Source organism: Brachybacterium sp. (assembly GCF_036379615.1).
Taxonomy (GTDB): Bacteria; Actinomycetota; Actinomycetes; order Actinomycetales; family Dermabacteraceae; genus Brachybacterium.
The window spans coordinates 1-57,671 of record NZ_DASVGJ010000078.1; the positions used below are offsets into that span (position 1 = coordinate 1).

At 71.7% G+C, this 57,671-nt stretch carries 44 protein-coding genes (1 of these 44 running past the window's edge); 22 read left to right on the plus strand and 22 right to left on the minus strand.

The window, feature by feature from the left end:
- Nucleotides 1-108 precede the first annotated feature (108 nt).
- Nucleotides 109-894, minus strand: coding sequence for an alpha/beta hydrolase family protein (locus VF289_RS18675; RefSeq protein WP_330885858.1), 786 nt, complete (start codon nt 892-894; stop codon nt 109-111).
- A 98-nt stretch (nt 895-992) separates the two neighbouring features.
- Between VF289_RS18675 and VF289_RS18680 the strand changes: the two genes are divergently transcribed.
- From VF289_RS18680 to VF289_RS18700, 5 genes are all read left to right on the plus strand, one after another.
- Nucleotides 993-2,618 (plus strand): alpha-amylase family glycosyl hydrolase, encoded by a 1,626-nt coding sequence (locus tag VF289_RS18680; protein ID WP_330885860.1) that lies wholly within the window; start codon nt 993-995, stop codon nt 2,616-2,618.
- Nucleotides 2,619-2,755: 137 nt separating this feature from the next.
- A complete protein-coding gene (locus tag VF289_RS18685; RefSeq protein ID WP_330885862.1) occupies nt 2,756-3,109 on the plus strand; it encodes a hypothetical protein in 354 nt (117 codons plus the stop codon).
- Nucleotides 3,110-3,480: 371 nt separating this feature from the next.
- Nucleotides 3,481-5,307 carry an ABC transporter ATP-binding protein gene (locus tag VF289_RS18690; RefSeq protein WP_330885864.1) on the plus strand — a complete coding sequence of 609 codons (1,827 nt, stop codon included), beginning with the start codon at nt 3,481-3,483 and terminating at the stop codon, nt 5,305-5,307.
- Nucleotides 5,304-7,130, plus strand: coding sequence for an ABC transporter ATP-binding protein (locus tag VF289_RS18695; protein WP_330885866.1), 1,827 nt, complete (start codon nt 5,304-5,306; stop codon nt 7,128-7,130). Before VF289_RS18690 ends, VF289_RS18695 begins: the two co-directional genes overlap by 4 nt.
- Nucleotides 7,131-7,432: 302 nt before the next feature.
- Nucleotides 7,433-7,945: a lamin tail domain-containing protein gene (locus VF289_RS18700; protein WP_330885868.1), complete on the plus strand. Its 513-nt coding sequence runs from the start codon at nt 7,433-7,435 to the stop codon at nt 7,943-7,945.
- A gap of 142 nt (nt 7,946-8,087) precedes the next feature.
- On the opposite strand, the gene VF289_RS18705 is transcribed toward VF289_RS18700, so the two are convergent.
- Nucleotides 8,088-8,756, minus strand: a complete 669-nt coding sequence (locus VF289_RS18705) for a GNAT family N-acetyltransferase (RefSeq protein WP_330885870.1) — start codon at nt 8,754-8,756, stop codon at nt 8,088-8,090.
- Nucleotides 8,757-8,830: 74 nt separating this feature from the next.
- Here VF289_RS18705 and VF289_RS18710 point away from each other — a divergent pair, with 74 nt between their 5' ends.
- Nucleotides 8,831-9,460: a pyroglutamyl-peptidase I gene (locus VF289_RS18710; RefSeq protein WP_330885872.1), complete on the plus strand. Its 630-nt coding sequence runs from the start codon at nt 8,831-8,833 to the stop codon at nt 9,458-9,460.
- 799 nt (nt 9,461-10,259) lie between these two features.
- Here the strand turns inward: VF289_RS18710 and VF289_RS18715 are convergent.
- From VF289_RS18715 to VF289_RS18725, 3 genes are all read right to left on the minus strand, one after another.
- A complete protein-coding gene (locus VF289_RS18715) occupies nt 10,260-11,183 on the minus strand; it encodes a rhomboid family intramembrane serine protease (protein ID WP_330885874.1) in 924 nt (307 codons plus the stop codon).
- Between the two features lie 149 nt (nt 11,184-11,332).
- On the minus strand, nt 11,333-12,505 hold the full coding sequence (locus tag VF289_RS18720; RefSeq protein WP_330885876.1) for a winged helix DNA-binding domain-containing protein: 1,173 nt from the start codon (nt 12,503-12,505) through the stop codon (nt 11,333-11,335).
- A 256-nt stretch (nt 12,506-12,761) separates the two neighbouring features.
- Nucleotides 12,762-13,298 (minus strand): peptidylprolyl isomerase, encoded by a 537-nt coding sequence (locus VF289_RS18725; RefSeq protein WP_330885878.1) that lies wholly within the window; start codon nt 13,296-13,298, stop codon nt 12,762-12,764.
- 197 nt (nt 13,299-13,495) lie between these two features.
- Between VF289_RS18725 and VF289_RS18730 the strand changes: the two genes are divergently transcribed.
- The 4 genes from VF289_RS18730 to VF289_RS18745 all read left to right on the plus strand — a co-directional run bounded on the left by VF289_RS18730 (nt 13,496) and on the right by VF289_RS18745 (nt 19,374).
- The gene (locus VF289_RS18730) at nt 13,496-14,272 is read left to right on the plus strand and encodes a hypothetical protein (RefSeq protein WP_330885880.1); all 777 of its coding nucleotides are present in this window, start codon (nt 13,496-13,498) and stop codon (nt 14,270-14,272) included.
- Between the two features lie 31 nt (nt 14,273-14,303).
- The gene (locus tag VF289_RS18735) at nt 14,304-15,200 is read left to right on the plus strand and encodes a GNAT family N-acetyltransferase (RefSeq protein ID WP_330885882.1); all 897 of its coding nucleotides are present in this window, start codon (nt 14,304-14,306) and stop codon (nt 15,198-15,200) included.
- Nucleotides 15,201-15,210: 10 nt separating this feature from the next.
- Complete coding sequence (gluQRS, locus tag VF289_RS18740; protein ID WP_330885884.1) at nt 15,211-16,131, plus strand: tRNA glutamyl-Q(34) synthetase GluQRS; 921 nt, start codon at nt 15,211-15,213, stop codon at nt 16,129-16,131.
- Between the two features lie 90 nt (nt 16,132-16,221).
- Complete coding sequence (locus VF289_RS18745; RefSeq protein ID WP_330885979.1) at nt 16,222-19,374, plus strand: YhgE/Pip domain-containing protein; 3,153 nt, start codon at nt 16,222-16,224, stop codon at nt 19,372-19,374.
- Between the two features lie 91 nt (nt 19,375-19,465).
- Here VF289_RS18745 and VF289_RS18750 read toward each other — a convergent pair whose 3' ends face one another.
- The 6 genes from VF289_RS18750 to VF289_RS18775 all read right to left on the minus strand — a co-directional run bounded on the left by VF289_RS18750 (nt 19,466) and on the right by VF289_RS18775 (nt 31,262).
- On the minus strand, nt 19,466-22,162 hold the full coding sequence (locus tag VF289_RS18750; protein ID WP_330885886.1) for a phosphotransferase: 2,697 nt from the start codon (nt 22,160-22,162) through the stop codon (nt 19,466-19,468).
- Complete coding sequence (locus tag VF289_RS18755; RefSeq protein ID WP_330885888.1) at nt 22,159-24,279, minus strand: ABC transporter ATP-binding protein; 2,121 nt, start codon at nt 24,277-24,279, stop codon at nt 22,159-22,161. The genes VF289_RS18750 and VF289_RS18755 overlap by 4 nt, the downstream gene beginning before the upstream one ends.
- A complete protein-coding gene (locus VF289_RS18760; RefSeq protein WP_330885890.1) occupies nt 24,276-25,463 on the minus strand; it encodes a glycosyltransferase family 4 protein in 1,188 nt (395 codons plus the stop codon). The genes VF289_RS18755 and VF289_RS18760 overlap by 4 nt, the downstream gene beginning before the upstream one ends.
- Nucleotides 25,460-26,776 (minus strand): glycosyltransferase, encoded by a 1,317-nt coding sequence (locus VF289_RS18765; RefSeq protein ID WP_330885892.1) that lies wholly within the window; start codon nt 26,774-26,776, stop codon nt 25,460-25,462. The genes VF289_RS18760 and VF289_RS18765 overlap by 4 nt, the downstream gene beginning before the upstream one ends.
- Nucleotides 26,766-28,055, minus strand: coding sequence for a glycosyltransferase family protein (locus VF289_RS18770; RefSeq protein WP_330885894.1), 1,290 nt, complete (start codon nt 28,053-28,055; stop codon nt 26,766-26,768). Before VF289_RS18770 ends, VF289_RS18765 begins: the two co-directional genes overlap by 11 nt.
- A gap of 192 nt (nt 28,056-28,247) precedes the next feature.
- Nucleotides 28,248-31,262, minus strand: coding sequence for an ABC transporter transmembrane domain-containing protein (locus VF289_RS18775; RefSeq protein WP_330885896.1), 3,015 nt, complete (start codon nt 31,260-31,262; stop codon nt 28,248-28,250).
- A gap of 338 nt (nt 31,263-31,600) precedes the next feature.
- Between VF289_RS18775 and VF289_RS18780 the strand changes: the two genes are divergently transcribed.
- The gene (locus tag VF289_RS18780) at nt 31,601-32,308 is read left to right on the plus strand and encodes a DsbA family oxidoreductase (RefSeq protein WP_330885899.1); all 708 of its coding nucleotides are present in this window, start codon (nt 31,601-31,603) and stop codon (nt 32,306-32,308) included.
- Nucleotides 32,305-32,514 (plus strand): hypothetical protein, encoded by a 210-nt coding sequence (locus VF289_RS18785; RefSeq protein WP_330885901.1) that lies wholly within the window; start codon nt 32,305-32,307, stop codon nt 32,512-32,514. Before VF289_RS18780 ends, VF289_RS18785 begins: the two co-directional genes overlap by 4 nt.
- Nucleotides 32,515-32,662: 148 nt before the next feature.
- On the opposite strand, the gene VF289_RS18790 is transcribed toward VF289_RS18785, so the two are convergent.
- The 8 genes from VF289_RS18790 to VF289_RS18825 form a co-directional block, all read right to left on the minus strand.
- Nucleotides 32,663-33,613 (minus strand): VOC family protein, encoded by a 951-nt coding sequence (locus tag VF289_RS18790; RefSeq protein ID WP_330885903.1) that lies wholly within the window; start codon nt 33,611-33,613, stop codon nt 32,663-32,665.
- 122 nt (nt 33,614-33,735) lie between these two features.
- Nucleotides 33,736-34,977 (minus strand): M20 family metallopeptidase, encoded by a 1,242-nt coding sequence (locus tag VF289_RS18795; RefSeq protein WP_330885904.1) that lies wholly within the window; start codon nt 34,975-34,977, stop codon nt 33,736-33,738.
- Nucleotides 34,978-35,045: 68 nt separating this feature from the next.
- A complete protein-coding gene (locus tag VF289_RS18800; protein ID WP_330885906.1) occupies nt 35,046-35,735 on the minus strand; it encodes an NUDIX hydrolase in 690 nt (229 codons plus the stop codon).
- A gap of 114 nt (nt 35,736-35,849) precedes the next feature.
- Nucleotides 35,850-36,842, minus strand: coding sequence for a class II fructose-bisphosphatase (glpX, locus tag VF289_RS18805; protein ID WP_330885908.1), 993 nt, complete (start codon nt 36,840-36,842; stop codon nt 35,850-35,852).
- Between the two features lie 222 nt (nt 36,843-37,064).
- On the minus strand, nt 37,065-38,342 hold the full coding sequence (locus VF289_RS18810) for an MFS transporter (protein ID WP_330885910.1): 1,278 nt from the start codon (nt 38,340-38,342) through the stop codon (nt 37,065-37,067).
- Nucleotides 38,343-38,530: 188 nt separating this feature from the next.
- On the minus strand, nt 38,531-38,890 hold the full coding sequence (locus tag VF289_RS18815) for a hypothetical protein (protein ID WP_330885913.1): 360 nt from the start codon (nt 38,888-38,890) through the stop codon (nt 38,531-38,533).
- A gap of 212 nt (nt 38,891-39,102) precedes the next feature.
- Nucleotides 39,103-39,231 carry a putative transporter small subunit gene (locus VF289_RS18820; protein WP_330885915.1) on the minus strand — a complete coding sequence of 43 codons (129 nt, stop codon included), beginning with the start codon at nt 39,229-39,231 and terminating at the stop codon, nt 39,103-39,105.
- An 88-nt stretch (nt 39,232-39,319) separates the two neighbouring features.
- Entirely contained in the window at nt 39,320-41,038 is a 1,719-nt protein-coding gene (locus VF289_RS18825) for a sodium:solute symporter family protein (protein ID WP_330885917.1), read from the minus strand.
- Between the two features lie 517 nt (nt 41,039-41,555).
- Between VF289_RS18825 and VF289_RS18830 the strand changes: the two genes are divergently transcribed.
- The 9 genes from VF289_RS18830 to VF289_RS18870 all read left to right on the plus strand — a co-directional run bounded on the left by VF289_RS18830 (nt 41,556) and on the right by VF289_RS18870 (nt 50,728).
- Nucleotides 41,556-42,578: a Gfo/Idh/MocA family oxidoreductase gene (locus VF289_RS18830; RefSeq protein ID WP_330885918.1), complete on the plus strand. Its 1,023-nt coding sequence runs from the start codon at nt 41,556-41,558 to the stop codon at nt 42,576-42,578.
- Nucleotides 42,579-42,843: 265 nt separating this feature from the next.
- Complete coding sequence (ngcE, locus tag VF289_RS18835) at nt 42,844-44,274, plus strand: N-acetylglucosamine/diacetylchitobiose ABC transporter substrate-binding protein (protein WP_330885921.1); 1,431 nt, start codon at nt 42,844-42,846, stop codon at nt 44,272-44,274.
- The gene (locus tag VF289_RS18840) at nt 44,274-45,194 is read left to right on the plus strand and encodes a sugar ABC transporter permease (RefSeq protein WP_330885923.1); all 921 of its coding nucleotides are present in this window, start codon (nt 44,274-44,276) and stop codon (nt 45,192-45,194) included. Before ngcE ends, VF289_RS18840 begins: the two co-directional genes overlap by 1 nt.
- A complete protein-coding gene (locus VF289_RS18845; RefSeq protein WP_330885924.1) occupies nt 45,194-46,171 on the plus strand; it encodes a carbohydrate ABC transporter permease in 978 nt (325 codons plus the stop codon). Before VF289_RS18840 ends, VF289_RS18845 begins: the two co-directional genes overlap by 1 nt.
- A gap of 139 nt (nt 46,172-46,310) precedes the next feature.
- Complete coding sequence (locus tag VF289_RS18850; RefSeq protein ID WP_330885926.1) at nt 46,311-47,207, plus strand: MurR/RpiR family transcriptional regulator; 897 nt, start codon at nt 46,311-46,313, stop codon at nt 47,205-47,207.
- 67 nt (nt 47,208-47,274) lie between these two features.
- Nucleotides 47,275-48,135 carry an endonuclease/exonuclease/phosphatase family protein gene (locus VF289_RS18855; protein WP_330885928.1) on the plus strand — a complete coding sequence of 287 codons (861 nt, stop codon included), beginning with the start codon at nt 47,275-47,277 and terminating at the stop codon, nt 48,133-48,135.
- A gap of 66 nt (nt 48,136-48,201) precedes the next feature.
- The gene (locus VF289_RS18860) at nt 48,202-49,134 is read left to right on the plus strand and encodes a hypothetical protein (RefSeq protein WP_330885930.1); all 933 of its coding nucleotides are present in this window, start codon (nt 48,202-48,204) and stop codon (nt 49,132-49,134) included.
- Nucleotides 49,131-49,451 (plus strand): hypothetical protein, encoded by a 321-nt coding sequence (locus tag VF289_RS18865; RefSeq protein ID WP_330885931.1) that lies wholly within the window; start codon nt 49,131-49,133, stop codon nt 49,449-49,451. Before VF289_RS18860 ends, VF289_RS18865 begins: the two co-directional genes overlap by 4 nt.
- Nucleotides 49,452-49,726: 275 nt before the next feature.
- Nucleotides 49,727-50,728: a LacI family DNA-binding transcriptional regulator gene (locus tag VF289_RS18870; protein WP_330885933.1), complete on the plus strand. Its 1,002-nt coding sequence runs from the start codon at nt 49,727-49,729 to the stop codon at nt 50,726-50,728.
- 49 nt (nt 50,729-50,777) lie between these two features.
- Here the strand turns inward: VF289_RS18870 and VF289_RS18875 are convergent, their stop codons facing one another.
- Genes VF289_RS18875 through VF289_RS18885 form a run of 3 tightly spaced genes read right to left on the minus strand, consistent with a single transcriptional unit; the run spans nt 50,778 to nt 54,535 of the window.
- Entirely contained in the window at nt 50,778-51,731 is a 954-nt protein-coding gene (locus VF289_RS18875; RefSeq protein ID WP_330885935.1) for a carbohydrate ABC transporter permease, read from the minus strand.
- The gene (locus VF289_RS18880) at nt 51,728-52,771 is read right to left on the minus strand and encodes an ABC transporter permease subunit (protein ID WP_330885937.1); all 1,044 of its coding nucleotides are present in this window, start codon (nt 52,769-52,771) and stop codon (nt 51,728-51,730) included. Before VF289_RS18880 ends, VF289_RS18875 begins: the two co-directional genes overlap by 4 nt.
- A 60-nt stretch (nt 52,772-52,831) precedes the next feature.
- Nucleotides 52,832-54,535, minus strand: coding sequence for an extracellular solute-binding protein (locus VF289_RS18885; protein WP_330885939.1), 1,704 nt, complete (start codon nt 54,533-54,535; stop codon nt 52,832-52,834).
- A gap of 467 nt (nt 54,536-55,002) precedes the next feature.
- On the opposite strand from VF289_RS18885, the gene VF289_RS18890 reads away from it, so the two are divergent.
- Nucleotides 55,003-57,671, plus strand: the 5' portion of a protein-coding gene (locus tag VF289_RS18890; protein ID WP_330885941.1) for a glycoside hydrolase family 3 C-terminal domain-containing protein. The gene runs 334 nt beyond the window's last position; the window shows 2,669 of its 3,003 coding nt (coding positions 1-2,669); its start codon is at nt 55,003-55,005; its stop codon lies off the right edge, out of view.

A 57,671-nucleotide genomic window follows, 5' to 3' on the forward strand; every position in this document is an offset into this window, starting at 1 on the left:
TAGGTGTACTGAACGGCGAAGAGGGCCATGCTCGCTCCTGAGGAGGGTCGGCGGGACTGACCGCCCCATCCTTCCGCATCCGGGTCCTCGCGCGCGGACCCGTCCGGATCAGCGCTCCCGGACCGGCAGCCAGTCCAGGACATCCTGGATGCTCTGGTCCCAGAAGTCCCAGGTGTGCGCCCCCGGGCGGAGGCGCGCCTGCACCTCGACCCCGCGCTCGTCGGCGGCGGCGAGGAAGGTGCGGTGGTGCGCGAGCAGCTCGTCCTCTGTCCCGCAGTCGACGAACAGGGCGGGCAGGGCGGCGGGATCGGCCGCGCCGACCAGGCCCACGAGGTCATCCGCGGTGCCGGCGACGTCCCGACCCGCCCACACCCGCTCGCCGAGGGTGCCGGTCCAGCCGAGGTCCAGGGTCCGGGCGTCGAGCACCCCGGAGAGGCTCGCCGCGGCCGCGAAGCGGTCCGGATGGTTCAGCGCCAGCTTGAACGCCCCGAACCCTCCCATCGACAGGCCCGCCACGAAGGTGTCCTCCCGGGCGGTGGAGACGCGGAAGGTGCTCGCGATCAGCTGCGGCAGCTCCTCGGCGATGAAGGTCCAGTACTTCTCCCCCACGACTTCGTCGGCGTAGAACGAGCGGCGCACCTCGGGCATCACCACCGCGATGCCCTTCTCGGTGGCGTAGCGCTCGATGGAGGTGCGGCGCTCCCAGATGGTGCAGTCGTCGCTCAGCCCGTGCAGCAGGTAGAGCACCGGCACGCCGCGCTCGTCCTCGGCGACGGAGGCGGCACCGTCGGCCCCCTCCATCCCGATACCCGCAGCGGCCTGCGGCATCAGCACCACCATCGAGGTGCCCATCCCGAGGGACTCGGCGAAGAAGTCGGTGCGCATGCGGATCATCGGTGATCGCTCCTGGGGGATGAGGCGGACTGGCCGTCAGAACGGTTCGGTGGCCCCATTGAACACTGCCTCCGTGTCCCCGCGCCTACGATGGCGCCATGACTACCGTGCCTGCACCGTTCTGGATCCGCGATGCGATCTGCTGGCAGGTCTACCCGCTGGGCTTCTGCGGAGCGCCCCGCCATCGCGAGGACCTCGGCGGCGAGGGATACGGCGGGGCCGACGGGGAGAATGTCGTGCACCGCCTGCGCCGCCTGCACGGCTGGCTCGATCACCTGGTGGGGCTCGGCGCGAACGTGCTGCTGCTGAACCCGGTCTTCGACTCCGTCTCCCACGGCTACGACACCCTCGAGCACCGTCGGCTGGATCCGCGCCTGGGCGACGAGGCCGACATCGATGCGCTGATCGCCGCCTGCCACGAGCGGGGGATCCGCGTGGTGCTCGACGGCGTCTTCAACCACGTCTCGGACCGCCATCCCGTGGCGCGGCGGGCCATCGCGGCCGGGCCCGGCACCGAGGACGGTGCCCGGATCCGCTGGTCCGGCACCAGCCCCTACGGCTTCGAGGGCAACGCGGACCTCATCGAGATCGATCTGGCCGATGCGATCATCCAGGACCGCGTCGTGGAGATCATGGACCGCTGGCTCGCGCGCGGGATCGACGGCTGGCGGCTGGACGCGATGTACGCCGCCGGGCCCGAGTCCTGGGCGCCGATCCTCGAGCGGGTGCGGGCCGCACATCCCGAGGCGTGGATCCTCGGCGAGGTCATCCACGGCGACTACCCGGCCTTCGCCGCCGCGTCCACCGCGGATTCGATCACCCAGTACGAGCTGTGGAAGGCGATCTGGTCCGGCCTCCGCGACGGCAACCTCTTCGAGCTCGCCCACGCCCTGGGCCGCCACCAGGAGTTCCTGGACGCCGAGGGCGGGGCGCACCCGCAGACCTTCGTGGGCAACCACGACACCACCCGCATCGCCTCCCAGCTCGCGGACGGCCGCGACCTCTCCGCCGCGTTCGCCCTGCTCGCCCTGCTGCCCGGGATCCCGACGGTCTACGCCGGGGACGAGTTCGGCGCGACCGGGATCAAGGAGGAGCGCGCCGGCGGGGACGACGCGATCCGCCCCTGGTTCCCCGGCGGCCCGGACGAGGTGGTCGCCACGGCCTCCTCGCCCGACGGCGCCGCAGGCTCCGAGCACGGCGCCGCGGGCCCCGGCGAGCGCAGCGCCGCAGGCCCCGAGCACGGTGCCTCAGGCCCCGGCGAGCGCAGCGCCGCGGGCGGCCCCCACCACCTCACGCTGCTGAAGCCGGAGGCCGCGGAGCGGATCCTCGAGGTGCATCGCCGCCTGTTCTCGCTGCGCCGACGGGAACCGTGGCTCACGACCGCCTCGGTGCACGTGGACGAGGAGACGCTCGAGAACACCTGGGCGCAGATCGTGCTGGCGCCGGGCACGGGAGTCGGTGCGGCTGGCGGGGGCGGCGGTGCTGTCGGGGGCGGCGCCAGCGAAGGCGCGGGCGCGGGCGCGGGCGCCGAGGGTGCTGGCGCGGGCGATGGGCTCGGCGACAGCGCCCCCGCCCCGCTCACTCTGGTGCTGAACCTCGGCGACGAGCCCCGTCCGGCCCCGGGCGAGGTGCTCGAGGTGGTCAGCGGCGCGGACATGCTCGACGGCGTCGGCCCCGCCGCCCCGGGCGAGGTGCCCGCCCACGGCATCGCGGTGGTGCGCTGAGCGCCCGCCCGGCACCAGATCGACCTCGACCGTTGCACAGTGAGCGCTCTGAGCGCTGAGAACGCCGACTGTGCAATGGTCGACGGACTTCCCGGAGGGCGCCACGCCCTCCCAGCGCAGCGTCGTAGGCTCGAGGCATGAGCACTGCGATCAAGCCCGCCACGTCCGTGAACACCGCCCCCGTCGTCGCCCTCGGGCTGGTCGGCGGCTGGCTGACCGCCCGCGAGACGGGCATCCGACCCCTCGGTGGCGTGGTGCTCGCAGCCGCCGGGCTGTACGCGGGACGCACCTGGCTGGCACGCCGCGGCCCGGCCACCACCGCCGTGCTCGGCGCGACCTACGTGGTCGGTTTCGGCCTGTCCCATCCGCTGGCGAAGAAGATCGGCGCGTGGCCGGCGGTCCTCACGGTGACCGCAGCGGCCGCCGGCGCCGCCGCCGTGCTCTCCGACGCCGCCTACGGTGAGTGGATCCCCGCCGACGACCGCGCCTGATCCTGCCTGACGCCCGTCGCCGCGGATCCGACGCTCCGCGAGGACTGGCCCCGGGCTCCGCAGGCGCCGACCCCATGTCAGGTGCCGCTCTGACCACGCCAGAACGGCACCTGGCATGGGGCCGAACCGTGAAGCGACCCGGCCACACGTGCCGCACGGCTGCCCGCGTCGCCCCTGAGGAGCCCCGCGAGCCCCAGCGAACCCCCGATGGCCCCCTCCCAGAGAACAGAACGCACCGCGCCCCGGAATGCGCTTGATCCCTTCTGACCGGGAGGCGTAATCCCCTACCGGTCGATGAAATAGTTGACTAGGCTAAGCCTTCGTCCCCGACCGTCGGGGGCTCCCGCATCCCCCTGAGGTTCTCTCTTCCCATGCTCGGCACCATGCGCCGCCTCTGGACCACCGTTCGCCCCATTCGATTCCGCCTCTACCTCGGCCTGCTCAGCGCGATGACGGCCTCGATCGTCGCCCTGATGATCCCGCAGGTCCTCGAGTTCATCGTCAACCGCCTCGAAACCGACGCCACCGCCGCCACGATCTGGACCGGCGGCGCGATCGTGCTTGCGCTCGGCATCGTCGAGGCCTCCCTGATCTGGCTGCGGCGCACCTTCGCCGTCGCGCCCTCGACCACGGTCGAGAAGCAGATCCGCGTCGGCTTCTACGCGAAGGTCCAGCACCTGCCGGTCACCTTCCACGACGGCTGGGGCTCCGGCCAGCTGCTCTCGCGCATGATGAGCGACATCAACCAGATCCGTCGCTGGATCGCCTTCGGCATGATCATGGCGGTGACCAACGTGGTCACCATCTCCGTGGGCATGGCCCTGCTGATCCGCTCCTCCGCGATCCTGGCGCTGATCTTCTTCCTCGCCGCGGTGCCGGTGACGATCATCGCCTATCGCTTCAACCGCAGCTTCTCCGTGCTCTCCCGCCTCTCGCAGGATCAGAACGGCGACCTGGCCACCACGATCGAGCAGTCGGTGCAGGGCATCCGTGTGCTGAAGGCCTTCGGTCGCGGTCCGACGGCCCTCGAAGGCTTCACCGAGCAGGCCGAGGAGCTGCGCCGTACCGAGGTGCGCAAGGCCACCGCGATCGCCCGCTTCGACATGTTCATGTTCATGCTGCCCGAGCTCGCGCTCGGCATCGCCCTGCTGGTGGGTCTGCACCTGACCGCCTCGGGAGACATCTCCACCGGCCAGCTGGCCTCCTACTTCGCGACCGCCACCCTGGTGGTGGGACCGGTGAGGATGCTGGGGATGCTGCTGGGCCAGGCCGTGAACGCGACCACCGCCCTGGACCGTCACTACGAGGTGATGGACTCCGAGAACACCATCACCTCGCCCGAGCCCTCGGCGCACATCGACGCGTCGGCCGCGACCGGTGCGGTGCGGCTGCACGATGTGCACTTCCGCTACGAGGACGCCCCGGACCATGTGCCCGACGTGCTCGACGGCGCGAGCCTCGAGGTCCTCCCCGGCGAGACCATGGCGCTGGTGGGCGTGACCGGCAGCGGCAAGTCGACGCTGCTGCAGCTGGTGCCGAGGCTGTACGACGTCACCTCCGGTGCGATCACCATCGACGGGGTCGACATCCGCGACATGGATCTCACCGATCTGCGCACCCTCACCGCGGTGGCCTTCGAGGACGCGACGCTGTTCTCCGACTCGGTGCGGGACAACGTGCTGCTGGGCGCCGACAGTTCCCTCAGCGAGGAGCAGGCCGAGGATCTGCTGCAGCTGGCGCTGCGCACCGCCGACGCCTCCTTCGCGCTCGAGCTGCCGGAGGGGGTGGACACCCGCATCGGCGAGGAGGGCATGAGCCTCTCCGGCGGGCAGCGTCAGCGCCTGGCCCTGGCCCGATCCATCGCGGCGAAGCCCGCGGTGCTGCTGCTCGACGATCCGCTCTCGGCCCTGGACACCCGGACCGAGGAGATCGTCACCGTACGGCTGCGTGAGGTGCTGCGCGGCACCACCACCCTGATCGTCGCCCACCGCACCTCGACCGTCGCCCTGGCGGACAGGGTCGCGCTGCTGGACCACGGGCGAGTGGTCGAGGTGGGCACCCACAGCGAGCTGATGGCGAGCTCGGCCCGCTATCGGTGGGTGATCGCGAACCAGGAGGAGGAGCGACGCCGAGACCAGGACATCGAGACCCTCACCGGTGAGCTCGAGCTCCGTGCGATCCAGGAGGAGGGCCGATGAGCACCGCTCCCGCCACGAACCAGCAGCCGGATCAGAACGATCCGGAGCACCAGACCTACACCGCCGCCGAGAACAAGGCCTCACGCCAGCGCTCCTTCGCCCTGCTCGGGGAGCTGATCTCCCCGGTCAAGGGCCAGTTCGTGCTGATGGCGATCATGGTCGTCATCGCGCAGCTCGCCGTGGTGGCGGGCCCGGCGATCATCGCCTGGGGCATCGACCACGGCCTGCCCTCCCTGATGGACGGCGATCCGGTCCCCGCCTACCAGGCGGCGGGCCTCGCCGTCGGCGCCGCGATCATCGGCGGTGTGCTGACCTTCGGGTACGTGCGCCAGTCCGTCGTCGTGGGCCAGCGGATGCTGCTCCAGCTGCGCAGGAAGGTCTTCCGCTTCACCCAGAAGCAGGATCTCGAGTTCCACGAGTCCTACACCTCGGGCCGGATCGTCTCCCGCCAGACCTCCGACATGGAGGCGCTGCGCGAGCTGCTGGACTCCGGTGTGAACGTCATGGTGGGCGCCTCCCTGTCGATGGTGTTCACGATCGTGCTGATCGTGACCATGGATCCGGTGACCGGCGTGGTGATGCTGCTGATGCTGATCCCGTGCCTGGCCCTGACGGTGTGGTTCCAGAAGCGCTCCCGGGTGGAGTACCGCGCGATCCGCACCCATTCGGCGCGGCTGATCGTCCACTTCGTCGAGGCGATGGCCGGGATCCGCGCGGTGAAGGCCTTCCGCAAGGAGGAGCGCAACCAGGCGGAGTTCGACACTCTCGCTCAGGACTACCGCGATGCGTCGATGCGCTCGATCAACGTGTTCGGCATCTACCAGCCGGCGCTGCGCGTGCTGGCCAACATCACGATCGCCGCTGTGCTCGTGGTGGGCGGGTTCCGGGTGCTGAGCGGTGACCTGCAGGTGGGCGTGCTGGTGGCCCTGGTGCTGTACTCGCGCCGGTTCTTCCAGCCGGTGGACGAGATCGCGAACTTCTACAACGCCTTCCAGTCCGCTGTGGCGGCGCTCGAGAAGATCGCGAACCTGCTCGCGGTGCAGCCGCACGTGCAGGAGTCGCCGTCCCCGACGGCGCTGCCCACCTCCTCCGGGCAGGTCGACTTCGAGGACGTCTCCTTCCGCTACAGCGCCGACGGACCGACCGTCCTGCAGCCGATGGATCTGCACATCCCTGCCGGGCAGACGGTCGCCCTGGTGGGCCAGACCGGCGCCGGGAAGTCCACGGTCGCGAAGCTCATCGCCCGCTTCTACGACGCGACCGAGGGCAGGGTGACGCTGGACGGCGTGGATCTGCGGGACATCTCGATGGAGGATCTGACGCGCAACATCGTCATGGTCACCCAGGAGGCGTACCTGTTCTCCGGCACCGTCGCGGACAACATCGCCCTCGGCAAGCCCGGGGCGAGCCGCGAGGAGATCGAAGCGGCGGCCCGCGCGATCGGGGCCGACGAGTTCATCGAGAAGCTCCCCTACGGCTACGACACCGACGTGAACAAGCGCGGAGGCCGCGTCAGCGCCGGGCAGCGGCAGCTGATCTCCTTCGCACGTGCCTTCCTCGCCGACCCCCGGGTGCTGATCCTCGATGAGGCCACCAGCTCGCTGGACATCCCCTCCGAGCGGATGGTGCAGGAGGGGCTGACGAAGCTGCTCGGCCAGCGCACCTCGCTGATCATCGCCCACCGTCTGACCACGGTGATGATCGCGGACAGGGTGCTGGTCGTGCACGGCGGCGAGGTCGTCGAGGACGGCTCCCCCACCGAGCTCGTCTCCCAGGGCGGACGCTTCGCCGCGCTGTACCAGGCGTGGCAGGACTCGATGTGAGGTGAGGCAGGGCCGAGGCGGTGCACGGCAGCGCCCCGGCCCTGCGGCACCGGCGGCACGGCACTGCCCGACCCGGCCCGGCCCGGCGCAGCACGGCGCAGCACGGCCTGCCGCAGAAAACCCTCGCGACCAGGGGCGCAGGAGTGTGGCGCACACCTCTGCGCAACTGTTCAGAAAGTGTGGCGAGCCGGCGCGGATGAGGCTATATTTCGGATCATCCACATCGGTCTCGATCTTGAGGATGCACCGGAGCCGTCTCCCGGCGAAGCACCCGCGGATCGCCCTCGCCCCCAGGGGTCTCCATGCATCTCTCCCTCACTCCGCGCGCCCGATTCCTGGTCGCGCTGCTCGCCGCGCTGCTGGTCGCCACGACCCTCGTCGCCGCTCCCCCTGCGGCGGAGGCAGCGGTGAAGAAGCCGCTGGACATCGTGAAGATCCACTACGACCCCAAGGGCAAGGACCACTCGAAGAACTCCGGCTACACCAAGGAGTACATCCAGGTGAAGAACACGGGGAAGAAGACGCTGACCCTCACGGGATACGTGCTGCGGGACAACGGCCCCCAGAAGTTCTCCTTCCCCAAGGGCACCAAGCTCAAGCCCGGCAAGACCCTCACCATCCGCTCGGGCAAGGGGAAGAACACCTCGACCACCCTCTACTGGAACAAGTCCAGCTACATCTGGAACAACACCGGTGACACGGCCCGCCTGTACGCCACGAAGGGCACGCTGCTCGAATCGTGCAAGTACAAGGGCGGCACGAAGAAGGCGACGAAGTCGACGGTGCGCACCACCGCCACGACGGCCTACTGCTGACCCCTTCCCGGGCGGTGAGCACCGGCCTCTGATCCCCGCAGGGGTCAGAGGCCGGCTGCATGCCGGGCCCGCACGCGGTGGGTCTCGTGCAGCGTGCGGTCACCAGGTCTTTCGGGTCGTTCGGGTCGGCGCGACGCTGCGGCTACGGCGCCCCCAGCATGGCCCGCAGCTCGGCGGTGACGCCCTCGATCCGCAAAGGCACCTCGGGCCGACGGAAGCTCTCGGGCGTGACCAGGAACCTCTGCTCCTCGTGGACAGGGCCGGGCAGCGTGGACACCTTGGTGCCGTTGTCCACGTACCCGCAGCCCCGGGAGACGGCGACGGAGCGCCCGTTCCCGACAGCGGCCAGGGACTCCGCCCGCAGGGCCCCGAGGTGGTCGAAGGCGAGCACGAGCATCGCCTGGCGCATGAGCTTCCCGTAGCCCTTCCCGTGGGCGTCCAGGGTGAGCCAGGACCCGGAGCTGACCACGCGTCGCTCGCCGAAGCGCGACGCGGACATGTCCTGGCAGCCGATGAGTCGGCCGTGCGCGCTCACACCGAACGGGAGCGTCCAGCCGTCCGGCTCGATCTCGCTGCGCAGCCGCCACTGGAACGCCAGCGCGTTGCGCACCCGCGTCTCGGGGTCGGCCCGATACCAGGGGAAGACCGCCGGGGAGTCCGGGTCCTCGAAGATCGGCCGACGGATCAGGGCGGCGTACTCGGCCAGATCCGCGTCGGCGAGCGGGCGCAGGGTGAGGTCGCCGACGCGCAGCACGAGGCCGAACGGCGGGTGCAGGATCGTGAGGTCATGGTCGTCGAGGTGCTCTGCCATCGGCCCAGCGTAGAGAGTCGGGCCGGGGCCCGCCTCTGCTTTTCTCCCGGGTCGGCTCTCCGTAGGCTGTGCCCATGACCACCGACGTGCTGCTCACCGGATTCGCGCCCTTCGCCGGTGCGAGCGTCAACGAGTCGTGGGAGGCGGTGCGCCTGGCTGCTCCGCTGCTGCGCTCCGGCGGTCTCACGGTGGAGACCCTCGAGCTCCCGGTGGAGTTCGACCGGGGCGGGGATCTGCTCGTGGAGGCGGTGCGACATCACCGCGCGCGGCTGGTGATCGCGGTGGGGCTCGCATCGGGCCGAGAGCGCATCACACCGGAGCGGGTGGCGGTCAACGTGCGCGATGCGCGGATCCCGGACAACGCGGGCGCGAGCCCGGTGGACGAGCCGGTCGTGGCTGATGGGCCGGTGGGCTACTTCAGCACCCTGCCGATCAAGGCGATGGTCTCCGCGCTCGCGGCCGACGGGATCCCTGGCGCCGTCTCGCAGACCGCCGGCACCTACGTGTGCAATGACGTCTTCTACACCCTCCAGCACCTGCTGGCGACCGACGCCTCCCTCGAGAAGATCCGCGGCGGCTTCGTCCACGTCCCCTCGGCGGATGTCGTCGACTCCCCCACCACAGCGCGGGCGCTCGTACGGATGGTCGAGGTGGCGCTGCGCCGCGAGGCCGACGTCCCGCTGCCGGGCGGCGCCGAGCACTGAGCCCCACGGGCCTCCGTCTCTGCTGGCGGGCCTGCCGCCGAGCCTGCTGGCGGGCCTGACGTCAAGAGGCGCTGTCGGATCGGGACAGCCCGCCTCGTCACGATGTGCACAACCGGTGCATCACGGGATCCAGTCGCCAGGAAACGGCTCTCCTCCAGTCCGTCCGCGGAGTTGTCCACAGAGTTTTCCACAGGCGTGGACGAATGACAGACATGTAGTTCCGCAGGTACGACGGAGAACCCGGGCGTGTCGCAGAGTGCGCCAGGAGCGTGAGATGCTCCGCCGCGCGAGGCTCGGACGATCCACCACCGGCCACAGAGCGACTTACATCACTGCAGGTCAGCGACGCACCGCCGCGGAGAGGTCATGACTGTCCCGCAGAGCTGCGGAGGCGTTCCCGCAGGCGGGACGGGCGTGTCACCCACGGTGAGCATGCGCACGTCGGCCGACCACGCTGCGCTCGGTCCCCACCGTCCGTCCACAGCGCGTCCCCGGTTTTCCACAGCTAGAGCCTGTCATCCCCACACTCTTCCAGAGTTATCCCCAACTCCGTCCACAACTGGGGAAAACCACATGCGTGTAGTTCGCGGATCCCGGGGGAAGCCCTCGCGCATCCGTGTTAATGGGGAACGCTCGAGGGGCATTGGGGGGAAATTCGAGGGACGTTGGGGTGAGGGAAGCAGACGGGTACGGGTCGGGGCGGCCTCTGCGCCGCCCCGACCCGTACCCGTGATGCAGACCCGCTCCCTGTGGTGCAGACCCGTTCCTGTGCTGCCGGCGCCCGCTGACGGGCGCTGGGTCACTGCCCCAGCACCAGCATCGTCTTGACCACGATCAGTACCACGCACAGCACCACTGCGGCCACGACCACGGCCGAGTGCACGATCGCGGAGCGCTGCGCCAGCGCCCGGCGGTCCACGCCCGGAGCGGCCTTGGGGCGCAGGGCGAACATCCCCGCGGTCACCGCCGCGCCGAGCACGAGACCGCCCAGATGCCCCTGCCAGGAGATCTGGGGGAAGAGGAAGGAGATCACGAGGTTCGCCACGATCAGCAGCGCGATCTGCGCCGTCTGCCCACCGAGACGTCGATTGACGACGAACATCGCCGCGAACAGGCCGAACACGCCACCGCTGGCGCCGAGCGTCCCGGTGAACCAGGAATCGCTCAGCGGGCTGGCGAGCAGATAGATGGCGGTGTGGCCGCCGAGCACCGAGACCAGGAAGATCGCGGCATAGCGGACGCGGCCGACGGTCTGCTCGAGAGCCGGCCCCAGCATCCACAGGAAGTACATGTTCAGCCCCAGGTGCACGATGCCGCCGTGCAGGAAGCCGGCGGTGAAGAACGTCCACGGCATGAACACGGCGCGGAAGGGGGCGAAGATCCCCAGCTGCTCCACGATCTGCGGTGCGATCATCTGCCCGAGGTAGGCGAGCACGCACAGGCCGATCAGCGTGTACGTGACGTACGGCGTGCGCGAGCCGACCGCGGCGCCCATCGCCGTGCGGGGCCGGGCGGAGGCCTGCTGTCGGGAGAGCTCGCGCTCGCAGTCCACGCAGAGCACTCCCACGGCCGTGGGGCGCTGGCAGTCCGGGCAGGCCGGGCGGTCGCAGCGCTTGCAGCGCACGTAGCTCACCCGGTCGGGGTGTCGCGGGCACACCGGCGGGGACTGCGGGTCCGGGTCCGGGTTCTCCTCGGCGCTGTAGCCGTAGCTGGGTCGTTCCATGGAGGTCATTCCACCACGGCCGCCTGGGCCGCTCCCGGGCGGCGGCCGTCCGGTCTCGGGCTGCGGCCATCCGGTGACGGGCGCTGCACCCATCCGGTGACGGTGTTCGGGAGAGCAGCCCTCGGGCGGCGCCTCCCAGCCGGTTCTCCTCAGGCGACGGTGTACGGGAAGGTGGTGAACAGCTTCTCGAAGCGTCGACGCTGAGTCTCGCTGATCGGGCGCTGCTCGGCCAGGACCAGTGTCCGCTTCCCGGCGGCTCCCTTGCGAGTCCAGACCCCTACTACCTCGCCGCGGCGCAGCGCCGCCCGCTTGAACACACCGTTGTTCCCGGGCACCAGCGCGTGGTGGCGGTCCTGGTCCATGAGGTAGAGCCGGTCGCGATACCCGAGCACCAGCTCGTCGAATCCGGGCAGCAGCAGCTCGCGCATCGTCTCCTTCTCGAGCGCGGCGTACTCCTGGACCAGGCCCGGCCGCCACCACAACCGCCCCCCGCTCCCTCCGCGCGCCGCGGCCTCGGTGGTGTGCAGGCGCCCCTCCTTGTCCGCGAAGCCGCTCTCGAGCTGGTCCTCGATCCGGGGCAGGGCCTCCCGGAGCAGGCCCAGCGGAAGCTTGGACCACCAGGCCAGGTCCCGCTCCCCCGCCGGGCCGTGGCTGGTGAAATAGCGTCGGGCGAGCTCTGCCGCGGCAGCGACGCGGTCACCGCCGAACGCGCCGTCGAGGTCGGTGCCGGCCGGCAGCCAGTCCTTCGCGAGCACCACTGCCGTCTCGCCCTCGCGCGACGGACCGTAGGCGGCGATACCGAGCGAGATCAGCTCGACCAGCAGGTGGTAGCCGCGGCCCTGGTCGGTGCGGATCCCCGCGGCCTCCCACGCGGCCATCACCTCGGAGCGCAGCACCCCGCGGCCGGCCCCCGGCGCCGAGTGCTCCGCGGCGATCTCCTCGAGCACCTCCCGGGCCCGCTGCACGTGACGCTCCTCGATCCCCAGCTGTCCACGACGGGTCACCGCCGCACGCTGCGGCCCTGCCGCGCAGAGCTCGGTGATCCAGGCCAGGGAGTCGGCGGCGACCGCGAAGACGGTGCCGCGCATCGGATACCCGCGCACGATCTCCCCGCGGTCGAAGGCTGCGAGCACCGCGCCCGGGTCACCGCCGCTGCGCAGTGCGAGGGAGGCGATCACCCCGGGGAGGTCCTGCCCCTGGTGGGCACCGAAGGCGCGCGCCACCTCGGCGGGGTCCCCGAGGTGCGGCGGACCGGCGAGATGCGGCGGACCGGCGAGGCCCTGGGCGAGGATCCGGGCCCCCGCGAGGTGTCGCTGCGTCATGGGCCGAGGGTACTGGGGTGGCCACGGGCCTATGGCAACGCGAGGTGGCGATATAGCCAGCTCGCGTTGCTATAGGCCGTTCCAGGACACAGTCTCCACTGCCGCCCGCCACCGCCACCGCCACACCGCACAACCGCCCTGCCCCGCCCCGCCCCGCACAGCACAGCACAGCACAGCGGCCCGCTCCCGAAGATCCGGGAGCGGGCCGCTGCGTGCGTCGGGCCGGCCGCTCAGCGCGGCGACGGCCCGGGCGGGGTCACTTCTCGATGGTGACCGAGGTGATGACGACGTCCTCGAGGGGACGGTCGCGCATGTCGGTCTTGACGCCCTCGATCGCGTCGACGACCTTCTTGGACTCGTCGTCGGCGACCTGGCCGAAGACGGTGTGCTTGCCCTGCAGGTGCGGCGTGGGGCCGACGGTGATGAAGAACTGCGAGCCATTGGTGCCGGAGGGGCGACCGGTCAGCGCGTTGCGGCGCTGGCCGGCGTTGGCCATGGCGAGCACGTAGGGCTCGTTGAAGTTCTTCTCCGAGATCTCGTCGTCGAAGTTGTAGCCGGGGCCGCCGGTGCCGGTGCCCAGCGGGTCGCCGCCCTGGAGCATGAAGCCCGCGATGATGCGGTGGAAGATGACGCCGTCGTAGAACGGGCGCGAGACCTTCTCGCCGGTCTCGGGGTCGGAGAACTCCTTGGTGCCCTCGGCGAGGCCCACGAAGTTCTCGACGGTCTTGGGTGCGTGGTGCGGGAACAGCTCCAGGCGGATGTCCCCGTGGTTGGTGTGAAGAGTTGCGAACATGCGGTCATCCTTGCATATGAGGAGCCCTGACCGACTGGACGGGCTCCTGTGGGCCCTGGCTTCTTCACAACGGCTGTGAGCGTGCATACTCGCTCGCGTTAGAGTTGTGCCACACGGGTTCGCGACAGCCTCCGGCTGCCGAGGCCCAGGGACCATCGTCGGCCCGACCCGACGGATTCGACCGAAAGGGGAACCCCATGGCGCTGACCACCAAGCGGGAAGCCAAGAAGGCCAAGAAGCACGCCGCGAAGTCCGCCGATGCCGCAGGCGCGACCAGCCAGAACGCTCAGAAGGCCGTGGAGGAGCTGCAGAAGCTCGCCGCCCAGGTGGGCCCTGTGGTGTCCGAGGGTGCTCGCGAGGCCCGCACGCGCGCCACCGAGCTGTACGGCCAGTACGCCCCCGAGGCGGAGAAGCGCCTGCGCGAGCAGTCCGACAAGATCTCGGCGAACCTCGGCCCCCGCGCCGACAAGATCCGTCACGACGTGCAGGACGACTACCTCCCGCGCGCCCGCAAGACGGTGGAGACCTCCGGCACCGTGCTGAAGGCCGCCATCGACGCGGCGCGCACCGAGCTCGAGAAGGGCCAGGGCGACATCCGCTCCGCAGTCCTCGAGCCCACGCCGCAGCCGAAGAAGAAGGGTCGCGCCGGCAAGGTGCTGCTCGTGCTGGGCCTGGCCGCCGCCGGTGCCGCCGCGGGTTACATCGCCTGGCAGAAGTCCCGCCCGGTCGAGGATCCCTGGGCTCCGCCCGCGGACTTCGCCCGTGCGCACTACCCGGCCTCCGCCGGCGACGACTCCGACTCCTCGACCGTCTCGGACACGGTCGGCTCGGCCGACGCCGGTGACGTCGCCTCCGCCCTCAAGGGCGAGGACCGCACCTCCGACGTCGAGCCCAAGGAGGTCAAGGTCGACTCCGACCCGGACACCTCGGACACCGACGACGAGAAGCGCGGCAACCACCGCGGCGACGCCTGAGACCTCGGCCAAGCGCCTCACGGAGCAATCCGTGCACGACGGCGCGGTGATCCCGTCCCCGGATGATGATCGCCGCGCCGTCGGCATGTCCGGACAAGGCGGCGCGTCCGGGCAGGCAAGCGCGACGTCCGGGCAGGCACGCGCGACGTCCGGTGCGCTGGAGATCCTCACCGCCCGACTCCGGCTGCAGCCAGTCGCACAGGAGGATCTCGAGGAGCTCTATGCCCTGCACGCGGACCCCCGTGCCTTCGCCGAGGACCTCACCGCGCCGCTCACCGACCGCGCACAGATGCGCTGGGTGCTCCGCCGATGGCGCGAGAGCTGGGATCACCACGGGGTCGGCTACCTGACGGTGCGGGCGCGGGATGCCGCCGACGAGGAGGCGTCGTCCGGGGCCGCCAAGAGGGCGGCGCACAGGGCCGACGGAGGCACTGCGGGCGCGGTCGGCGACGGTGGCGACGCTGGGCTGCCGCCCGCTGTCGGTGATGCAGCAGCGGTCGGCACGCCGCCCGCTGTCGGCCCGCCCCTCCTGTGGCATGGGCTGCTGGGCGTCGTGGGCCTGTCCCCGCTCGAGCTCGAGGACGGCCCCGCGCTGAGCGCGTACTGGCGCCTCTCCCCCGACGCGACCGGCCACGGCATCGCCACGGAGGCGATGCGGGCCGTGCTCGCCTCCCCACAGCTCACCTCGCCCGCGATCACCACAGCGGAGCACTCCACCGCGGAGAACTCCACCGCGGGACTCTCCACTGCTGACCCTTCCACTGCGGGGCGGGGCGGCGACGGTGCCGAGATCGTCGCGGTGACCGCGGCGGGCAATCACCGCTCTCGCACCCTCGCCGCGCGGCTCGGCTTCACCCCCGCCCCACCGGAGCGGCCGGTGCCGGGAGGTCGCGAGGGCGATGTGCTGCTGATCCGCACCGGTTCCTAGACTGAGCGGCATGTCAGCCGCTCCGTCCACGCCCGGCGCCGGTCGCTACGCCCCCTCGCCCAGCGGGGACCTGCATCTGGGCAACCTGCGCACCGCGATCCTCGCCTGGGTGCTGGCCCGCCGCACCTCTCGCGCCTTCCACCTGCGGGTCGAGGATCTGGACCGGGTGCGCGAGGGCGCCGAGCAGCGCCAGCTCGATGACCTCGCGGCGCTGGGGCTGGACTGGGACGGCGAGGTGATGAGGCAGTCGGAGCGCGGCGCCGCGCACCAGGCGGCGATCGCCGAGCTCACCGCCCGCGGTCTGGTCTACGAGTGCTACTGCACCCGGCGCGAGATCCTCGAGGCGCCGAGCGCCCCGCATGCCCCGCCGGGTGCGTACCCGGGCACCTGCCGCGATCTCTCCGAGGCCGAGCGGGAGCGCGGCCGGGAGCGGATGCGCGAACTGCGGCGAGCTCCGGCAGTGCGCCTGCGCGCGGAGGTCAGCTCCTGGCGGGTCCAGGACCTGTGGGCCGGGGAGGTGACGGGGCCCGTCGATGACCTGGTGCTGCGCCGTGGTGACGGGGTGCTCGCCTACAACCTGGCCGTGGTGGTCGATGATGCCGCGGCGGGTGTGGACCAGGTGGTGCGGGCCGATGACCTGCTCAGCTCTGCCCCGCGTCAGGCGCATCTGGCCCAGCTGCTGGGCCTGCCCGCCCCCGAGTACGCGCACGTCCCCCTCGCCGTGAACCGCGAGGGCGCGCGCCTGGCCAAGCGCGACGGCGCAGTGACCCTGCGGAACCGGCTGGCGCGAGGGGAGAGCGCGGCGCAGGTGGTCGGCAGGATCGGAGAGTCCCTGGGGGTGGCCGGCTGTCGCACCGCCGCGGACATCCTCGAGCGCTGGGATCCCGCGACCCTGCCCTCGGATCCGTGGATCGTGGATCTGCCCGGCTGAGCCGCCGGACACCCCGCGCGCGTCTTCTGCGCCACACTTGTTACCAATCAGTAACTAAACTCGATACACAGATGTATCGTCGCCGCCGTGATGCGATACCTCCTTGCACTCCTGCGTGCCCTGATCTCCCTGCCCGGTGCCGTCGGGCGGGCGGTCGGCCATGCCCTGCGCGCCGCCGGGGAAGCCCTCGGAGCCGTCGGCCGCGTCCCCGCCGCCGTGGGTCGCGGGGCCGCCGCCGTCGGCCGGGCGACCTCCGCCACCGGGCGCGGGGCGCTCGCCCTGCTCCCCGGGGAGTGGAAGAAGCCGATCGCGGCGCTGTTCGTGGTCGGCCTGGCACTGGTGCCCGTCATCTACTCCGGCACCATGACCTGGTCATTCCGCGACCCGAGCCACAACCTCGACCAGATCACGGCCGCCGTGGTGGACGAGGACGACGGCGCGAGCACCACCACGGCGGACGGCGAGACGCAGCAGCTCGACGTCGGCGCGGAGTTCACCGACACCCTGCTGGAGAAGGACGAGGACACCGTCTTCCACTTCGTGAAGGCCTCCCCCGCCGAGGCGCAGCGCGGCCTGGAGGACGGCACCTACGGGGCGAGCATCCGGATCCCCTCCGACTTCTCCGCGTCCGTCGCCTCCCTCGGCGGCGACGCCGAGCAGGCCGCGCCCGCGCTGCTCACCGTGACCACGAACGACTCCGTGAACTACGTGGGCGGCAACTTCACCAAGTCGGTGGGCACCGCGCTGACCTCCGCCCTGCGCGAGAACGTGCTCGAGGAGTACCTGGACAACGTCTACGTCGGCTTCACCAGCATCCATGACGGGGTCGCGGAGGCGGCCGAGGGCGCGGGCGATCTCTCCGAGGGGTCCGACGACCTCCACGAGGGCACCGGCGATCTGCTCACCGGCTCCCGCACCCTGGCTGACGGCACCGGCCGTCTCGCCACCGGGGCCGGCGAGCTGAGCTCCGGCGCCACGACTCTGCACCAGGGCGAGCTCGACCTGGTGGTGGGCCTCGGCGAGCTGAGCACCGGGGCGGACGCCCTCGAGCAGGGCACCGGGGAGCTCGCAGACGGCGCCGGGCAACTCCACAGCGGACTGGTCACCCTCGACGAGAACGGGCAGCCGCTGCGCAGCGGGGCCCGGACCCTCGCCGACGGCACCACCCAGCTCGCCACCGGCGCCTCCGATCTCGCCGGCGGCGCGGGCCAGGTCGCCGACGGGACGCAGCAGCTCGACACCACCGTCGGCACCGCCCTGGAGCGGGCGGAGGGGCTGGGCATCGACGAGCAGAGCGTCCAGCGCACCAGCGAGGACCTGCTGACCGCCATCGATGCGCTCGAGGCGGCCGCCGGCGATCTGCCGGGACAGCTCGAGGGGCCGACGGGCGATGCCGGCACCCTCTCCGAATCGGCCACCACCATCGACGGCGCCGCGACGGGCCTGGACGAGGCGGTGCAGTCCCTCGCCACGGGCGCCGAGGACCGCACCACCGATGCCCGCACCCTGCAGGAGGGCGCCGCCACCATCGGCGAGGACGCCTCCGCCCTGGACACCGCGGTGCAGGACACCGAGCGCGCCACCGAGACCGCCGCCCAGAGCGCCACCAGCTCCGAGGAGAGCACCCGCGCGTACACCGAAGAAGTCGACGACCTCGCCGCCCGCTGCGCCGACTCCGGCGCCGACGCCGCCTTCTGCGAGGAGCTCTCCGGGGTCTCGGAGGGCTCGTCCGGGGTGCGGGAGGACGCCACCCGGGCGGCCGACGATGCCGGCGAGGCGGACCGGCTCGCCACCACCGCCGCCGGCACCTCGAGCACGGTCGCGGACACCGCGACGGGCATGACCGGCGCGGCGGACTCCCTGGTCCCCTACCTCGAGGACCTCACGACCACCACCTCGACGCTGGCAGAGGACTCCGCCGCGCTCGCCGAGGACACCGGCCCGCTCGCGGAGGACACCACCACCCTCCACGACGACCTGACGACGCTGCGCCAGGACGCGGTCACCGCTGCACCCTCCTCCGAGCCGGGGACGGACGCCTCGGACCTCGCCGGGGAGCTCGCCGAGCAGGCCCGCACCGCTGCCGCCGCCCTGCCCGAGGCGCACGCCGTTCTCGAGCAGGGCGCACGGGACGTGCACCGGCTGAACACCGGTGCGCAGGAGGTCTCCAACGGGGCGGAACGCCTCGCCACCGCCTCGGAGACCGCGAGCACCGGGGCCACCGACCTCGCCGGCGGCCTCACCCGCTACACCGACGGGGTGGGCACGGCCCGCTCGGGCGCCGAGCAGCTCGCGGCAGGCAGCGGGAAGGCCGCCGAGGGCGCCTCACAGCTGGCGACGGGGGCCTCCGACGCCCGGACCGGGGCGCAGCGCCTCGCGGACGGCTCCGGCGAGCTCGAGACCGGTGCGCAGGAGCTCGAGACCGGTGCGGGCCGTGCCGACCAGGGCGCCGAGGACCTCGCCGAGGGTGCGGTCTCGCTCGAGGACGGTGCCCGGCAGCTCTCCGAGGGCTCCACCGAGCTGCACGAGGGGCTGGCCGATGCGGAGCAGGACGTCCCCTCCTACACGGAGGCCGAGGGAGAGCAGCTCGCCGGGGTGGCGGCCGACCCGGTGCAGATGAGCTTCGAGCGCGAGCACGGGCTGGACCGCTTCGGCGAGGGCCTGACCCCGCTGTTCCTGGCGATCAGCCTGTGGGTGGGCGGCATGTCGATCTTCCTGATGATGCCGCCGTTCTCGCAGCGGGCCGCCGACCGCGGCGCGGGTCCGCTGGGGCTGCTGGCCGGAGGTCTGCTGCCCGCGCTGATGCTGGGCCTGGTGCAGACCGCGATCGCGGTGGGGACGCTGCACCTGGCGGTCGGGATCTCGATGGCGCACCTCCCGCAGCTGCTGGGGGTGGCGGCGCTGACCTCCGCCGTGTTCGTAGCGCTGAACCACGGCTTCGGCGCCCTGTTCGGCCCGGTGGGGAAGTTCGTGGCGCTGGTGCTGATCGCGCTGCAGATCTCCGGGGCGGGCGGCACCTACCCCACCCAGACCCTGCCGCAGTTCTTCCGGGTCATCCATCCGTACCTGCCGATGACCCATGCGGTCGATGCCTTCCGCGGGACGATCGGCGGCGGCTGGCGGGATCCTGCGGGTGACCTGCAGTGGCTGGTGGCCTGGATGATCCTCGGGGTCGCGCTGGGGCTGGCCGGGGCCGTGGCCGCCCATCGCCGGGCCGCGGGCTCGACGGACCTGCCCGGATGAGGTCCGTTCCGCCCCTGCCCGGGCCTGAGGCTCCGCGACGCGGCGGCGCGGACGGGCTCTGCGCCGCCGCGCGCAGCGCCGGTGCCCGTGCCTATGCCTGTGCCGGTGACCGGTCGAGGGTGGCCGCGAGGGCGCGCGCCGCACGCCTCCAGCGAGGTCGGAAGGCGTAGACGCAGGCGAGCCGGGCGATGGTGCCGGACTCGTAGGCGGCGAGCGCCTCCGGATCGATCCCGCTGCGCGCGGCGACCCGGTCGATCTCCTCACGCACCACATCGGCCTGCTCCTCGGACCACAGCCCCTGCAGCGCGCGCCAGGTGGCGTGAGCGCGCAGGTTGGCGGCATCCAGGGCAGGGTCCCCGAGCGCGGCGGTGTCGACGTCCAACAGCGCGGGCGGCTCGCCGGGCCGCCACAGGATCTGCTTGTCGTGCAGGTCGCGATGGAGCAGTGCAGGGCTCTCGAGCGGCCCGAGCCGGGCGAGCCCTCGCGTCGCCGCGACGACAGCCCGTCGGCGAGTGCGGGTCCCCTCGGGGTCGACGGCGTCGGCGCGCTCGGCCCAGGCGCTCAGCACCTCGGCCTCGGCAGCGGCGTCGTGGAGGGGCGACTCGGCGCCGTGGGCCGAAGGCTCCGGGCCGCCTGCATCGCCGGTGCTGGCCGCGCCGCCGGTATCACCTGCACCGGAACGCGCGCGAGAGCGGCTGACCGCGGCGGACCAGGCCTCCAGGGTCTCGCGCCAGGCGCGCCGCCAGGTGCCGTCCTCGACGGGCAGTCCGTCGTGCAGCAGGTGGCCGGCCATCTCCGTGAAGGTGACGGTGTCCTCGTCGGCGGCGACCACCTGGGCGGTGCGGAACGGGCCGGTGAACTCCGCGGCGCGGGCCGTGGCCTGGAGCAGGCGGTCGGTGCGGCCCGGGCGGACGATCTTCACGAAGCGGACCGTGCCGTCCTCCTCCCGGGTGCGGACCACGGCGCGCTTGCCGGGGCGGTGGGAGACGAGCGCGGCGTCCGGATGCGCGGCGAGCACGCGGGCGAGGCCCGGCAGGCGCGGGTCGGTGCCTGCCGGGTGCACGGTGACCTGCCCGCTGGCGGCGTCGAGCCGGGCCGCGCGCAGCCGTGCGGACCCGGGCCCCGCCGCGGGGTCCTCGAGCTCGAGGGGCAGGCCGCGGCCGTCGTCGGCCCAGGCGCGGCGCACCATCAGCCACCGCTGCTCATGCGCGACCTGCGCAGGGACGAGCGGTGCCTGCGAGCCCGCTGCACCCGCCTCGACGGCGGGCGTCGCGGCAGCGGGTGCTGCGGCGGTCGATGGTGCAGCAGCGGGTGGTGCGGCGCTGGGGGTCGCGGCGCTGGTCGCGGAGGTGGTGGTCGCTGCAGTGGGCATCGCGGCGGTCACGGCCGTGGAGGTCGCTGTCGCTGCGGTGGCGGCCGTCGCTGAGGTGGAGGACCCGGTGGCGGCGGTCGCGGCGGCGGGAGTCGCGGCGCTGAGGGTCACGGCACTGGGGGTCACGGCAGCGGGGGTCACCCCAGTGCGCATCGCCGCGGGCAGCGGCAGGCGCTCGGGGTGCTGCAGCACGGCGTCGGCGAGCGCGAGGCGCTGCTCGACGGCGGGGAGCCAGTCCCCGCCGTGGCGGCGCATCGGGTCCAGGGCCGCGGCGAGCAGTGCCCGCGCGGTCCATGCCGCGAGCTCCTGCACCGAGGGCAGCCGACGGCGAAGGGAGTATCCCTCGAGGAAGGCGGCGGCCTGCTCCTCGACGCCGCTGAGCAGGCAGGACGCCATCCAGGAGCCGAGGTCGGCCCCGGCCGGGCCGAGTCCGGAGCGGTCCAGGTCCACCACGCGCAGCGGGAGTCGACCCTCTCCGGGCAGTGCCGTCTCGTCCACGGAGACCAGCACCTGGTCGGGCGAGAGATCGCCGTGGATCAGCACGTGGGGGGCGCCTGCGGGCAGCGCGTCCCGCAGCCGGTCCGAGAGGCGGTCGACGGCATCTGCCCGGTGGGGCAGCAGATCGGCGATGGCCGCGGTGGCCGTGGGGACCAGGCCACCGACACGGGCCTCGGGCAGCTCCCGGCCCGTGAGATCCGCCGAGTGCAGGCGGGCCATGACCCCGCCCAGTCGGGTGGCCGCCGGCATCGACAGCGGGTGGGAGGCGAGCGCGGCGAGATCGCCCTGGCCCCATCGCTCGCCGACCAGCACGGCACGGCGATCGCGCCAGCGCCGCTGCTCGAGGGTGGGCAGGCCCAGCTCGCGCCAGTGGGTGGCGACCTGCAGCAGGCCGTCCAGCGGTCGCGCCGCCACGCGCAGCACGTCGCCGCTGTCGGGCAGGAGGAGCACGGCGTGGCGCTCGGGGTTGTAGCTCAGAACCCGCGGGGCGGCGCCGCGCTCACGGTGCTGGATCCGGTGGACCTCGCCTCCGAGCTGTGCGTCGCTGTCCAGTCCCCCGCTGAGGAGGAACGGGCCGGACGTCTCCGAGGCCGGGGTGTGCTCCTGGAGCGTGATCCCCCGACGGCCGGCGCGGCGCAGCAGGTTCTCGCGCTTGTCACGGGAGTCGACCAGCACCGCCCAGCCGATATCGCCCAGATCCGTGCCCATCGCACCGGGCCGCTCCACGGTGGCGCGGTACGACACCCGCACCGAGGCGCCGGGTTTGATCCGCACCCGGTCCAGGGTGACCTCTCGCCCCAGCAGGGTCGACAGCCGTGCGCTGTCCAGGAGCTCGGCGGCGCCGGGCAGCCGGGCATGGCGGCACAGCAGCTCGAGCGGGGTCTCGACGGGGCTCGCGGCGGGCATGGTCGTGGTCATCGCAGGGCCTCCTTGGCAGTCGGCGACGCGGGCGAGAGAGCGGAGTCGGGCGAGGACGGCGACGGGGACGTCGCCGCGGGTGCCGCCGCGGGCGCTGCCGCGGAGGTGATCGGCCCCTCCTCGTCGGCGCGGCGCTGTTCGACGATCCAGCGCGAGTAGTGCGAGTCGGGATCGGCGGCGAGCTCGGCCGGGGTGCCGTCCTCCAGGATCCGGCCGTCCTCGAGCCACAGCACCCGGTCCAGGCCCGCCACGGTGGTGGCGTCGTGGGTGATGGACACGGTGGTGCGGGAGCGTGCCAGCTCGCGCAGGGACTCATTGACCTGGGCCTTCGCGGCCGGATCGAGTCCGGTGGTGGCCTCGTCGAGCACCACCACGGGGGCACGGCGGATCATGGCCCGGGCGATCGCGATGCGCTGGCGCTGCCCGCCGGAGAGGGTGTCGCCGCGATTGCCGAGCACGGTGTCATAGCCCTCGGGCAGGCTCGAGATGAAATCGTGCGCACCGGCACGGCGCGCGGCCTCCTCGATCTCCGCGTCGGAGGCGTCCCGTCGGCCGAAGCGGATGTTCTCCCGCACCGACTCGGTGAACAGCACCGACTCCTGCGGCAGGATCGCGACGTGGCGGCGCAGTTCCGCGAGGCTCACCGAGCGGGTGTCGAAGCCGCCGATCCGGATCCGGCCCTGCTGCGGCTCGTTCAGGCGCAGCAGGTAGGAGACGAGCGTCGACTTCCCGCCGCCCGAGGGGCCGAGGATCCCGACGTGCTGACCGGCGGGGATGCGCAGGTGCAGGTCGTCGAAGAGGGGCCGGCCGTGACCGTCGGGCGAGGTGATGGCGGAGAACTCGACGGTGCCGCGCACGTGGCGCATCGGCACCGGGCGCGCGGGGTCGGCGATCTCGATCTCCTCGTCCAGCAGATCGGCGATGCGTTCTCCGGAGGCGGAGGCGCGGGCGATGCGGCCGGTGTACTTGGCCATGTCACGCAGCGGCTTCATCGCGATCTTCAGGTAGGTCAGGAAGAGCACCATGTCGCCGGGGCTCATCGCGCCGCGCAGCACCTGCAGGCTGCCCACCACCAGCACCGCGCCCTGGGCGATGCCCACCAGCACGTCGGTGGCGCGTTCGAGGCCGGCGGCCAGCTTCTTGGCCTTGACCCCGGCCTTCATGGCCTTCTCGTTGCCGCCCGCGAACTCGTGGGCGACGGTCTTCTCCAGGCCGTAGGACTGCACCACCCGGATCGCGCCGAGCGCCTCGGCGGCGGCGCCCACCAGCGACCCCTCGCCCTTCCGGGTGCTGCGGGAGGCGCGCACGATCTTCGGGGAGGAGCGGCGGGAGAGCAGGAGGTAGCCCAGGCCCGTGACGACCACGATGCCGGAGAGGAAGGGATCCAGGATCACCATCACCACCAGCAGCACGGCGAGGGTGATGACGTTGCCGACCAGCGGCAGACCGGCGGTGACGGCGACGTCCTGCAGCCTGCCCACGTCCCCCACCAGGCGCTGGGAGGTGTCGCCGATCGAGGCGCGGGAGTGGTAGCGCAGGGACAGCGCCTGGATGTGGTCGAAGACGCGGGTGCGCAGCTCGGTGGCGATGCGGGCACCGACCTTCGCGAAGGAGATGGTGGCCAGGTAGTTGGACCCGGCACGGCCGGCGATGATGATCGCGAGGCAGATCGCGGCGGCGATCACCGTCTGCTCGATGTTCAGTCCGAACGGCGAGGCGTCGGAGGGCAGGTTCGCGCCGAGCGCCGCGGTGACCGCGTCGACGGCGTACTTGAGCGGCCAGGGCTCCAGCACCCGGAAGGCGACGTCCAGCAGCAGTCCGACCATGCCCACAAGGCACAGCAGCAGGTGGCGCGGCAGGTGGGGGCGGATCACATGGAGCGTGCGGCGCAGGGCCGACGGGTCCAGGCGCTCCTTCTTCGGGACCGACGAGCTGCCCAGGAGTCGGCGCAGGCGGGAGGGGGTCTCGTCGCGCGCAGCGTCCCGGCCACGCGAGTCCGCGCCACGGGAGTCCGCATCGCGGGCGTCCGCATCGCGGGCGTCCGCGCCCTGGGTGTCCGCATCTCGGGCGTCTGCGCGGCGCGCGCGGCCGGTGCGGGAGGTGCCGACGGCCATCATGCGCTCACCCCGATCGGGGCACCGGCTTCCAGGCGGGCCAGCAGCGCACGACAGCGGATCCGCCAGTCGTGCTCGCGCACCGCTGCCGCACGGGCCGCTGCGGCGAGATGAGCACGGTGCGCGGGATCGGCGGCCAGCTCGTCGAGGGCGTCGGCGAGCTCGGCGACGTCCCCGGGCTCGACCAGCACACCCAGCTCCCCGCCCACGAGCAGGTCGGGCAGGGTGCCGATCGCCGACGCGATGGTGGGCAGGCCCGCGGCGAGGTACTCGTAGACCTTCAGCGGGGAGAAGTAGTGCTCCCCCGCCGGGTACGGGGCGACGGCGATGTCCAGGCCGTGCAGGAACGCGGGGACGTGCTCGGGCGCGACGGCGCCGCGGAAGCGGACCCGGTCGGCGATCCCGAGCTCGTCGGCGAGCCGCTCGAGCTCCTCCTGCTGGGGGCCGGTGCCGCAGATGTCCAGGCGCAGGCGCGGGCCTGTTCGGGCCAGCGCCCGCAGCAGCACATCGGTGCCGTGCCAGGGCTTGAGGGTGCCCACGAAGCCCACGGTCACCGGGGCATCCGGCGCGGCATCTGCTTCCGCCACCGTGACCGGTCGCGGGGCAGGAGTGATGCGGGTCGTGTTCACGCCGTTGGGGGTGACGACCACACGTGCGGGGTCGGCGCCCTCCTCGCGGGTCCACGCCGCGACGGTCTCGCTCACGCAGGAGACCAGGCTCGCACCGCGCAGCTGGGCTCGGGTGGTCGCCCAGGCGCCGGCCTCGTCGGCCAGGCTGCGGTGCTGCCGCTGCTCGGCGATCAGCGGCGCGTTGACCTCGAGGATCGAGGGAATCGCGCGGTCGCCGGGCGCTGCGGGCTCCGTGAGCCGGGCGGCGGTGTCGGAGAACAGGGAGTAGCGCTCGTAGACCAGGTCGAAGTCGCCCGCGGCGATCTCCTCCGCGATCGCGGCGGAGGCTGCGGCGACGGCCTGCTCACGCGCGGCGCCGCTGCCCTTGGGCAGGCGATGGCGGCGCACCTCGAGGTCGGCGAGGTCGGCGGGGACGTCATCGTTCACGCGGGTGCAGAAGACGGTCACGTGGTGGCCGTCGGCCCGCAGCGCGCGGATGACCTCCTGGACGTGGACGGAGGCACCCTTCGTGCCGAACACTCCGATGCCGGGGTCGAGCAGGGCATAGGCGATCCTCATGACAGCGTCCTTCCGGCAGGGGCGGTGGGCCGGAGCGTCTGCTCGCCCCGCTGCAGCGCGGAGAGCTCGATCGGCTCGGTGCGGATGGTGCGGTGCGCGGAGCGCTCGGCCAGGGCTCGCAGGCGGAGGGACTGGGAGCGGGAGTCGTACTCCGCGGTGACCAGCTCGCGGGCGGCGTCGGTCAGGGCCTGTCGGTCCGTGGCCGGGTCCAGAGCCTCTCGGACCGCGCCGACCAGCGCTGCGGTGTCACCGGTCGGGACCAGCCAGCCGGTGCGGCCGTCGAGGATCACCTCTCCGACAGCGGTGACGGAGGCGGCGACGCACGGGATCCCGGTGGCCATCGCCTCGAGCAGCACCGTGGGCAGACCGTCGGCGTTGCCGTCGGCCCCGATGACGAAGGGTGCCACGAAAAGATCAGCCTCCTCCAGCAGGTGGCGCACCTCCTCCTGGGTGCGCGGGCCCAGCAGGCGCACCTGCTGCTGGAGGCCGAGCTCGTCGATCCGGGCGGCCAGCTCCTCGCGCAGCGGTCCGTCGCCGACGATCTCGGCACGCACCTCTCGTCCCTCCTCGCGCAGGGCGTGGACCACATCGATCAGCTGGTCGAAGCCCTTCTTCTCCACCAGACGGCCCACACCGAGCAGCAGCGGGACCTCGGCGAGGTCCGTGCGCCCCCGGTAGGGGAAGCGCTCGAGCTCGAGGCCGTTGCGCACCAGCTCCAGTCGGTCGGTGTCCCGCGCTCCGAAGCGGGAGCGCAGGTGGCTGCGGTTGTACTCGCTGATGGTGACGGCATGGTCGGCGTCGCGCAGCTTGCGGGCGAGGTCCTCGTCCTCCACGTCGCGGTGGAAGATGTCCTTCGCATGGGCGGTGAAGGAGTAGGGCAGGTCGGTGAGCAGCGCCGCGAGGCGCGCGACCGTGGTCGCCATCGAGGCGAAATGGGCATGCAGATGGGTCACCCCGTGCTCCCGCGCGAGCATCGCGACGGTGAGCGCCTGCTCGGCGTCGTCCACACCGGCGCCCACCAGCTCGTGCAGCTGCGCGGACACGCTCCCGGCGAGCTCGGGGTCGGCCATCGCCGCACCCCAGCGCTCCCACAGCCGGCGCGGGCTCGAGGAGCGGCCCACCTGGATGACGGGAGCCTGCACGCGGGCGAGCTCGGGGTGGAATCGGGCGTCGATCGGCGGGCGCAGGGAGAAGATGACGATCTCCTCGCCGGCGGCCTCGCGGGCCAGGATCTCCGAGACGATGAACGTCTCCGAGAAGCGGGGATACATCTTCAGCACGTACGCGATGCGATGGGGACGGTCAGCCGACATGGCGGGACACCTCCGAGTGGGCGGGAACAGCTGTGGGGCCAGCAGTGTGAACAGCGGCAGGACCGGTCGTGCGGAGGGCAGCGGCGGCGGTGACGGCGGCTCCCGTGACGGCGGCGGGCAGCAGCTCGGCGGCGAGCCGCGGGACGAGGCCGAGACCGTCGAGGTCGAGGTGGCTGCGGTCGGTGCGACCGGTGACCGAGCGCGCCCACCAGGCGGAGAGCTCCTCGGCCCGGAGGAACTCGGGATCGCAGGTCTCCACCGCACCGACGGCCGCCAGGGCGTGGGCACGGCGCGGCTGCTCCTGGCGGCGGCGGGTGCGGGGGACGACCAGCGCTGGAGTATCCGTGGCCATCACCTCGGCCATCGTGTTGTACCCGCCCATGCACACCACCGCGGCGGCCTCGGCGATCAGCTCGGGGACGTCCGAGGCGCTGCGCACCACGGTGGTGGCATCGCTCGTCCGCGCGGCCACCTCGCGGATCTCGGCGATGTCCTCGGCGGGCATCTGCGGACCGGTGATCAGCAGGTGCCGGTGACCCTCGGGCAGCGAGGCGCTCGCGGCCAGGCGGGCCAGCTCGGCGCCGTCGGAACCGCCGCCGAGCACGGTGAGGACGTAGGGCGGCGGCGGCTTCGGGGACATGAGCTCGGGGTTCGACGGGCGCCCGGCGGGGCGTCCGTGGGAGAGGTAGCCGGTGAGGGTGGCGAGACGGGCGAGAGCGGGCGGCAGCTCCCCGGTCAGGCGCGGGTCGTAGACGTTGCGGTCGCCGTAGACCCACACCGCGTCGAGGTGGGAGGCGACGTGCTCGGCGCCGCCGAGGGCGTCCCATTCGGCAGCGGCCACCCGCGGGGTGTCCAGCACCTCGCGCAGCCCCAGCACGGTGGCGGTGCCGCGGGCGCGGAGGTTCGCGAGCACGGGGCGCAGCTCGCCATCGATCCCGAAGGGGTGACGGTCGGCGATGAACAGGTCCGGCTGCAGCGCGGCGAGGGCGGCGTCGATGGTGGCGCTGCGCAGATCCCGCAGGGCGTCGGCCTCCATGCCGAGACGGCGGGCGCCGTACCCGGCCCGGGTGCGGGTCATGCCCGGCAGCACCAGCCAGTCCCAGCCCTCGGGGAGCGGATCTCGGGAGGCGTCGGGGTGGCCGGCGATCAGCAGCCCTCCGACGCTTCCGCCGGTCAGGGCCGGCAGCTGCTCGGCCAGTGCGTAGGCGAGTGCCCGATTGCGGCGGGAATGCCCCAGCCCCACGGAGTCGTGGGAGTACAGCGCGATCGTGATGTCCATCGGGCTCTCCTGATCATTCGGTGACGATCAGAAGAATGACGAATGACGGTGAGGTGACGATGAAGAGCTGATGAGGACCCTCTCATCGCCGGATCACACTGTGATTCTGCGCACGGACACCCGCAGTGACCTGCGGCGACGCCCGGTCCTGGAGGGACGGGCCCCGGCGGCGTGCTGCCGCAGGGCGACCGGTCAGCGGGAGGCGAGGTCCGCGGCGTGGAGCCAGGAGGACAGCCAGCTGTCCGGATCCTCGGCGAGCGGCGCGGGCGCACCGTCCTCGGCGAGATCTCCGCTCTCGAAGCACAGCACCCTGTCCGCCGCGAGGATCGTCTCCCGATCCCGGCTGCTGATCAGCGTCGTGCGGCCGGCGGCGAGGACGTCGAGGGCGCGGCGCACGTCCTCGCGCTCGGCGTGGGCGAGGTCCTCGTCGGCGCCGTCGAGCACCACCACGGGAGCCTCCCGCAGCAGGGCCCGGGTGATCGCGATCCGGCGTCGCTGCCCGTCGGAGAGGCCGGCCCCGCGCCGGACGAGCACGGTGTCGTAGCCATCGGGCAGCAGGGTGATGAACTCATCGGCGCCGGTGCGCCGGGCGGCCTCGAGGATCTCGTCGTCGCTCGCCTCCGGGCGGCCCACCCTGATGTTCTCCCGCACCGTCTCGGTGAAGAGGGCGGATTCGCGCTGGACGACGGCGAGCCTGCTGCGCAGATCCGCCACGGCCAGGACTCGCGTGTCGAAGCGGTCCAGCAGCACCCGGCCGGTGTCCGGCTGATCGAAACGCTGCAGGTAGGACAGCAGTGCGGAGGCCTCCGCCCCTTCGCGGCCCACGAGCGCGACATGCTGCCCCGCGGGGATGACCAGGGAGATGCGGTCGAACAGCGCGCCGTGCGCCCCCGTGGTGCTCAGCGCGGAGTAGACGACCTCTCCGCGCAGGCGGTCGATGCTCTGGGTGCGGCGGGGCTCGGTGGTCTCGACGCGGCGCGCGAGCAGCTCGCCCACGCGATCGGCCGCGTGACGGGTGCCGGGCAGGGCGACGGCGAGGCGGGTCACCTCACGGGCCAGGCCCACGGCGAGCAGCACGTAGGCGATCACCATGGTCAGCTCACCGGGGGTCATCGTGCCGGAGGTCATCCGCCAGCCGCCGATCAGCAGTGCGGCACCCACTCCGAGGCCGGCGATCAGCTGGGTGAGGAATCCGCCGACCGCGCGGGCGCCGCGGTCGGTCGCCCGCGACCGGGCGGCGCGGGTGCCGAGCGTGCCGAGGCTGCGCCCGGCCCGCTCCTCGAGCCCGTAGGACTGGATGGTGCGGGTGGCGGCGAGCAGCTCGTCCGCGGTCTCGGTGAGCGCGGCCTCGTCCGCTGCGGCGGCCGCCTCCGTACGGCGTTCGCGGCGGAGGGTCCAGGCGGAGGCCAGGGCCGCGAGCCCGGCGGTGAGCGCGGCGACCGCGGCGGCGATCGGTTCGACGACCAGCACCACCACGAGCAGCGAGGTGAGTGCCAGCAGGCCGGCGAGGAGTCGCGGGCCGATCTCCGCGACGAGGTCCCGGAGGTGGGCGACGTCGTCGATGAGCGGGCGGGTGGTGCGCGCCGGGTCCTCGAGGTCACGGCCCGGGCTGAGGCGGTGGAGGTGGCCGAGGAGCCGGCCGCGCAGGTCGGTGGCGGCGCGGCCGCCGGCCCGATTCAGGACGGAGGCCGAGAGTGCGCGCAGGCCGGCCTGCAGGGCCACCAGTCCGGCGAAGATGCCGGCGGCGGTGAACAGCGCGACGGTGGGCTCGGCGCCGATCCCGTCGGGAGCGGTGCTCCCGGCGCCGGCCACGGCGAGCGCCGCGTCGACCGAGTACTTCAGCGGGAAGGGCAGGGCGACCAGCATCCAGACGCCGAGCACCAGCGTGACCATCCCGAGCACGAGCGCCGGGCGGTGAGCCTGCAGGTGAGGGCTCATGAGGTCGAGGGCGCTGCCCAGGCTGCCGGGGTTCCGGCGACCCTGCTCGGCGTCGGTCCCGACCTGGGTCTCGGTCTCGGTCTCCGGGGCGCGCTCTCCCGACTCGGGAGCACGGCCGACGGGCTCGGCAGCGCGCTCGACAGGCTCGGGAGCACGGTCGGTTGACTCGGAAGCACGGCCGACGGGCTCCCGTCGAGCATCCTCGCGGGGGCCGATCTCCGTGGTGGAGGACTCGGGGCGCATCGGGACCGGGAATCCCGGGACCGGGAACGCCCGGGGCCGCGTCTGTGCGGCGGCGGGCGCCGGGACGTCGGCAGACGGCGGGACGTCAGCAGATGACTGTGCGGTGGCAGGTGTCGGGACGTCGGCAGCTGACGGGGCGGCGGCAGGTGACGAGGCCGCGGCGGAGTCCTGCCCCTCGTCCGTGACCACGTGCCAGCGCTCACCGGACTCGGGGTCGGAGCTCTCTGCCGACGCAGATTCCTCGGGCGCCGGTGTCTCCGCAACGGGACCGAGGGAAGCCTCCACCGGCTCCGTGCTCTCCGTCAGTTCCGTCGGCTCCGTCGGCTCCGTACTCTCGGTCAGCTCCGTGCTCTCCGTCGGCTCGTCCGCGGAGGGCACGGGGTCCTGCACCCAGGCGTCGGCCGTTCGTGCCGGCTGCACGGGAGGAGCGGCGGCCTCGTCACCGCTCTCGGTGACATCCTCGACGTCCTCGCCGATCTCGTCGCCGCCCCTTTCGACCTCGCCGCCGCTGTGAACGGCATCGCGCTCGGCAGGTCGGCGGAAGGGCCGCTGGGACGGCGTCCGGGGTGCCTTCCGCAGGCGGAAGCCCTCCGCCTCCGAGGTGTCGCTCGGCTGGGCCCCCGTCTCGTCACTCCCCTGGTCCTCGGCCGGGTCCGTCGTCAGGTCCTCGTCCGTGGCACCGGTGCCGACCGGCGCGTGGCGCTCGGCTTCAGCCGCCTCGGACGCGAGCCCCGCGTCGGGCTCCATGCGGTGGGCGTCAGGATCAGGCGCCACCTCGTGGGCGACAGGATCAGGCTCCGCCTCGCCCACCGCTCGCGGAGAGTCGGACACGGGCCGCTCTTCGGTCTCGTCCGGGACAGAGGGGGTCCCGCTCGCCACCCAAGCGTCCCCGCTCGCCTCGTCGGACCAGGCCGGGGGCGCTGTCCGTCGCTTCGGGCTGCCGATCTCGATCCAGCTCGGCTCCTCCGCGTCGGCCGGTGCTGCGGCGGGCTGCACGGGATTGTCGGGGGTGGCGTTCGCGTTCATGCGCCCTGTTCCTCCTGGCATCGTGCGGCGGGGTGGTCAACGGTGGTCATGGCTGTCCTGAGGAGTCGGAAGGCGGTGCCCCGACGCAATCGGGACCGGCACCATCCAGTGTGGCACCGCTCGGAGCATTCACCCCATCCTGGCCGGAGGCGGTGAACGGAGGGTGAGACGACGATGAGGAATCCCTCAGCCACGCAGCGGCACCAGCGCTCCCGCCGCGGCCCTGCGCCGGAAGCGAAACCCCGGCTCGCCCCTGCCATCACCTCACCCCACACAGTACAGTTTTCAAGGAACCCGGTGGGCGACCGCCGGCCCCATCCACGACGGAGGAGCACGCGATGACCCAGGCCCCCACTTCCCAGGACGACTCCACGGCGCCGCTGATCACGGTGGACGTCTGGACCGACGTGGTGTGCCCCTGGTGCTACATCGGGGAGTCCCGCCTGCACGACGCGATCGAGGCCGAGGGCCTGACGGGCCAGGTCCACATCCGCGCCCATTCCTTCGAGCTGGATCCCACCTCCCCCACCGACTCCGTGAAGGACAACATCGCCCACCTGGTCGAGGCCAAGGGCATGGACGAGGCGAAGGTGCGCGAGATGGAGGCGCAGATCCAGGAGATGGCGAAGGAGATGGGTCGCGAGTACGTCACCGGGCGCCCGATGGCGAACACCCGCGGTGTGCACCGCGTGATGCAGGCGCTCGGCGAGGCGCACGGCATCGATGCGGCGACCGGCTTCTTCATGGAGCTGCAGCGCGGCTACTTCACCGGCACCGCAGATCCCTTCGAGGCCGAGGCGGTCATCGCCCGCGCGGTCGAGGCGGGACTGGACGAGCAGGTCGCGCGCGACGCCCACGCCGGGAAGACGCATGACGAGAAGGTCGAGGCAGAGGTGCGCGAGGCCGCCTCGATGGGTGCCCGCGGCGTCCCCTTCTTCCTCTTCAACGACAAGTACACGGCGCCCGGCGCACTGCCGGAGGACGCCTTCCGGCAGGCGCTGCGCCAGATCGCCGACGAGGCACGAACCGAGCGGGCCGAGGCATGAGCCCGACGCACCGCGCCGACGGCCCCGCCGCCGGGGCAGGCGCCGCTGCAGTCGATGCTCCCGAGGCCGACGCCCTGACGAGGGACGCTCCTGCGACCGAGATCCCGATGCCGGACTCCCCTGCCACGCTGACCTCCCTCAGCTCGCTGCTCGGCGGCACCGTCGAGGGCGGCGCGGCCTGCGCGGCGGACGGCACCTGCGACTGACAGCACCTGCGACGGACGGTGCCCGCGGCTGACGGCCTGCGGAAGCGGTCCCTCCGCCGGCCCGCATCCCGACACAGGACGAGCCCGGAGGCACCTCGGCGGTGCCTCCGGGCTCGTCCTGTCGGCGGGCAGAGCGGCCCGGCCGGGGTCAGCGGGCCAGCAGCTCCTCGGTAGTGGTGCCCGGCAGGCTCAGGGTGACCGGGGTGCCCCACGGGTCCTTCACGGAGACGGAGCGGCCTCCGTCGGCGAAGGCGATGCCGGCGCGGGTGAGGCGTCCGGTCAGCGCGTCGAGGTCCTCCCGGGCGGGGAGGGTGATGGCGACGTCGGCCAGACCGAGGCCCGCCGCGCGGGGTCCGGCGCCGCGGCTGTTCCAGGTGTTCATCGCGACGTGGTGGTGGTAGCCGCCGGCGGAGGCGAAGAGGGCGCCGGGGTGGGTGCCCACGGTGGTCTCGAAGCCGAGGGTGTCGATGTAGAACGCGCGCGCCGCGTCGACGTCGCCCACCTGGAGGTGCACGTGTCCCACGATGCCGGGCCGGATGCCGGGGTCGGTAGCGACGTCCTCGGTGAGGTGCTCGGTCAGGTAGGCGTTGGGGTCGATGTACAGGGTGTCCATGGCGACCTGGCCGTTGTTCCACTGCCAGGTGTCGCGCGGGCGGTCCCAGTACAGCTCGATGCCGTTGCCCTCGGGGTCGGCGAAGTAGAAGGCCTCGGAGACGAGGTGGTCGCCGGTGCCGGCGAAGCGCGAGCGCGGGTCCTGGGCGGCGCGGAGCACGGTGCCGGCGAGCGCGGCCTGGTCCTCGAAGAGGAAGGCGGTGTGGAACAGGCCCGCCTGGGAGGGATCCACGGCGGGCAGCCCCGGGGTGGCCACGAGGCGCACGAAGGGGACGCCGCCGCGGCCCAGCACACGGTGGACCTCGCCGCCCACACGCGACTGCTCCTCGATGGGTGCCAGCGCCAGGGCGTTCTCGTAGTAGGAGCTCATGAGCTCGAGGTCGCCGACGCGCAGGGTGACGGCGTCCATGGCGAGATCGTCGGAGAGGTGCCGTTCATCGATGGCGTCGCTCGGCGAGCCGGGAACGGTCTGAGACGAGGAGGTCATGACGGGCCTTCCGATCGGTGGTTGATGGCTCAACTCTCCCACAACGTAGTTGCTTGTTCAACCACTTGTGGGTGTGGTCCGCGTCATGACGGGATCGTGCCCAGGTCAGCGGCGGCGCCCGCTCACTCCTGGCGGTTCTCCTCAGCCGGCTCCGCTGCACGATCCGGCTCCGACGCGCGGGCCAGCTCTGCGGCGCGAGCCAGCTCGGCGGCGCGGGCCAGGACGGCAGCCCGGGAGCTCGGAGTGGTGGCGATGTCCCGGATCACGCCCGCCATCGCGATCGCGGCATCATCCATCAGGCGGTACCCCTCGGCGGAGTCGGCGTGGGCGGCGAACTCACGGGTGTGCAGGGCGCCGTGGGCGCCGGTGATGCCGACGAATGGGTGCAGCGAGGGCACCCGCTGGGACACGTTGCCCATGTCGGTGGACGCCGCCATGACGCCGAGCGAGCCGTTCAGCGGCCGGCCCCGCCGCTGCATCGCCGCGTTCCAGGCGGTGCCGAGCACCTCGTCCTGGAGCAGCGGCTCGTAGACGGGCTCGGTGGCGGTGATCTCGAGAGCCGTGCCGGTGGCCAGCGCCGCCCCCTCGAAGCAGGCCTGCAGCTGCTGCCACAGGGTCTCGAACTCCGGCATCGTCAGCGCCCGGCACTCGACGTCGATCACGGCGGTCTCGGGGACGATGTTGGTGACCCCGGACTGCTGGGGCACGAGGGCCAGGCGCTGGCCGTCCTTGATCCGCTGCCGCAGCAGACCGGCGGCCACCTGGGCGATCACGGCCGCGTCGTTGGCGTTGATGCCGTCGGCCGGATTGGCGGCGGCGTGGGCGCCGCGCCCGGTGAAGGTGGCGCGCCAGCGGCCGACGGCCTGGCTGGTGGAGCCGAGCACGTCATAGGTGTCGGTGTGCGGGGTGGGGTGGCTCATCAGCGCCAGGTGCACGCCGTCGAAGACTCCGCGGTCGATGAGCAGCTGCTTGCCGCCGCCGTGCTCCTCCGCCGGCGTGCCGATGACCTGGAGCGTCACGTCAAGAGCGGCGAGCTGCCCGGCGAGCGCGAGGGCGGCTCCGAGCGAGGCACCGGCGATGAGGTTGTGCCCGCAGCCGTGGCCGATGCCCGGCAGCGCGTCGTATTCGACGCACAGCGCGGCGACCAGGGAACCGGTACCGATCGTGGCGCGGAAGGCGGTGGGCAGCTCCGCGATGCCGCGCTCGAGCACGAAGCCGGCATCCTCCAGCAGGTCCGCGCAGCTCTCGTGCGCGCGATGCTCCTCGAAGGCGGTCTCGGGATCGGCGTGGATCCCGCGGGCCAGGGCGTGCACCTCCTCGCGGCGAGCGGCGAAGGCGGCGAGCAGGGCGGCGTCATCGGTCACGGCCCGATCCTGCCACGGCGCGACGGCGGCAGCGGGCCGGCACGGCGCCGTCGGGGTGACGGCCCTGCTCAGTCCCCGGAGCGCAGCAGCGGCGGCATCAGCGAGCTGCCGGTGCCCGCGCGGTACAGGCGCGCGGGGCGTCCACCGGTCGGGGCCGCATGGCGGTCCAGCTCCTCGAGGAATCCCTCGGTGCGGGTGGCCTTGCGGTGGAAGTTGCCGGCGTCCAGCGAGGTGCCCCAGACGCTCTCGTACACCCCGCGCAGCTGGGAGACGGTGAACTCCTCGGGCAGGAAGGTCACGGCGAGGGTGGTGTACTCGAGCTTGCTGCGGGCCCGTTCGAGGGAGGCGTCGAGCACGGTGGAGTGGTCGAAGGCCAGCTGGACGTCCGCGAGCTCCTCGAGCGCCCACCAGCGGGCGTCGGCCACGTCCTCGCCGCGCAGCGGGTCGGGGAGATCCGCGCCGAGCGCCATGAAGGACACCGAGACGACATGTCCGCGCGGGTCGCGCCCCGGAGTGCCGAAGGTCCGCACCTGCTCGAGGTGGACGGCGCCGCTGCCGAGCGACGCCTCGTCGGCCAGCACCCGATAGGCCGCGCCGTCGAGGTCCTCCCCGAGCTCGACGAAACCGCCGGGCAGTGCCCAGGCGCCCCGGTGGGGGTCGTCCTCCCGCTGGATCAGCAGGACGTTCAGCGCACCGTCCCGGAGGGTCAGGACCGTGAGGTCGACGGCGACATGGATCTCTGGTGCGGAGGTGGCCATGTGTCCAGAGTATGCATGGTTCTGGTCAGCGTGACTCCAACTGCAAGACGACTCACACGCCGCTTCCGCGCGCCGACCGCCCGGTCGCGCCGCTCCGACACCGGCCCGTCGAGGTCAGTTCTCGAGCCAGCGACCCCACTTCTCGGGCCGGTGCTCGGCCTGGACGATGCGCACGGTCCCGGAGGCCGAGCGCATCACGATCGACTCCGTGAGGATGCGGTGGTGCTGATAGCGCACGCCCTTGAGCAGGTCGCCGTCGGTGATGCCGGTGGCGGCGAAGTAGCAGTTGTCGGAGGTGACCAGATCATTCGTGGTCAGCACCCGGTCCAGGTCGTGGCCGGCATCCAGCGCCTTCTGCCGCTCCTCGTCATCGGTCGGGGCGAGCCGGCCCTGGATCATGCCGCCGGTGGCCTTGACGGCGCAGGCGGCGATGATGCCCTCCGGGGTCCCGCCGGTGCCCAGCAGCATGTCCACCCCGGCGCCGCGGGCCGCCGCGATCGCCCCGGCCACGTCGCCGTCCATGATGAACTTGACCCGGGCGCCGGCCGCCCGGATCTCCTTCACCAGCGACTCGTGGCGCGGGCGTTCGAGAACGCACACGGTGACCTGGTGGACGGGCTTGTCCAGCGCCTTGGCCACCAGCTTCACGTTCTGCTCGATCGGCAGGCGCAGGTCCACGAACTCGGCCGCCTCAGGCCCCACCACCATCTTCTCCATGTAGAACACGGCCGAGGGGTCGTACATGCTGCCCTTCTCCGCGACGGCGAAGACGGCGAGCGCGTTGTTGTAGCCGAGCGCCGTCAGGCGGGTGCCGTCGATCGGGTCGACCGCGACGTCGGCCCTCGGCCCCTTGCCGTCGCCCACCGACTCGCCGTTGAACAGCATCGGGGCCTCATCCTTCTCCCCCTCGCCGATGACGACGGTGCCGTCCATCCGAACGGTGTCCATGAAGGAGCGCATCGCGTCGACCGCGGCGCCGTCGGCCCGGTTCTTGTCGCCGGCGCCCACCCAGCGGCCACCGGCGATGGCGGCCGCCTCGGTGACGCGCACCAGTTCGAGGGCGAGGTTGCGGTCTGGGGCGGAGTCGGTGGGTGCAGGGGTGGTCATGGGGGCTCCCTCGGAACGAGTGCGGGGCGGAGACGGGGACCGGGACCTGCCGGATCGAGAGGCCGATCATTGCCTGACGTGCCTCTCGACTCTAACCGACCCCTGCCCCGTCCGGGCGGGAGCACAGGAGGACGGGCTCGCGGCTCCTGAGCGGGAGGCGCAGGCCCGTCCTCAGCAGTGGAAGCGGCGGGGAGAGCGGAGCGGGAGGGAGCGGCCGACCTGCTACTCGCGCGTCCCGTCGGCCGCGGGCCGCACCGATCTCAGGTGCCACAGCCACATCGCCCCGCCCAGCAGGGCGAAGCCGAGCGAGGTGAGGGCGAGGGTGTGCAGGCTGGTGGTGACCAGCGGGGCGACCGCACCGGCGAGCAGAGCGTTGAGCATCAGGCCGAAGAAGGTGCCCAGTGAGGCGGCGGCGCCCCGCTCGTGCGGGAACAGGTCCATCACCTCGAGCTGGATGGGCGCGAAGACGAGAGCCACGGCGAAGGCGATGAGCATCGGCCCGAGCACCGCCAGCAGCAGCGACCAGTGCAGCCCTCCGGTGAACGGTGGGGCGAGGGAGACCAGCACCAGGTTCACCACCGCCGCGACGACAGCCCCGAGGAACCCGTACGTGATCAGCCGGGACCGGTCCATCAGCTCCGCGGCCCGGCCCACCACCCACGCCCCGCACAGCATGCCGAGGATCAGCGGGACGAACAGCACCCAGAAGTCCTGCTCCCCCAGTCCCAGCAGGTTTACGACGAACAGCGAGGCGCCGACGACGAACAGGAACTGGGAGGCGAACACGAAGGCGGAGGCCGAGGCGATGCGCAGCATCACCGGGGAGCGGCCCACGTGCAGCAGGGAGCCCAGCAGCGAGCTGACGCGCAGCGGTGTGCGGGCTTCGGGCGGGAGGGTCTCCGGCAGGGCGAGGGTCAGCAGCAGCACCGCGACGGCGTAGAGGCCGACGCCGACGAACACCCAGCGCCAGTCGCCGAGCAGCAGCAGCCAGCCGGCGAAGATCGGCGCGAGCGCGGGGGCGACCGAGAAGATCATCATGATCTGAGCCATCAGCCGCTGCGCCTCGGCACCGGAGAACATGTCGCGGATGACCACCCGGGAGACGATCGTCGCCGCGCCCGCGCTCATCCCCTGCAGCACGCGCAGCAGCACCAGCGAGCCCAGGCTCGGGGCCAGCACGCTGCCCACGATGCCGATCAGATAGATGACCAGCCCGCCGATCATGACCTTCTTGCGACCCAGCGCATCCGAGAGCGGTCCGTGGAAGATCGACATCACGGCGAAGGCCGCCAGGTAGGCGGAGACCAACTGCTGCAGCGCGACCTCGTCGGCCGCGAACTCCTGCCCGATGCGGGTGAAGGCGGGGAAGACGGTGTCGATCGAGAACGGGCCGATCATCGCCAGCGCCGCGAGGGTCAGAGTGATCCGTGCTCCGGCGCGCCGTCGCTCAGGGGCAGGAGGGACGTGGGAGGCGGGCAGAGGCGTGGTCACTGGTGCCATGGTAGGCACCGCCCACCCGGGAGTCACCGGCGTCCCAGCCAGTGGGCCTGCACGGTCCTCGACTGCTGCCGCGCGCTTGGTCGCAGGGTCCACGATCAGGTCAGCGGAGTTCGCGAAGCAGGTCAGCAGCGCCCGTCGAGCAGGTCAGCAGGGCTCGTCGGGCAGCTGAGCAGCGCCCGTCGGGCAGCTCAGCAGGGTCCGCCGAGCACGCCGAAGCCTCGCAGCAGGTGGATCACCGCGAACACCACCAGCACGCCCGCCAGTGCGTACACGACGCCCGGGTGCACGGGGTGGCTGAAGGGGCGGCTCCGGCGCCGGGCGATGCCCAGGCCTCCGCACAGCAGACAGGCGACCGCCACCAGCATCGCGCCGTAGTCGACGTAGCTGCAGGACTGGATCTGGCCGTTCACGGTCGAGGTCGCCAGGGAGGTGATCTTGACGAAGAACCCCAGCAGGCCGATGCCGAGCCCCACGTACAGCGAGGTCGGGACATCGCGCGGCGACATCGTGGTGGGAGGCAGCAGGGGCTCGGAAGGCTGGGCCGACATCTGAGGATCCTTGAGGGAGCGAGGAGGGAGGGGGAGGAAGGGATCTGGGCGAACACCCCTCCCCCTTCGACGAATCTCCCCCCAGCCTCCCCCGCCGGCGACGGAACGTCGATGGGGAGGACTCCGTGGGGAGTCCTCCCCATCGGGGCGAGGTCGTCGCGGCCGGGCGGCCGAGCACTCGGACCAGCCTGGGCAGCCGGCGCAGCCAGGGCTCAGATGATCGGGCGGCCCTCGTCGCGCGCTTCCTTGGCGTCCTTGGCGAAGCCGCGGACGATGGTGACCAGGATGCCGAGCACGAGCACCGGCCAGATCAGCACGTAGGCGGTCAGCAGAGCGGTCATGTCGTCTCTCCTCTCGAGAGGTGCGGACCGGCGCAGGCGCGGTCACGCAGGAACAGGGCGTCAGCCGGGTCGGCGACGCCGGGTGGGATCAGTTCTCGGTGCCGCGACCCGCGGTGACGGCGTCGCCGCCGCCGGTCGGGCCCTCCTCGGAGGCCGGCGTCTCCTCGTCGAAGTCGCCGGTGATCCTCTTGATCACCGAGTAGTCGAAGTTCTGGCTCGAGCGGACGCTCAGCAGGTAGCAGACCAGGAAGGAGACCGAGTAGGCGACAAGCGAACCCGAGAGGGTCTCGAAGTCGCGCAGGTAGCCGAAGCCGAAGGGCAGCACGGCGAGGCTCGCGACCGCGCCGATGATCACCGCCGGGCGCAGTCCGAAGAAGCCGAAGGACATGATGCCGAGCACCACGCCCACCCCGACGATGGCGAGCAGCTCGACGAACAGCGCCCAGGCACCGGTGAGGGGGATCAGCTGGAAGCGCACCGGCAGGAACACCACCAGCGCCGCGATCACGGAGATCGTGAACGCCTTGTTGGTGACCTTCTTCCAGTAGAAGGAGGCGATGACCGGGAACACCAGGCAGCCCCACAGAGCGCCGACGAAGACCAGCAGGTCCAGGATGTTGAACCGGGCGGTGGCGAAGTACAGCGCCAGGCCTGTCGCGACGATCATCGTGAGGCGGCCGATGAGGATCATCAGCTTGGGGTTCACGTTCTTGCGACCCACGGACTGGCCGTAGATGTCGGTCATGACGATCGAGCTCAGCGCCGCAAGATCGGAGTCCGCGGTCGAGGACAGCGAGCCGATGATCATGATGAACGCGAGCGCCACCAGGGCGACCGGCAGGTAGCTGCCCACCATCTGGGGCATGAGGTTGTTGACGTCGCCACCCATGGGCTCGATGCCCAGGTACAGGGCCATCACGCCGAGCATGCCCACGCCGATCACGGTCGCGCCGTAGCCGATGGTGGCGGTGATGAAGGTGGGCTTGATGAGGTCCTCGCGCACCGCGAAGAGGCGCTGGGCGATGGTCTGGTTGCCGATCGCGTAGGCGAGCACCGCGGCGATGTAGGGGGCGCCCTGGTTCATGAAGGCGTCCGAGGAGAAGAAGCTCTCCTGCTGCGGGGTGACGTGGCCGCTCGCGACCCCTGCGGCGAACATCGAGGGTCCGCCGGCGAGGAAGAAGACGGCGGGGATGATGATGACGGCCGCCCCGAGCATCGCCATGACCTGCGAGAAGTCCGTCAGCACGGAGGCGCGGAAGCCGGACCACAGCGTGTACAGCAGCACGCCGGCCGCGATGATGAGGATGCCGTGACCGAAGGTCATCGGGGAGAGCATCGCGATGATCGCGCCGCCGGCGATGAAGTTCGAGGTCAGGGAGATGACCGAGCCGAGCACGTTGGAGCCGGCGAGCATCAGCTGCGAGGAGCGGCCGTGGCGGGCGTACATCACCTCGGCCAGGGTGTGGGCGCGGGGCGCGACGGCGCGGATCCGCTTGCCGAAGGGGTAGATGAACAGGATCATCAGAGCGCCCCAGAGCCCGTAGTGGATGGGGCCGGAGACGCCGTAGGTGTATCCCGCGGTGACCGAGGCGTACATCGAGGACGCCCAGATCCAGGTGGCGGTCATCGACGCGGCGGAGACGCCGAAGCCGATCTTGTTGCCGGCGGTCATGTAGTCGTCGGCGTTCTCCTGCTTGCGGGAGATCGCGACCGACATCCACATCGTGCCCCCGTAGAACAGGAGCAGGAGCAGGATCACTCCCACGATCCCGAGCTGGACGATCTCTCCTGAAGGCGCAGGCGGCACAGTACTTCCTTTCGTCGCGGACAACCGATCTCGTGCATCCGGTCCTCCGCGAGCTGCGCAGCGCATGCTGAACTCGGGGCGGTGCCCTGCGGCGGGCCGACCGGCGGTGGGCCCCGTCTCTGCGTGCCGGTCCTCGTCGACCCGGGCGGTGCCATGCACCTGCTCCGGGGAGGGGACGGCGGCCGCGGTGTCTCGCCCGTCAGGGTCGGGCCGCGGCTCGGTCGCAAGTGGAGCCGTATAGATACTCGCACAGTGATCGGCCGATTACTACTCGGTCAATAACGCGCCGATAACTCATGCAGGTCAGAACACTTTATTCGATTGTCGGACAACCTGATCCCGGGTGGACCTGCGCTCCGCCTGCATGACGATGCATCGGCCGACGGGTACCGCCCCTTCGCTGCATCGCACGCACTGCATCACACGGCATCACGTGGTGCCGCCGCGAGCGGTCCCCGTACAGTGACGCCCATCGACAGGCGCCGCACGGACGCGGCCCGGGATCAGGAGGACGAGGATGACCAGGCGCATCGGACTGATCGGCTGCGGGGACGTCTCCGTGGTCCACTTCGAGGCGATTCGGGACATCGAGGGCCTCGAGCTGGTGGGCGTCGCGGACACCGATCCGCAGGCCCTGGCTCGCGCCACCGAGGCGACCGGTGCTCCCGGCTTCGCGAGCACGCAGGAGCTGATCGACGCCGTCCGCCCGGAGGCCGTGCACGTGACCACCCCGCACCACGCGCATGTGGGCCCCTCGCTCACCGCGCTCGAAGCCGGCGTGCATGTGCTGCAGGAGAAGCCGCTCGCGCACACCCTCGAGGAGGGACAGCGCCTGGTCGAGGCGCTCGCCGCCTCCCCCGCCGGCGGGCCCAAGGTGGGCGTCTGCTTCCAGAACCGCTACAACCTGGCCAGCCAGCGTCTGCACGAGATGCTGGGTTCCGGTGAGCTCGGCGCGGTGCGCGGCGCCTGGGCCTCGGTGGTCTGGACCCGCAGCGCCGACTACTACCGCGCGAAGCCCTGGCGCGGCACCTGGGAGGGCTCCGGCGGCGGACTGCTGATCAACCAGGCGATCCACACCCTGGACCTGGTGCAGTGGCTGCTGGGCGGAGTCGAGCGCACCGAGGGCCACGTCGCGACCCGCAAGTACGGCGACGTGATCGAGGTCGAGGACACCGCCGAGCTGCTGCTGCACCATCCCGGCGGCGTGACCACCTCGTTCTACGCGACCCTCACCGCGCCGCAGCATCGCCCGGTGGAGCTGGAGCTGGACTGCGAGAACGCCTACGTGGTGCTGCGCGGCGGCACCGACGGCGGGCTCACCATCCGCTGGACCGACGGCCGGGTGGACACCGTCGGCGAGCGCTCGGTGACCTCCGGCGGTCGCTCCTACTGGGGCGTCTCCCACGAGCTGCTCATCCGGGACTTCTACGAGCACCTCGAGGATCCCGAGCCGTTCTGGATCGGCCCCGGCGAGGCGATGACGTCGCTGGAGATCCTCAAGGAGGCGTACCGGCTCAGCGGGGTGGGCCCGCAGGGCTGAGTCGAGGCGAGCGCGCCGGCCCTGCCCGATGGCGGGAGCCGCCGAGGGAGGCGCCAAGGGGGCCGCCGACGGGGCCGCCGACGGCCATTGAGGGCACAGAGCCGGCCCGACGCCACACGGCGATGCACCCCCGGCTCCGCCATCGTGAAAATTGTTAACGCGATGACGCTCAACCAGGGCGTAGATTTTCACCCCGAGGTCACCGAGCTGTCACCTCGTTCGTCAACGCTGTCGGTGTCACCCTCCGGACACCGAAAGGCACGTCATGTCTTCAGCGCTCCTCGGCTCGCGTCACCTCTCCCACCGCTCCCCCTCTCCCTCGCGCCGCTCCGTCCTCGGGCTCGTCGGCGCATTGGGTGCCCTCGGCCTCTCCGCCTGTGCCACCTCCGGCGCCCCTGCCGGGGGTGAGGCCGCACCCGCCGCCGAGACCAGCCCCGAGAACCCTTTCGGCGTCACCGGCGGCGAACTCAAGGCCTTCGTGTTCGACGGTGGGAACGGGCTCCCCCACCTGGACCTCGCCGAAGAGCTGCTGCTCGCCAAGCACCCAGAGCTCACCTCCGACATCGTGGGCACCGAGGACCTCAGCACCCTGCAGCCGCAGTTCGTGAACCAGACGCCCCCGGACCTCTTCCAGAACTCGGGCGCCGGCGCGCTGGACGTCACCTCCCTCAGCGCCAACCAGCAGCTGGCGACCCTCGAGGATCTGCTCGCCGCCCCCAGCTGGGACGACCCGGCGATCACCGTCGAGGAGTCGCTGAACCCGGGCATCCGCGAGGAGGGCATGATCAACGGCCAGCTCGTGGGCCTGAACACGGTGCAGTACGCCTGGGGCATCTGGCGCGACGCGGCCCTGTTCGAGGAGAAGGGCTGGGAGATGCCCCGCACCTGGGACGAGCTGATGAGCCTGTCCACCGACATCAAGGCCGACGGCATCCACCCCTGGGCCTTCACCGGCATGCACCCCAGCTACTTCGACGAGGGCGTGCTCCAGCCGCTGGTCTCCAAGATCGGCGGCCAGGAGGTGTGGAAGAACGTGGACAACCTCGAGGAGGGCGCCTGGCAGCAGGACGCGATCCGCGAGGCCGCCGAGGCGCTGCTCCAGCTGCGCACCGATGAGCTGATCCTGCCCGGCGTCGCCCAGATGACCCACATCCAGTCGCAGACGGCCTGGCTGAACCACGAGGCCGCGTTCATCCCCGTCGGCGCCTGGCTCGAGAACGAGATGAAGTCCGCGATCCCCGAGGGCTTCCGCATGGCCGCCGCCGCGCTCCCCTCCCCCGATCCCGCGTTGGCGGATCTGACGCCGAACAACGCCGGCGCCGGCTGGTACGTGCCGGCGGCGGCCGCGAACCAGCCCTCCGCCTTCGAGTTCCTGCGCGCGCTGCTGTCCAAGGAGGTCTCGCGGAAGTACGCCGAGCTCAGCAACAGCGTGACCATGGTCGCCGGCGCCCACGAGGGCCAGGAGCTCAGCGAGGCCTTCGGCACCATCACCGAGATGATCGATCGCTCCCACCAGGTCGAGCCGTGGCAGCGCGTGAAGTACTCCGCCTGGTACCCCTCGATGGCGGAGGAGACCCGCGCGGCGCTGATGGCGCTGGTGCTCGGCGATCTCGACGTGGACGGCTTCCTCACCCGCTGCCAGGCCAAGGCCGACGAGGTGGCGAAGGACGACGCGATCACCAAGCAGACCCGCTGATGCATCAGCGCGGACGGTGGTGGCTGATCATCACCTTCATCACGCCGGGCCTCGCGCTGTACGCGGTGTTCGTGCTCTCGAGCTTCGCGCAGGGGGTCCAGATCTCCTTCACGAACTGGACCGGGTTCTCGCCGTCGCTGGAGTACGTGGGGCTGGACAACTACGTGCGGATGGCGCGGGACAGCAGCTGGTGGCGGGCGGTGTCCCACAACGCCGCGCTGCTGGTGGTGATCCCCGTGGCCACCCTGGGGCTCGCGATGCTGTTCGCGGCGCTGATCACCCGGGGTGGCGCGGGCACCCTCCGCGCCACCCGCGGTGCGGACCTCTACCGGGTGCTGTTCTTCTTCCCGCAGGTGGTGCCGGTGGTGATCATCGGCATCATGTTCAGCTACCTCTACTCCTCACGGGGCGGGCTGCTGGACGGGATGCTGCGGGCGCTGGGCACCGACGTGCTGGAAGTGGTCCCGAACGGGCCGCTGGGGAACCCTCGCACGATCCTGCTGGCGATCGCGCTGGCGGCGGTGTGGTCCTCCGTCGGCTTCTACATGGTGCTCTTCCTCTCCGCGATGAGCGGAGTGCCGCAGGAGCTGTACGAGGCGGCCGCGTTGGACGGGGCCGGGAGGGTGCGGAGCTACTTCCACGTGACCCTGCCGCTGATCTGGTCCCACGCCCAGACCGCCCTGATCTACCTGGGCATCGGCACTCTGGATTCGTATGCGCTGATCGCCGTGATGTCCATGACCGGGACGGCGGCGGACTTCGGGGCCGACGTGATGTCGACCTATCTGTACCGCACGGCGTTCTCCTTCAACTCGCAGTTCGGCTACGCCTCCGCGATGGGCACCGTGATGATGCTCGGCTCGGTCGCGCTGGCCCTGCTCACCTATCGGCTCACCAAGCGCGAGGAGCTCGAGTACTGATGACCGCCCCGTCCTCCTCCACCACGCAGACCGCTGCCACGTCTGACCCCACCCCGTCGGGCACCGACCCGTCGGTCTCCCCGTCGGGCACCGGCCCGTCGGCCTCACCTGTGCGGCCGGGCCGCAGGCGGAGCTCCGCGCTGCTGTCCGGCACCCCGCACCTGATCCTGCTGCTGTGGGCCCTGGCCGTGCTGATCCCGCTGGCCTGGATCGTGATCTCCTCCCTGAAGACGAACGAGGAGATCTACAACAGCCCGTTCGGCCTGCCCGGAGAGCTGCGGCTGGGCATCTACATCGCGGCCTGGCAGGAATCGAACATCGGCGCCTACTTCGCCAACACCATGATCGTGGTGTGCGGCGGGGTCCTGCTGACGATGCTGCTGGCCGTGATGACGGCCTACGTGATGGCCCGCTATCCCTTCCCCGGCAGCCGGATCCTGTATTGGCTGTACCTCGCGGGGATGACCTTCCCGGTGTTCCTGGCGATCGTGCCGCTGGTGCGGATCGTCCAGTCGCTGGGCCTGTTCCAGACGAGCACCGGCCTGGTCCTGGTCTACGCGGCCTTCTCGCTCCCGTTCTCGATCTTCTTCCTCACCGGCTTCTTCCGCAGCCTGCCCACGGAGCTCTCGGAGGCGGCCTTCCTCGACGGGGCGGGGCACTTCGGGGTGTTCTTCCGGATCATGCTGCCGCTGGCCCGGCCCGGCCTGGTCTCGATCGGGGTGTTCAACTTCCTGGGGCAGTGGAACCAGTTCCTGCTCCCCCAGGTGCTGAACCCCCAGCAGGACGAATCGCGGTCGAACTTCGTGCTCAGCCAGGGCCTGGTGGCGCTCGCGCTCGGGGAGAACTACGAGACCTCGCCGACGTCGATGGCCCAGCTGTTCGCCGGCCTGATCATCTCGATGCTGCCGGTGCTCGTGCTGTACATCGTCTTCCAGCGCCAGGTGCAGGAGGGCCTGAGCGCCGGGGCCCTGAAGTGACCGGAGCCCTCACGTGAGCGGCTCCCCCACGCCCCGGTCCCCCACCACCGCTCTGCTCGCCGTTGCACCGCCCATGCCATGATGCCGGGCACCGACGCTTCCGGCACCCGCCCGGACCTCAGCACCAGGAAGGCCCTCGATGCCCCCGACCGCCCCGAGCCCGCACGAGGACACGTCCCTCGAGCAGCTGCCCGTGCTCGCGCTGCTGCGGGCCGCTCTGCCCACTCTCTCCCCCCAGCTGCAGCAGCTGGCACGCCTCGCCCTCGAATCCCCGGCCGAGGTGGGGCGGATGACCATCACGGAGTATGCAGAACGGGCGGGGTCATCGGCCGCCTCGGTGACACGGCTGTGCCGCACTCTCGGGATCGAGAGGTTCACCCGGCTGCGGACCGAGCTGGTGCTGGCCGCCGACCGCACCGAATCGTCGCACTCCCCGCGGATCACGGGCGACATCACCGACCGCACCCCGCTGCCCGAGCTGGTCACCAGCCACTCCGTGCTCAGCGCCCGCTCGATGGAGGAGACCGCGCGGCTGCTCGATCCGGGAACCTTCGAGGAGGTCGTCCGGGTGCTCGGCGAGGCCGGGCATGTCTATGCGATGGGTGCCGGCTCCGCGCACATGATCGCGGTGTCCCTCGAGCACAAGCTGCGCAGCCTCTCCGTCCCCGCCACCACCTTCCACGACCCGCCCTCGGCAGTGATCGGACTGGCAGCGGCCCGTCCCGGCGACGTGCTGGTGGTGGTCTCCGAGACCGGGACCGCGTCCGAGACCGTCCCGCAGCTCGCCGAGGCGGCACGTCGCGGCTGCCGCACGGTGCTCATCACCCGATTGTCGACCTCCCCCGCGGCCGAGCTCGCCGATCACGTGCTCCTCGCGGTCCAGGACCGCACGCCGCTGCGCACCGGGGCGCTGACCAGTCGCATCCCCGAGCTGTTCCTCACCGACTGCCTCGCCAGCGGCATCGTGGTCCGTCACCACGAGCGATCGCTCGAGGCACTCGGCTCGGTGGAGGAGGCGCTCGAGCGCTACTGGTGACCCTCCTGCCCCTGCCCCCGTCCACTTCGCCTCTGCCGCCCGCACCGCACCACGTCCAGGAGTCCGCATGACCTCGACCGCACCCTCCGTCCCCGACACCGACGGGACCCCGCCGGGCGGCGCCCTGCACGTGATGAGCTTCAACGCTCTCTTCCAGACGGACCGCTCGACTCCCGAGGACCCCGGGCACTGGCCGCATCGCGCCCCGGCGATCGAGGCGCTGATGGCCGCCGAGCAGCCGCATCTGCTGGGGCTGCAGGAGATGCAGGGCTGGACCTTCGGCCCGATCGAGGCGGGGCTCGGTCCCCACCACCGCAGCCTGGGCGTCGGGACCGCAGGTGGGAACGAGGGCCTGATCAACCCGATCTTCTACGACACGCGCCGGCTCGAGCTGCTGACCTGGAACCAGTTCTGGCTCTCGGACCGGCCCCGGGAGGTCGGCTCACGGACCTGGGGGAACGCCGGGCCCCGGGCCGCTGTGTGGGCCCGCTTCCGGGACCTCGAGACCGGCGGGGAGCTGGTGCACCTGAACACCCATCTGGATCACGTGATCACCCAGGCCCAGGTCAAGGGGGCGCAGCTGGTGGCGGACCATCTCCGTCAGTTCCACCTCTTCGGCCTGCCCACGATCACGACCGGTGATTTCAACGCGGTCGCCGAGGACTCGCCGGCCTACACGGTGCTGGTGGATGACTTCGGACTGCAGGACTCCTGGCGCACTGCGCAGCAGCGGCTGAGTCCCGCATGGAGCACATTCCCTCATTTCGGCGAGGCGGAGGAGTCCGACTTTCGCATCGACTGGATACTGCTCAGCCAGGACGCGCACGTGCTCGATGCGACGATCAATGCGGCGCGTCCGGGCGGGATCTGGCCGAGTGATCATCTCCCCGTCCAGGCCCGCGTGCTGCTTCCCGCCGGAGCCGGTTGATTCCCCCCTGATCCGGGCGCGGACCGCGGTCCCGCGCCGACCCTGCTCGCCGTTACGCTCACCTCCATGACCCGCATCGGCATCGTGACCACCGACCCCGCGTTCTTCACCGGGGCGGACCCCGAGCGAGACAGCGCGCCATTGGTCGCCGCGCTGCGCGAGCGCGGGGTGCAGGCCGACGCGGTGGTCTGGCGCGGCACGGCTGCGGGCTCCGCCGAGGATCTCACCGCTTTCGACCTCCTCGTGCTGCGCAGTCCGTGGGACTACGCCCTGCATCCCGCGGAGTTCGATGCCTGGCTCGAGCGGGCGGAGACCTCGACCCGCGTGCTCAACGAGCCCGACCTGGTGCGTTGGAACATGGACAAGCGCTACCTCGCCCAGCTCGAGGCCGCCGGGATCGCCGTGGTCCCGACGGCCTACTGCGCGGACGAGGCCTCGGTGCGGGCGGCGCTCGCGGAGGCGGCCGACGGTTCGCACGTGGTCCTCAAGCCCACCGTCGGCGCCGGTTCCCAGCATGCAGGCCTGCACGCGGCCGACGACCCGGCCGCCCTCGAGCTGGCCCGCACGATCCTTGCCACCGGCTGCGAGGTCATGGTCCAGCCCGAGGTGCCCGAGCTGTCCGCGGGAGAGGAGAAGGCCGTGTACACGCTCGACGGCAGCTTCACGCACGCCATCGCCAAGGGGGCGCTGCTGGCCCGCGGCGGCGGGCTGCGCGGAGGCGTCTATCGGGAAGCCCCCCAGGCCGTGGTCGCCACCGACGCGGAGCGGGACTTCGCCGAACGGGTGCTCACGGCGGTCACGGCGGCGACGGGTCTGCCCACTCCCCTGTACGGGCGGATCGACCTCGTGGACACCGCGGAGCACGGACTGGTGCTGCTCGAGGCGGAGCTGTTCGAGCCCACCTTCAACCTCCACCTCGCGCCCGAGGTGGTGGAGCTCTTCACCGAGGCGATCCTGGCCCGGGCCCGTCAGGGCGGGCCGCGCCTGACGGCTCCGTGAACGGCGAGCACCTCGCCGGAGGGCATGGCGCCGACGAAGACCACTCCGGCGAGCACCACTCCCGGGGGCACCGCGCCGGCGGGTACGCCCTGGTCTTGGGCGTTCTGGCCGTGCTGTGCGCACTGATCCCCGTCATCGGCGACCTGGTCGCTGTGCCCCTCGCCCTGTTCGCGGTGGTGCTGGGAGTGATCGGGGTCGGCCACTACGACAGCGGCCGGGCTCCGCGGATGCTGCCCTCGGTGCTCGGCGCCCTGCTGGGGGCGATCGCGCTGCTGCTCGTGGTGGTCGCCGTCCTCGCGAGCAGCCCGCTGGGCTGAACGGGGGGGCACTGAGCTCAGGGCGCGGTGAACTCGGGCGCGGTGAACTCGGGTCGCGGTGAACTCGGAGCGCTCGGCACGGTCCCGGCTCCGCACGCGCCGAGCGCCCCGGACACGCGCCGCGCGCGTCATCGAAGCGTTTCAGCGAAATATCGTCGAAACTCCACCGTCCTGCCCTCTGACATGGGAGGATGTCCCCGACGGCGGAGCGCATCCGCTCGAGTCAGACCGTCACCCCTGAGAGACGAGGGGCCGCACGGCGGAGGGGATCGCAGATGGCCACGATGACCGACATCGCCCGGGCGGCGGGCGTCTCCCTGAGCACGGTCAGCTACGCGCTGAGCGGGAAGCGTCCGATCTCGGAGTCCACCCGGGCGCGCATCGATGCGGCGATCACGGAGCTCGAGTACCACCCCACCGCCAGTGCCCGGGCCCTCGCCCTGAAGCGCACCTCGCTGCTGGGCCTGGCCGTCCCCCAGCGTCCGGACGTCGATGACCACGTGATCATGGAGTTCGTCAGCTCGATCCTGAGCGCCGCGCACGAGGCGGACTACGACGTGGTGCTGGTGACCGCGGAGGATCGCACCCGCACCCTGCGCATCGTGGAGGAGGGCAAGGTCGACGCCCTGGTCGTCATGGACATCGTCGAGGACGACGAGCGCCTGCCCTCCCTCGCACGGCTCCACAGCCCCGTCGTGCTGATCGGCAACCCCCAGGATCCCGAGGGCCTGGCTTGCGTCGACTTCGACTTCCTCGCCGGGGCGATGCTCGCCGTGCGCGAGCTGCACGATCGCGGGGCGCACCGCATCGCGATGCTCAAGCCTCCGTCGGCCGGACCCGGCGGACCGGTCCCCACCTATGCCCGGCGCGCCCGGCTGGGCTACACCATGGCCTGCGCCGAGCTCGGTCTCGAGGCCGAGGTGTGCGAGGTGGCGCCGGAGCCCGGGGCCGTCACCGCCTTCGTGCGGGAGCAGGTCCTGTCCGGTGCACGGTTCGACGGCCTGTTCGTGCATCACGAGCCGGCGCTCGCGATGCTGGGCAGGGCGATGTCGCAGCTCGGTGCGGTCTGCCCCGATCAGGTGCAGGTGGTCGCGATCGCACCGGCCGATGTCGCCAGCAACGGCCCGTGGGAGGTCTCCTCGGTGGACCTGCCGATCCCGGCGATCGGTCGCACCGCGGTCGCGATGGCCGTCGAACGGCTCGGCGACCGGGACGTGCCAGCCCACTCGCGGCAGCTCAGCCCCACCTTCATCCCCCGCGCGACCACTCGGCCCTGAGGCCGGGGCCCCGTCCTGGTCGTCGAGGACGGGGCCGGGGGTCCGTTCCTCAGCCCTTCACGGCGCCGGTGATCACGGCCTTGGTGAAGTGCTTCTGGATGAACGGGTACATGATGACGATCGGGATGATCGTGCAGACCACGGCCGCCATCTTCAGCGACGCCGCGGGGGCGTTCTCCATGCCGGAGGAGATGGCCGCCGCGGCGGCGGCGTCCTGGCCCGTCGGCCCCGAGGAGGCGAGCAGCCACTGCTGGATCAGCACCTGGATCGGCTTCACGTCCATCCCCGGCGTGTACAGCACGCCGAGGAAGTACGTGTTCCAGAAGCCCACCGCATAGAACAGTCCGATGACGGCGAGGATCGCCTTCGACATCGGCAGCACGATCCGGAAGAGGATCTTGAACTCCCCGGCGCCGTCGATCTTCGCGGCGTCGATGAGCTCCGGCGGCACGCTGTTCATGAAGAACGTCCGCAGCACGATCAGGTTCCAGGCGCTGAAGCACACGGGCAGGATGAGCGCCCACATGTTGTTCAGCAGGCCCAGGTTCTGGACCACCAGGTAGGACGGGTACATGCCCGGTGCGAAGAGCAGCGTGACGAGGATGGCCATGAGCAGCTTGGTGTGCCACAGCGTCCCTGGCCGGGAGAGACCGTAGGCCGCGCCCACCGTGAGCACGAGGCTCACCGCCGTGCCGACCACGGTCAGCATGATCGTGAACAGCAGCGATTGGGTGACGGCCCCGCCGGAGAGGATCTCCCGGTACGCCTGCAGGCTGAAGTCCGTGGGGAAGAGGACCAGGTCGCCACCTGCCCGTGTGAGGGCCTCCTCGCTCGCGAGGCTCGTGGCGAGGACCGCCCAGATCGGCACCAGGACGGCACCGGCGTAGAGGGCCAGGAACAGGCCCCGGAGGAGCTTCGCGGGGAGCGAGGGCTCCTCGTCCCAGATCGGGCGAGCTCGTTCTCTGGTGCGCTGTGCGAACAGCTTGGGGATCGGGATGCTCATGCCTTCTGGAACACCCCCTGCTCGCCGAGCCGGTGCGCGACGTGGTTGGCCGAGAGGATCAGCAGCAGCCCGATCACACCCTTGAACAGTCCCGCGGCCGTGCCGAGGGACTCGCCGTCGGATGCGAGGATCGTCCGGTAGTAGACGTAGGTGTCGAGCACCTCGGCCGTCTTCCAGCCGACGGCTTCTCGCTGAAGCTGGTACTGCTCGAAGCCGACGGTGAGGATCCCTCCCAGCTGGAGGATGAGCAGCAGCACGATCACCGGCCGGATCCCTGGCAGCGTGATGTGCCACAGGCGCTGCCAGCGGTTCGCGCCATCAGCCGCGGCCGCCTCGTAGAGGCTCGGGCTGATCGCCCCGAGCGCGGCGAGGAAGATGATCATCCCCCACCCCGCGTCCTTCCAGGTCCACTGCATCCACGCCAGGAACGTGAAGGTGTCCGGATCATTCATGATCTGGAGCCGTTCGGCGCCGATGCCCACCAGCCAGCGGCTGAGCAGGCCGTCCTGCCCGAGCACCTGCAGGAAGATCGTCACCACGAGCACCCAGGAGAAGAAGTACGGGAGGTAGACGATGGACTGGAACGAGTTGCGCAGCACCTTGGAGATCAGCCCGTGGACGACCAGCGCGAGGATGATCGAGAACGGGAAGACGAACAGCAGCTGTGCGAACGCGAACTTGAGGGTGTTCAGGAGCGCTTCCACGAAGTACGGATCCTGGAACAGCATCTGGAAGTAGGTGAACCCGATGACCGGGTTCTCCCACAGCGGCCGGTACGGGCTGAAGTCCATGAACGCGATGACGCTGAACAGGGAGGGCAGGTAGAAGAAGAACGCCAGCTGGAGCAGCGCCGGGAGCACGAGCAGCAGCAGGGGCCAGTCGCGCCGCAGCCTCGCTCGCAGCGGGATGCGCCGACGCACGCTGGACCGAGGCCTCTCGGAGGCGGCCGCCTCAGCCGCGAGAGGCTCCAGGACGGAGCCCGCCGGCCCGGTGGCCATGACCTCCGGGGCGGAGGCCCCTCCCGTGGAGCGGGGCGTCATCGGGTCCCGCCCCAACCGCGCGGATCTCCGACGCGGGTCGTGATCGGGGGACGGATCATCTCATTCCCCCTTCAGCGACGCGTGGACCTCTTGGTACACGGCGCGCGTCACATCGCCGCCGTCGGCCTTCCAGGTCGCGACCGCCTCGTCGAGGGTCGAGAGCTCGGCCCGTCCGTTGATGATGTCGTTGACCTTCTCGTCGAAGATCGTGCCGGCCTGGGCGGCGCCGTCCGGGGTGGTGATCCGCGCGGTCTCGAACTCATCCTTGACCAGCACCGGAAGCACGGAGGCGTTGAAGTCGAAGCGGCGCTGGACCAGGTCCGCCGGACCCTCGAGGAGGTTCTGGACCACTCCGCTCATCGCCGTGAAGGCGAAGGAGTCCTGCTTGGCGGCGATCCCGGCCTCGGTGAACGAGGGGCGGCCGTCCTCGCCGCGCTCGAAGTGCTCGCCCTCGATGCCGTAGACGATCATCTCCTGCTCGACGGTGCCCGCAGGAGAGGCGCACCAGTTCGCGACGTCGAGGATCTCCTCGATCTGCTCCTTCTCGAGCTGGTTGCTGAGGAACAGCCACCCGGAGACACCGCCCGCGCCGTGGTACATCGGCTCGCGGCCTTCGAAGGTCAGCGGCCCGAGAGCGTCGAGGACGAAGTCAGGGTTCTCACCGCTGGCCGCCACCTGAGCCGGGACGTCGATCCACCGGGACCACCCGTCCTGGTCGAAGAGGACATCGCCCGCACGCTGCGCGGCCTTGCCGTCGAAGGTGGGGGTGCCGACGTTCGGATGGACCAGGCCCTCCTCACGGATCTGACGCTGGAACGCGACCCATTCCTTGAACTCGGGCCGTTCGTTGTTGTGCACGATCTCGCCGTCCTGCGAGCTCCAGCCCGACCCGGGGGTGAGGCGGAACCAGGCGCTGGACATGTAGTCCGTGCCGCCGATGGCCCACCTGCCGGCGGGATCATCAGTCCACTCGCGCGCCACCTCGAGCAGCTCCTCGACGGTGGTGGGCACCTCGAGCCCGGCCTCCTCGAGCAGGTCGGCACGGTAGAAGAATCCGTTTCCGGGACCGCCGTTGGACGTCCACGGAATGCCGTAGATGCCGGAGGTCTCCTCGGGGTTCTCCGGGTCCTCGGCCCACACCGACGCGGCCCAGGCGGCGTCGCCGCGGCCGGCCAGGAGCGGCCAGCGTTCGGAGATGTCTCCGCTGAGGACCTCCGAGAGATTGGCGAAACGGTTGATGACAGTCGTGTCGAAGTTGGCGTCCGCCGAGGTCATCCAGGAGAACAGGAGGATGCCGTCGCCGAACTCCTGGGCCTTGATCCATTGCACCGAGGCTTCGGTGTAGGCATTGGGATCGTTCTGCACGAAGTTGATCCGAGTCCCTCCCATGGCCTCGGCCATGGCGGTGTAGTACGGATCGTCCTTCGCCATCGAGGGCCCCCAGTTGGGGACATAGATCGAATAGCTGCCCTCACCGCCGCGCGGCTCGGGGACCGCTTTCTGCACCGGATCCGGGTAGGTGAGATAGGCGCTGGGGTGGTCCGGGGGCTCGCCCACCAGATCCGGTTCCGCGGGCAGCGGCCATTCGGTGAACTCGGGGAGGATGTCCAGCTCCGAGTTCCGCATCTGGACGCTGCCTTCACCTCCGCTGATCTCACCACAGGACGTCAGCAGCGGGAGTCCCGCCGCGCACACGGACCCGAGCAGGCCGATCCTGACCAATGATCGGCGACGCACCGTCGGGGTCGTCAGTTTCTTCTTCATGATCCTGACCTCATCGTTGAGTGGGAGGACTACACGGGTCACAGCCGAGGTCCGGCTCCCGCGGCGTCAGAGTAGTCGAAGCGCTTCGACCCCGCAAGAGGGAAGCGCGAGAGGGAAGAGCGCCTCGTGCGGGACGCTCGCGAGACGGCATCATCGCCCCCTGGCGGGACGCTCACCACGGCCACTTCTTCGTGCTCCCAGCCTGGCCTGAGGGTCGAGCGCGGTGCCGACGGCAGCGGAGTCCGACAGCGCTGAGGGCGCGCCGCAGCGGACCCTTCCCCTCGCAGCGACACAGTCAGGGAAGTGTTGACCTGGCGATCGTCGAACCGATTCGATACGCTTTCGTCGAGGTTCCCCGATCCAGCCGCACCGACGCCGCATCGACGCCTCGCCTCACTCACCGCACCGCACCGCCAGTGACCGCCACCGGTCCTCACCCCTCGCTCCCGACGCCTGCCGAAGGATCCATGAGCTCGTCAGACCTCGCCGCCGCCCCCGGCGGCCGGCCCGCCGCCGCCGATCAGCGGCGTCTCGACCAGGCCCGAGCTCTGGTCGCACAGATGGAGATCGCCGAACGGATCGCGATGCTGCACCAGTACTCGCCGGGCGTGCCCCGCCTGGGGATCGGTCCCTTCGTGACCGGGACCGAAGGGGTGCACGGTGTCGCGTGGCGGGGCCTGGCCACGCAGTTCCCCCAGCCTGTGGGCATGGCGGCGAGCTGGGATCCGCAGCTGCTGGCCGCGGCGGCAGCGGTCACCGCGCAGGAGGTGCGGGAGCTCCATGCGGCCGATCCGTCCGTGAGCCTCAGCGTGTGGGCACCGGTGGTCAACTCCCTGCGGCACCCGTTGTGGGGTCGCACGGAGGAGGCCTACACCGAGGATCCGCTGCTGAACGCGGTCCTCGGCAGCGGGTTCTCCGGCGGGCTGCGAGGAGAGGACGACACCTGGCAGGTGCTGCCCACCCTGAAGCACTTCCTCGCGTACTCCCAGGAGACGGACCGGTGCGTGAGCGACTCCCAGCTCTCCCCGCGGGTGCTGCAGGAGTTCGAGCTGCCCGGCTTCACCGCGCCGCTCCGCAGCGGCCTCGCCGCCTCGGTGATGCTCTCGTACAACCTGGTCAACGGACGCCCCGCACACATCACCGACCTCCTGGAGACCTCGCTGCGGTCACTCCTGCCGGACCCTGATCTGCTGTTCGTGGTGACGGATGCGGGGGCGCCCTCGAACCTGTTCCGCGCGGAGAAGGTGGTGCCGGATGCGGCGAGCGCCTACGCCGCGATGCTGCGGGCGGGTGCGGACTCCTTCACCGATCACGACTCCGATCCGAGCGAGAGCGTCACGGCGATCACACAGGCGCTCGAGCGCGGGCTGATCGAGACCGCGCACGTGGACCGTGCCGTCGTGCGCCAGCTGGTGGCCCGGGCCCGCACCGGGGAGTTCGACGCCCTGCCCGATGCTCCGGCGACCGGCGCCTCGCACCTGCCCTCGGACCCGGCGCATCCGCAGCGCGTGACGCGCCGGGAGCTCGCCCGAGAGGTCGCCGTGCGTTCTGCGGTGCTGCTGGCTCGCGCCGACGGGACCGCGCTGCCGCTGCGCCCTGGAACCGTCGCCGTGCTCGGCGAGCAGGCGCATGCGGTGCTCGGGGACTGGTACAGCGGGGATCTCCACTCCCCCGTGTCACTCGCCGAGGCGCTCGGCGCTCCCGGCACGGCTCCGGGCCCGGTGCGCGCCTCCCGCCTGCTCGACCGGATCGGCCTGGACCTGATCGGCACCGGCTCGCTGCCCGGCGTGCCCGGCGCGGCCGGCTCCCCCGAGTCGGTGCTGCTCGCCCAGGATGGGTCGCTGCGCCTGCACCGACCGGCGGCGGACGTCCCCCGATCGGTCCTGCCGGGCGCGGCGGCGTTCGAGGTGCTCGACCTCGGGGAGGACGTCGTCGCACTGCGGGAGACCACCACCGGGCTGCTGGTCACCGCCGATGACCGGGGCCAGCTCGTCGCCGCCGGCACGAGGATCGGCGGCTGGGTGGTGCAGGAGACGTTCCGGCGCATCACCTCGGTGGATGGCAGCTGGCAGCTGCAGCACCTGGGCAGCGGTCGCTTCGTGGGCCTCGAGCACCACACCGGAGCGCTCGTGCTGCGCACCGCGTCGCCGAGCTCCGCGGCGCGCTTCGCCGCCCGGGTCCACGAGAGCGCGGCCGCGGCGTTCGCGCAGGCCGCCGACGGCGCCGAGACGGTGGTGCTCGTGCTGGGCAATGAGCCCCATGTGCACGGCCGGGAGACCGAGGACCGCCCGCACGCGCGGCTCTCCGGCCCCGACCGGGCCGCCGCTGAGCTCCTCGCCGCACTGCCGCAGGAGGTCGCGACGGTCCTGGTGATCACCTCCTCCTACCCCTACGACCTCGAGGGCCTCGAGGAGCGGGTGGGGGCCGTGGTGTGGTCGGCGCATGCCGGGGAGGCGGAGGGCGAGGCCCTCGCAGATCTGCTCACCGGGCGGCGCGACTTCTCCGGGCGCCTGGCCCAGACCTGGCCGGACTCGAGCCCTCTGCCGTCGGTGCTGGACTACGACGTCATCACCACCGGGTCGACGTACCTCTACGGGCAGGGAGCCCGCTTCCCCTTCGGCCACGGCCTCGCCGTGGACGCGGCGCGCTGGAGCGACGTCGGGGTCACGGCGGGCCCCGAGGCCGTGCGCGTCACCGTGGCTCTCACCGCCCCGGCCGAGCGCCGCACCGCCGGCAGGCTCCATGACGTGGTGCAGGTGTACGCGCAGATGCCGGAGTCCTCGTTCTCCCGCAGGCCGTACACCGTGCCGGAGACGCGACTGGTCGGCTTCGACGTGGTCGCCCTCGAGCACGAGCCCCGCTCCGGGGCGCCGTCGACGGTCGCCGGCACGACCACCACCCCGACCACGACCACGATCGAGATCCCCTACGACCGTCTCGCGCTGTTCGCCGCGGACCGTGAGGGCTGGGAGCTGCCGGACGGCCCCGTCATCGTGCAGGTGGCACGCTCCAGCCGGCACGTCGTGGCCGCCGAGGAGATCAGCATCCCGCGCGCCCACCTCGCGGCGCATCCGGTGCCCGCCGCCCCTCAGGATCTCGTCCCCGCCGCCCGGGCGGAGGAGACGGATGGTCTGGC

Coding starts and splice junctions, on each gene's coding strand:
- VF289_RS18785 (WP_330885901.1), top strand. CDS start 32,305: ATGAGCCCGACGCACCGCGCCGACGGCCCCGCCGCCGGGGCAGGCGCC.
- VF289_RS18870 (WP_330885933.1), top strand. CDS start 49,727: ATGGCCACGATGACCGACATCGCCCGGGCGGCGGGCGTCTCCCTGAGC.
- VF289_RS18800 (WP_330885906.1), bottom strand. CDS start 35,735: ATGGCCACCTCCGCACCAGAGATCCATGTCGCCGTCGACCTCACGGTC.
- VF289_RS18705 (WP_330885870.1), bottom strand. CDS start 8,756: ATGGCAGAGCACCTCGACGACCATGACCTCACGATCCTGCACCCGCCG.
- VF289_RS18830 (WP_330885918.1), top strand. CDS start 41,556: ATGACCAGGCGCATCGGACTGATCGGCTGCGGGGACGTCTCCGTGGTC.
- ngcE (WP_330885921.1), top strand. CDS start 42,844: ATGTCTTCAGCGCTCCTCGGCTCGCGTCACCTCTCCCACCGCTCCCCC.
- VF289_RS18755 (WP_330885888.1), bottom strand. CDS start 24,279: ATGATGGCCGTCGGCACCTCCCGCACCGGCCGCGCGCGCCGCGCAGAC.
- VF289_RS18815 (WP_330885913.1), bottom strand. CDS start 38,890: ATGTCGGCCCAGCCTTCCGAGCCCCTGCTGCCTCCCACCACGATGTCG.
- VF289_RS18695 (WP_330885866.1), top strand. CDS start 5,304: ATGAGCACCGCTCCCGCCACGAACCAGCAGCCGGATCAGAACGATCCG.
- VF289_RS18820 (WP_330885915.1), bottom strand. CDS start 39,231: ATGACCGCTCTGCTGACCGCCTACGTGCTGATCTGGCCGGTGCTCGTG.
- VF289_RS18840 (WP_330885923.1), top strand. CDS start 44,274: ATGCATCAGCGCGGACGGTGGTGGCTGATCATCACCTTCATCACGCCG.
- VF289_RS18845 (WP_330885924.1), top strand. CDS start 45,194: ATGACCGCCCCGTCCTCCTCCACCACGCAGACCGCTGCCACGTCTGAC.
- VF289_RS18675 (WP_330885858.1), bottom strand. CDS start 894: ATGATCCGCATGCGCACCGACTTCTTCGCCGAGTCCCTCGGGATGGGC.
- VF289_RS18685 (WP_330885862.1), top strand. CDS start 2,756: ATGAGCACTGCGATCAAGCCCGCCACGTCCGTGAACACCGCCCCCGTC.
- VF289_RS18680 (WP_330885860.1), top strand. CDS start 993: ATGACTACCGTGCCTGCACCGTTCTGGATCCGCGATGCGATCTGCTGG.
- VF289_RS18730 (WP_330885880.1), top strand. CDS start 13,496: ATGGCGCTGACCACCAAGCGGGAAGCCAAGAAGGCCAAGAAGCACGCC.
- VF289_RS18780 (WP_330885899.1), top strand. CDS start 31,601: ATGACCCAGGCCCCCACTTCCCAGGACGACTCCACGGCGCCGCTGATC.
- VF289_RS18720 (WP_330885876.1), bottom strand. CDS start 12,505: ATGACGCAGCGACACCTCGCGGGGGCCCGGATCCTCGCCCAGGGCCTC.
- VF289_RS18770 (WP_330885894.1), bottom strand. CDS start 28,055: ATGGACATCACGATCGCGCTGTACTCCCACGACTCCGTGGGGCTGGGG.
- VF289_RS18885 (WP_330885939.1), bottom strand. CDS start 54,535: ATGAAGAAGAAACTGACGACCCCGACGGTGCGTCGCCGATCATTGGTC.
- VF289_RS18745 (WP_330885979.1), top strand. CDS start 16,222: ATGCGATACCTCCTTGCACTCCTGCGTGCCCTGATCTCCCTGCCCGGT.
- VF289_RS18765 (WP_330885892.1), bottom strand. CDS start 26,776: ATGTCGGCTGACCGTCCCCATCGCATCGCGTACGTGCTGAAGATGTAT.
- VF289_RS18860 (WP_330885930.1), top strand. CDS start 48,202: ATGACCCGCATCGGCATCGTGACCACCGACCCCGCGTTCTTCACCGGG.
- VF289_RS18775 (WP_330885896.1), bottom strand. CDS start 31,262: ATGAACGCGAACGCCACCCCCGACAATCCCGTGCAGCCCGCCGCAGCA.
- VF289_RS18850 (WP_330885926.1), top strand. CDS start 46,311: ATGCCCCCGACCGCCCCGAGCCCGCACGAGGACACGTCCCTCGAGCAG.
- VF289_RS18725 (WP_330885878.1), bottom strand. CDS start 13,298: ATGTTCGCAACTCTTCACACCAACCACGGGGACATCCGCCTGGAGCTG.
- VF289_RS18715 (WP_330885874.1), bottom strand. CDS start 11,183: ATGGAACGACCCAGCTACGGCTACAGCGCCGAGGAGAACCCGGACCCG.
- VF289_RS18700 (WP_330885868.1), top strand. CDS start 7,433: ATGCATCTCTCCCTCACTCCGCGCGCCCGATTCCTGGTCGCGCTGCTC.
- VF289_RS18710 (WP_330885872.1), top strand. CDS start 8,831: ATGACCACCGACGTGCTGCTCACCGGATTCGCGCCCTTCGCCGGTGCG.
- gluQRS (WP_330885884.1), top strand. CDS start 15,211: ATGTCAGCCGCTCCGTCCACGCCCGGCGCCGGTCGCTACGCCCCCTCG.
- VF289_RS18880 (WP_330885937.1), bottom strand. CDS start 52,771: ATGACGCCCCGCTCCACGGGAGGGGCCTCCGCCCCGGAGGTCATGGCC.
- VF289_RS18790 (WP_330885903.1), bottom strand. CDS start 33,613: ATGACCTCCTCGTCTCAGACCGTTCCCGGCTCGCCGAGCGACGCCATC.
- VF289_RS18855 (WP_330885928.1), top strand. CDS start 47,275: ATGACCTCGACCGCACCCTCCGTCCCCGACACCGACGGGACCCCGCCG.
- VF289_RS18750 (WP_330885886.1), bottom strand. CDS start 22,162: ATGACCACGACCATGCCCGCCGCGAGCCCCGTCGAGACCCCGCTCGAG.
- VF289_RS18810 (WP_330885910.1), bottom strand. CDS start 38,342: ATGGCACCAGTGACCACGCCTCTGCCCGCCTCCCACGTCCCTCCTGCC.
- VF289_RS18690 (WP_330885864.1), top strand. CDS start 3,481: ATGCTCGGCACCATGCGCCGCCTCTGGACCACCGTTCGCCCCATTCGA.
- VF289_RS18760 (WP_330885890.1), bottom strand. CDS start 25,463: ATGAGGATCGCCTATGCCCTGCTCGACCCCGGCATCGGAGTGTTCGGC.
- VF289_RS18875 (WP_330885935.1), bottom strand. CDS start 51,731: ATGAGCATCCCGATCCCCAAGCTGTTCGCACAGCGCACCAGAGAACGA.
- glpX (WP_330885908.1), bottom strand. CDS start 36,842: ATGACCACCCCTGCACCCACCGACTCCGCCCCAGACCGCAACCTCGCC.